Raw genomic sequence first — 49,490 nt, 5'->3', positions numbered from 1 at the left:
GCACGCGCGACACCACGTCGCGCCTGAAGGTGCTGCTGGAGCAGGAGGGCTTCAAAGTGGCGGTGCTGCGCGCGAGCGTGGACGCCAGCCGCCGCGAAGACTGGATCGCCGAGCAACTGGACCGTGGCATCGACGTGCTCATCACTAACCCCGAGCTGGTCAAGACGGGGCTGGACCTGTTGGAGTTCCCGACGATCGTGTTCATGCAGTCGGGCTACAACGTGTACTCGCTCCAGCAGGCGGCACGCCGCTCCTGGCGCATCGGGCAAAAGCAGCCCGTGCGCGTGATCTACCTTGGCTATGCCGGTTCTTCGCAGATGACCTGCCTGGAGCTGATGGCCAAGAAGATCATGGTCTCGCAGTCCACCTCGGGCGACGTGCCTGAATCCGGGCTCGATGTTCTGAACCAGGATGGTGATTCCGTCGAGGTCGCACTGGCCCGGCAATTGGTCGCCGCCTGAACTTCACACAATGCCGACGACCGAGAGGTCGTCGGCTTTTTTTCAGTGCCTTGCATCGTCAAATTGCACCTTGCCGTACACGCTTGGACAGTGATTCAGCGCCCTCTTTGCGCTCGCTGTACCGATCCACCAGATACGGGACCGCGTCGCGCGTGAGCAGCGTGAACTTCATCAGTTCTTCCATCACGTCCACGATGCGGTCGTAATAGGCCGAGGGCTTCATGCGCCCGACCTCGTCGAACTCCTGGTATGCCTTGGCGACCGAGGACTGGTTCGGGATGGTCAGCATCCGCATCCAGCGGCCGAGCACGCGCATCTGGTTGACCGCGTTGAAGGACTGCGAGCCGCCCGACACCTGCATCACCGCCAGCGTCTTGCCCTGGGTCGGGCGCACCGCGCCGACCGACAGCGGAATCCAGTCGATCTGCGTCTTCATCAGGCCGGTCATCGCGCCGTGGCGCTCCGGCGAACTCCACACCATGCCTTCGGCCCATTGCACCAGTTCGTGCAGTTCCTTGACCTTGGGGTGATCAGCGGGTGCATCGTCCACCAGCGGCAGGCCGGACGGATTGAACAATCGGGTTTCACCGCCCAGCGCCCGCAGGATGCGGGCGGCTTCTTCGGCTGCGAGGCGGCTGAACGAGCGTTCGCGCAGCGAGCCGTAGAGCAGCAGGAAGCGCGGCGCGTGGGTGGTCCGTGCCGGCGCGAACAGGTGTTCGGCGTCTGGTTGCTGGAACAGCGCCGCGTCGATGTTTGGCAGGTCGAGGCGGGCTTCAGACACGACGGCCTTTCTCATCAACCAGCGGCTCGCCGTCTTCCTTGTTGAACGCGCCGCGCTGCGGTTGCGGCAGAAGGTCGAGCACGGCTTCCGATGGCCGGCACAGGCGCACACCCAGCGGCGTGACCACGATCGGCCGGTTGATGAGAATGGGATGCTGGAGCATGAAACCGATCAGGTCGTCGTCGCTCCACTTCGGGTTGCCCAGGTCGAGTTCGGCATAGGGCGTACCTTTCTCGCGCAGTATGTCCCGCACCGGCACGCCCATCGCCGCGATCAGCGCCTGGAGCGTGTCGCGGCCGGGCGGCGTCTTCAGGTACTCGATGATGGTCGGTTCCTCGCCGCTGTTGCGGATCAGGCCCAGCACGTTGCGCGATGTGCCGCAGGCTGGGTTGTGGTAGATCGTGATGGTGCTCATGGATGCCTCTTGGAGATTACGAAGTGGTCGCGCGGCGTTCGTACCAGCCGCGTGAGCGGTTGACCACCCGCACCACCAGCAGCATGACCGGCACCTCGATGAGCACGCCGACCACTGTTGCGAGTGCCGCACCGGAATGGAAGCCGAATAGGCTGATGGCGGCGGCCACGGCCAGCTCGAAGAAGTTGCTGGCACCAATCAACGCGGATGGCCCAGCGACGCAGTGCTTTTCGCCCGCCTGGCGGTTGAGCCAGTACGCCAGCCCGGAATTGAAGAACACCTGGATCAGGATCGGCACCGCGAGCATGGCGATCACCAGCGGCTGCCGGATGATGGCCTCGCCTTGGAAGGCGAACAGCAGCACCAGCGTCAGCAACAGCGCGGCGATGGACAACGGGCCGATGCGTTCCAGTGCCCTGTCGAACGCGGCCTGTCCCTTGCGCAGCAGCGCCCGGCGCCAAAGCTGGGCCAGGATGACCGGAATGACGATGTACAAACCCACCGACACCAGCAAGGTGTCCCAAGGCACCGTGATCGAGGACAGGCCCAGCAGCAGGCCGACGATGGGTGCGAAGGCGAGCACCATGATGGTGTCGTTCAAGGCCACTTGCGACAGCGTAAATGCCGGATCGCCGCCAGTCAGTCGGCTCCAAACGAAAACCATTGCGGTGCACGGTGCGGCAGCCAGCAGGATCAGGCCGGCGATGTAGCTGTCGAGTTGGTCGGCGGGCAGCCAATCAGCAAAAGCGTGGCGGATGAAGATCCACGCCAGAAGTGCCATTGAGAACGGCTTGACGGCCCAATTGATGAACAGCGTGATCCCCATGCCTCGCCAATGCTGGCGCACCTGGCCGAGCGCGGCGAAGTCCACCTTCAGCAGCATAGGGATGATCATCACCCAGATCAGCAAGCCCACCGGCAGGTTGACTTGAGCGATCTCCATGCGGCCGATGGCCTGGAATGCGGCGGGCGCGAACTGGCCCAGAGCGATACCCGCGATGATGCACACCGCCACCCATAGCGTCAGGTAACGCTCAAAGCCGCTCATGGCGGAGTTTGCTGGCGCGGGGCCGGCGGTATCGGTTGCGCTCATCGGTTCAGGCCTCACTGGCGGCCGATGTCGCGCAGTTCGCGCTGCAACGACATGGCATCTAGACTCTTGATCGGCAGCGACAGGAACAACTCGATGCGTCGGCGCAGCGTCATGGCGGTATCGAAGAACGCCTTGCTTTGTCGTTCCAAGGAGCCTTCCACGGCAGCCGGGTCAGGCACGCCCCAATGCGCCGACACCGGCTTGCCCGGCCATAGAGGACAAGCCTCGCCGGCTGCGTTGTCGCAGACGGTGAAGATGAAATCGAACACCGGCGCATCGGGCTTCACGAACTCGTCCCAGCTCTTGCTGCGGTAGCCCGTTGTCGGAAGGTGCAGCCGCTCCAGCGTGGCGAGCGCCAGCGGGTGAACTTCGCCTTTCGGATGGCTACCTGCCGACCAGGCGTGAAACCGCCCCTGGCCCATGTCGTTGAGGATGCCTTCGGCGAGGATGGAGCGGGCCGAATTGCCCGTACAGATGAACAAGGCGTTGTAAGTGGTATCGGTCATGGTCAGCAGCAGGTCTTGGATGGAGAAACCTCGCATACGCCACCTTGGCAGCAATGCTCGGTCAGGTAGCCGATGAGGCCGTTCATGTGGCCGTACTCGGCCCGATAGATCAGGTTGCGACCCTGCTGCTCGATGGTGACGAGGCCGGCATGGGCCAGCTCCTTCAAGTGGAAGGACAAGGTGTTGCGGGCCACGTCGAGCTGGTCGGCTAGCGTGCTTGGCGTCAGTCCGCCCGGGCCAGCAACGACCAAGGCGCGGAACACGCGCAGGCGCTGGGTGTGAGCCAGGGCGTTTAAGGCGGAAATGGCTTGATCTTCTTGCATGGTTCGATAATACAACAATTATTGAATCAATGTGCAAACCACAGTTGGGTTTGCGGGTTGCGCTATGTGTTGGACTGCAAAAGCGGGTAGCTCCCAGTTCGCATTCCTGACTGACCGCGCCGCCGCGCGCGGCCAAGGTATCGGCATCGCAACAGAAGAGCCGATGCCATGCCCGCAATCCATGTATCCCGGCACTTGGTCGGCGCCGGCCTCCTGGCCGCAGCCCTGGCCAGTGGCTGCGCGACCACCACGGCGCCGCTCGCACCCGATGCCATCGAGGAAGTCTCGGCCGCGCCCGAACCCGAGGCGCCCGAGTACATCCCGGTCGTGCGCTACGGCCGCTACACGCTGGTCGAGTTGGCACCCACGGCAGCGCAGCGCGACCTGCTGTTGCAGACCATCGACGTGTCCATGCCCGAGGATGCCCGCGCCACGGTCGGCGACGGGATGCGGCATGTGCTCAAGCGCAGCGGCTACGGCCTTTGCGAGACCGCGCATGCCGTGATCGAACTGTACGCGCTGCCGCTGCCGGCGGCACATCTGCATCTCGGCCCCATGACCTTGCGCCATGCGCTGCTCACGCTGGCTGGGCCGTCCTGGGAACTGCACGCGGATGACCGCGCACGGCAAATCTGCTTCGATCGGCCCGGCGACCGTGCAGTCGCCGAGTCCCCATCCGGGCCACTCGCCACCGAGACGGTGCAGACGTTCCCGCTGGCGCCTGCGGTTTCGGGAGGCCAGCCATGAATGCCTCGCATCCCGCCCAACGCTCAACCGCGGCGGTTGTCATACAGAGCCTGTTCTGGCTTTGGCTGATCGGCCTCAGTGTCATCGTGGCGCTGGGCTACCTGGCGATGCGCGATCAAACCGACCAGGATCGGCTGGATTCCCGCCTGCAGCGCCTGGAAGCGCAGGCGACTGGCCTGGCCGAGACCATCGAGGCCATCCAGCAGCGCCCAGCCGTCGCAACGGCCGCTGACCTCAAGGACACCCGCCAAGTCCTGGAAGCACGCGCTGCCCAGGTCGAGAAGTCGCTGAGCGGCTATGCCGCCGCTGATGACCTTCAGGCGCTACGCGCCGAAATCGAGCAGATCAAGACGCGCCAGACCGCCGCGCGTGCCGCAGCCCCCGCCCAGCCGCGCGCATCACGCCCGGCCGCCGCCTCCAAGGCCGAACCGCCGCCGCTGCCGTTCCGCGTCGTCGGCGCCGAACTGCGCGCTGGCCAGCGCAGCGTGTCCGTCGCGCCGAGCACCGGGGACTTCATGCCCGCCCAACTTCAGGTGCTGCTGCCCGGGGATGCGGTCGGCCCGTGGCGCCTGCAGGCGATCGAGGGCAACACCGCAGTGTTCCAGGCCGGCAACCAGACCCGCCGTGTGGCGATTCCCTGACCGGAGCACCCCATGAAGCCGTCGATCCTCCTTTCCGCGCTCGTGTTGGCGTCGGTGCAGTGGCCCATCTGGGCGCAGCAGCCCGCAACGGCCCCGGCGCGCAATGCGCAAAGCCAGGAGCGCCCGCTGGCCGCCCGCGTGCTGGACGATCGGGCGGCCAGTGAATGGGGCCTGCAACCGCAGGAGTGGACTCGCTATCGCGAGCTGATGGACGGGCCGCTGGGCATCTACTCGCCCAACCTGGACCCGCTGTCCGCCCTGGGCATCGAGGCACGCACTGACGAAGAGCGGCGGCGCTACGCAGAGCTGCAGGTGCAGGTCGAAGCGCGCCGCGTCGAGAAGCTGCTCGCCTACCAGCGCGCCTACGACGAAGCCTGGCAGCGCCTGAACCCCGGCATGCAGCGCGTGAACCTGCCCGACGACAAGCCCGGCGCCGGTCCCGTGCGTGGTAGAGGCCGCACCGCGGTGTTCGTCAAGGATGGCTGCGCTGCCTGCGGGCAGCTCGTACAGCGTCTGCAATCCTCAGGCGCCGATTTCGACCTGTACATGGTCGGAAGCCGCCAGGACGACGCGCGCATCCGCGACTGGGCCAAGCGCGCGCAGATCGACCCGGCGCGCGTGCGCGCCGGCAGCATCACGCTCAACCACGATGGCGGCCGCTGGCTGTCGCTGGGCCTGCCCGGTGATTTGCCCGCAGCCGTGCGCGAGGTGAACGGCCAATGGCAGCGCCAGCCGTAGCTGCCCCCGTATCGCAGTTCTTGCGCGCACTGGTGCTCTCTGCAGGCGTGTATGCCAGCACCCCCCATGCCCAGGAGGTCCCGCCACCGGCCTACCAGCTTGCCGCCCAGCGCGCGGGCATCCCTTCGACGGTGCTCTACGCCGTGGCCTTGCAGGAGAGCGGCATCCGGCGCAACGGGCGCATCGTCCCATGGCCGTGGTCCCTCAACGTCGCCGGCCAATCGCGCCGCTTCGCCACGCGCGCCGACGCCTGCGCTGGCCTGCAGCAGGCGATGCGCGCCACGCCGCACACGCGCATCGACGCGGGCCTGGGCCAGATCAACCTTGGCTACCACAAGCACCGCTTCACCGGCGCGTGCGATCTGCTGGACCCGTACCGCAACCTCGCCGTTGCCGCCGAGATCCTGAAGGAGCAGCACGCCCCCGGCGAGGACTGGCTGCTGGCGATCGGCCGCTACCACCGCCCCGCTGGCGGCGAGCCCGCCGTCCGCTATCGGCGCAGCGTGTCCCGCCACCTTGCCCGCGTGCAGGGCACGCGCCCAACCGCCGCGGTCTTCGCCGCGCGCCAGGAGACCTCCCCATGACGAAACCCCATCCGGTCCAACTCGCGCTCACGGGCCTGCTCATGCTGCTGTCAGGCCTGCCGCTGGCCTCGCGTGCTGGCGAGCCGCTGATCGTGGTCGAGGACCGTGGCGGCACGTCGGCATTGCCGTACTACGAAGCCCTGAACCTCCAGCCGCGCGCCAACGCGCCGGCCCGCCCCCCCATCCCGACGCCCCGGGTTCCCGCCACGCCAGCGGACGAAGCCGCGATGCTGCCGGTGCGCAGCAGCAAGCTCACGCCCGGTACCGTCGCGCGGCGCGTGATCGAAGCGCCCGGCCTGCGGCCGTTCGCGGTCATCGGCGACGACGAGGCTTCCCGGGTCTGGTTGCAGCGCCGCGCCGCCGCTTTGCGTGAACGCGGCGCGGTCGGCCTGGTGGTCAACGTCGAGACCGCGCAGAGCCTGGCACGGCTGCGCGCTCTGGTGCCTGGCGTACCGCTCGCGCCCGTGGCCGGCGACGACCTGGCCGATCGCCTGGGCCTGCGGCACTACCCGGCGCTGATCACGGCCACCGGCATCGAGCAATGAAGCCATGTCAGGCAAACAGCCGGTCGAGGTTCTGCTACGCCCAGCGGTGGAGCTATACACCGTCGCGGCGTGTGCAGGCGCCGCGTTTCTGTGCCTGGTGGCCCCATGGTCGCTCGCGCTGAGCCCGGCCATGGGCATCGGCAGCGCCTTGGCGTTCGGCGCCTACGGCGCGATCCGCTACCGCGATGCCCGCATCATCCTGCGCTACCGGCGCAACATCCGCCGTCTGCCGCGTTACGTGATGACCAGCAAGGACGTGCCGGTCAGCCAGCAGCGCCTATTCGTGGGGCGCGGCTTTCTCTGGGAGCAGAAGCACACGCATCGGCTGATGCAGACGTACCGGCCCGAGTTCCGCCGCTACGTCGAGCCGACGCCGGCCTACCGGCTGGCCAGGCGCCTGGAGGAACGGCTGGAGTTCGCGCCATTGCCGCTCTCTCGCCTGCCGAAGCTCACCGGCTGGGACGTGCCTTTCAACCCCGTGCGCCCGTTGCCGCCTGTCGGCGGCCTGCCAAGGCTGCACGGCATCGAGCCCGACGAAGTGGACGTCAGCCTGCCGCTGGGCGAGCGCGTCGGGCACTCGCTGGTGCTGGGCACCACGCGGGTGGGCAAGACGCGCCTGGCCGAATTGTTCGTCACGCAGGACATCCGCCGCAGGAATGCTGCCGGCGAGCATGAGGTCGTCATCGTCATCGACCCCAAGGGGGATGCCGATCTCTTGAAACGGATGTACGTCGAAGCCCAGCGCGCTGGCCGCGAAGGCGAGTTCTACATCTTCCACTTGGGCTGGCCGGAAATCAGCGCCCGCTACAACGCCGTGGGCCGCTTCGGTCGGATCTCGGAAGTGGCGACACGCATCGCGGGGCAGCTCTCCGGCGAAGGCAACAGCGCGGCGTTCCGCGAGTTCGCATGGCGCTTCGTGAACATCATCGCCCGCGCCCTGGTGGAACTGGGGCAGCGCCCGGACTACATGCTGATCCAGCGCCACGTCATCAACATCGACGCGCTGTTCATTGAGTACGCCCAGCACTACTTTGCCAAGACGGAGCCCAAGGCCTGGGAGGTGATCGTCCAGATCGAGGCCAAGCTCAACGAGAAGAACATCCCAAGGAACATGATCGGGCGCGAGAAGCGTGTGGTGGCGCTGGAGCAATACCTCTCCCAGGCGCGCAACTACGACCCTGTGCTCGATGGCCTGCGCTCGGCGGTGCGCTACGACAAGACCTACTTCGACAAGATCGTTGCATCGCTGCTGCCGCTGCTGGAAAAGCTCACGAGCGGCAAGATCGCCCATCTCCTGGCGCCGAACTACTCCGACCTGGCCGACCCGCGCCCGATCTTCGACTGGATGCAGGTCATCCGAAAGCGGGCCATCGTCTATGTGGGTCTGGATGCGTTGTCTGACGCCGAGGTCGCCGCAGCGGTCGGCAATTCGATGTTCTCTGACCTGGTTTCGGTGGCCGGACACATCTACAAGCACGGAATCGACGATGGCCTGCCCGGCGCAGTGGCTGGCGCTCGCGTGCCGATCAACGTTCATGCCGACGAATTCAATGAACTGATGGGCGATGAATTCATCCCGCTCATCAACAAGGGCGGCGGTGCCGGCCTGCAAGTCACGGCGTACACGCAGACGCTCTCGGACATCGAGGCCCGCATCGGAAATCGCGCGAAGGCCGGCCAAGTGATCGGGAATTTCAACAATTTATTCATGTTGCGCGTGCGCGAGACGGCCACCGCGGAACTGCTGACGAGGCAGTTGCCGAAGGTCGAGGTCTATACAACCACCATCGTCTCGGGCGCGACGGACAGCTCAGACATCCGCGGCGCGACGGATTTCACGTCGAACACCCAGGACCGCATCAGCATGGCCAGCGTGCCGATGATCGAGCCGTCACACGTCGTCGGCCTGCCCAAGGGCCAGTGCTTCGCGCTGCTGCAGGGCGGCCAGCTCTGGAAGGTGCGTATGCCGCTGCCGGCGCCGGACCCGGATGAAGTGATGCCGGCGGACCTGCAGCAACTGGCCGGGTACATGCGCCAGAGCTACAGCGAGGCCACGCAGTGGTGGGAGTTCACCAGCTCGTCGGCCTTGCAGGATGCGGCCTTGCCCGACGACCTGCTGGACGATGCCGCTGCGGCCGAGCCCGGCGCGGTGGCCACCGGCGCCGACGATGGCGCGGGCAACGAGGCCGTGCCATGAAGGATGCCGCCTCGACCGCGCAGCGGGAGCAGAACCATCGCCAAGGCTTGATCGTCGGCACCATCACCTTACCGTTCCGGCTGCTCGGGGTGCTCATTGGCTCGCTGCTGTTCTCGATCGTGGTGGAGTGCGTCGGCATGCACCTGTTCTGGAAGGACCAGGGCTGGCGCCACTCCCAGCAGATGCTGCAGTACGAACTCGGGCACCTGTCCAACCACTTCACGCGCAGCGTGGTGGTGCAGGAGCCCGGGCGCACGGCGCACGAGCTGGTGGATACCGGGTACGAGTGGGTGTTCGTGCGCTCGGGGTTGCTGGAGCGCATGAGCCAGACCGCCGAGCGCGTCCGCGCGCCCAGCCACGGGCAGAGCCGCAACTTCCGCTACTACATCAGCCAGGTCTATGTCTGGGCCGAAAGCTACCTGATCGCTGCGGCCTTCACGACGCTCACCTTCCTGGTGCGCCTGCTGGTCCTGGTGCTCACGCTGCCGCTGATCCTCACGGCGGCATTCGTCGGCCTGATTGACGGCCTGGTGCGACGGGATGTGCGCCGGTTCGGCGCGGGCCGCGAATCCGGCTTCATCTACCACCGCGCGAAGGCCAGCCTGATGCCGTTGGCCGTGCTGCCTTGGGTCACCTATCTCGCTCTGCCCATATCGGTGCATCCTCTGGTCATCCTGCTGCCCAGCGCGGCGTTGCTGGGGATGGCAGTCAGCCTGACCGCAGGCAGCTTCAAGAAGTACTTATGAGGTGACACGGGCGGCACTGCTCTGCAAAGCCGTGTGCCGTTCATCGGTTCTGCAGGGTATCAAGAGCAGCATCCAACGCCGTAACCGCCTCGACGACCGTTCTTACCGTCGCCCGATCGAACTCATGATCGCGCTGAGCGTCGTGCACACCGCTATTGAGGTAACCCCATTCAATACTCGTACCGCTGACATTGAGCAGCCTGACCAACGCCCCTACGGCATCCGGCGCACCCGCATGTTGCGCCGCGATACGCTCGACGGCCGACCGCAACTTGGTGCATTTATTGTTCAGCTCCCAAGGCGCGCGGGGCCCGCTCAGCTTGATGTCGATCCGGCCGTCCGCCCGCCGACCCAGCCACGTCCACAGGCGGTCCGTCAGACTCTCCAGCGCCGGCCGGGCCTGGCGCAGTGCCTCGCGTTTCTCGTCAGCCGCCAACGCCTGCTGGGCCAGAAGAACATAGTTCTTCGCTGGCGGGTCGCTGTCGACCCGCAGTTCGTGCTCTCCCTGATGCGGGAGAAACTTGTAGCGCTTGATGGCCGCGGCGCGGCGCACGCCCAACTCCTGCTGGATGCGGTGCAGGAACTCCTCTGCGTGCGAGGTGAGGATAACCTGCTTGCCGTGGAGCAAACCGTCCTCGAAGAAGGTACGCCAGATGCCATCGCGATGGTCGTCGTCTATCGCATTGACGACGTCATCGAAGATGACCACGGGGCAGCCCTGCGCGAGGTTCTTGGCAAGCAGAATCGCCAGACCCAAGCATTTGATGTGCCCTTCGCTGAAGACGATCAACGCGTCGTAGCGCACGCCCGGCTCGCCGGCGAACTCCACCTCGATCTTGCCGTTCTCGGCCACGGGCAACCACAGCGCGTGCAGCAGATCGCCGGGCGGATCGGCCCGGTTGAATGCGTTGTAGAGATGGCGGGCTTGGTCTCCCAGCCCCTGTAGCAGAACCCCCGGCAGAGCGGTCAGGTATGCCTGAATCTCGGGTAGGAAGCCGTCGTAGGCGGCCTTGACCCGCTGATGGTGCACCACCACCGGCATTTCGTCCGTGGCCGCCTGGATCAGGCCGCGGTTCGCGTCGTCGAATTGGGCCACGGTTTGGCGGGCGGCCGCCAGCTCCTGATCCGCAGTCGTGCGCATGGTCCGCAGCCGTTCGATCTCCAGCTGATGCTGTTGCAGGCGGTCGCGCTCCTGGGCCATCGCGCCGCGCTGGGCATGCACGTCGCGCGCCTGCGCGTCGAAGCCTTCGATGATCTGTGCGATCCGTAAGAGGGCTTGCCAGGCGCGCTGGTCCCCATTCACCCAGCCGCCGAGCCAATTGCCCGCCGACGTGGGAGGCAGCAGTGGCAGGCCCGCGGCCTGCGATTCGGCAGGACAAGCGACCCCAGCCGCCGCCACCACGCGGCGCATTTCGTCCCACAGCGCTCGGACCGCCTCGCTCAACTGCGTCCGATGCCCGGCCTCTTGCTGCTGCAGGACGGCCAGTTGCGCGAGCTGCTCCAGGCCCATTCGCGCCCTGGCGAACGGGTCCTGTGCCACAGCGGCCAGTCCGGTTCCACATGCCGGACACGCGGTCGCCCCGTCCGCCAACGCTTGCACGGCCTCGTAGAGCTTCGCGTACGACACCTCGCCCGCGCGGGCCGCGAGTTGCGCGGAAGACGCTTGCCACAGTCCCTGGACGCGGTAGGCCTCTGCCAGCAACGCTTGCAGGCGGGCCTGGGTCACCTCGTGAATGGCAGGCGGGTTGGCGTCCAGCTGAGCCTGGACATACGGTAGCCGTCCTTGCTGCTGCGGCGTACCCAGCAGCCAGTCCACGCAGGCTTGATAGGTCGCGCCAGGTGACATGCGCTGCGCCAAAGCTTGTTCCAGGCCCTCGACCGCTGCGATCTTCTGCGGGTAGGCGGCGATGGTCTGTTCGGAGCTCGCCAACCGCAGGCGACGCTGCGCCAGCTGCGCCGCCTGCACGCCGGCAAGCATCAGGTCCTGATCGAGCGAGGGGTTGAAGCCGCGCACGAACTCGCTGAACTGGTCCACGCCGAACAGGGTGGCGATGAGCTGGCGCTGATCGCTCGGGGTCCGCGCGGCGATTCGGGCGAAATCGTCGAGGCGGTTCTTCTCGATGAAGCAGAAGCGATACTCAGCTTCGTCGGGCTGGACGGCCTGCGCTTCGCCCGCCGCCGTAGACGACAGGACTGGCGCGACGTGGCGGCGCAGGCGAGCGTTGTTGCAGTACGTCCGCTGGTCGACCCGCTTGGCCTGCGCTTCGCTGATCGAACCGAGCATCGCCACTTCCAAGGCTTCGCAGAAGCTGCTCTTGCCGGTGCCGTTGGCACCGTAGACCAAGGTGATGTCATGGCTGAGGTCGAACGTCTCCTGCCGCATGAATCCTCGAAACGGCCCGACTTCGAGCTGGTGCAGTCGCCCGAGCGCCGGCCCGTTTTCGGGGCCGCGCGCGTCCCCGTCGTAGGCGACAGGCATTTGCGCCAGATGCGCGATGGCCAGCGGCGCCAAGCGCGTGGAGCGCCCCCGGCGTGCAGCACCGACCTCGGCCAGTGGCTGCAGGTGATCGAGCACCAGGTGCGCTAGCCGGCGCACGTCGTCGTGCACGTGCCGCTGCGCCAAGTGCGCCAGGAACCGGTGGTACTCCGAACGTATGCTTGCCACAGCGCCCCCTCACTTGGTCAACCACTGACCGTAAGCCTCCACATCGATCATGGGGACCGTTCCACTGAACTGAAGCTGCGCGATCAGCTTGAAAAGAAACGCGGTCGCCGGCTTGTTTTCGTTGGTGTAGCTGTGCGCGCCGCTGGCTTGGTCATAGAAAAAGTGCCCGTGGGCGGCAACGCATCCGATGTCCAGACGCCCCTCGGTGAGGTTTGCGTTCAGCGCCTTGTCCATGGATGGACCCAATGCAGGACTCCATTCGCTCTCGAAGGTGAGCAAGCCACCCAGAATCGGAATCAACGGCTTCGCTGGGTAGGTCCCGCCAGCGTGCGGGATCGGCAGGCTCGTGCGGTGCAGCCTGCGCACACTGGCGACCTTCTCCTGGGCATAGGCCACAAGCCCCGCGTCAGCCGTCTGCTTGGCCTCGAAAACGGCGTACACGCTTTCGGCTGGAATGATCGTCTCGTTCTCGTAGGTGAAGATAAAAGGCGAATATTGCCGATCAAACACCACCACATCGATCTGCTGGCTGAAGTTCCCCAGGCTGTCCACCACATGCGCCTTGGCCGCCTGGTACCGTTTGGGCAGATAGGTATCCAGCATGTCGATCCAGACGTTCTCGCTCGCATCCCCCTTCGTACCCGGGTGACCGAAGGTCTTGCGTACTACGGACAAGCGCTGCTGGATGTCCTCATGCAGGGACGACAGGAGCTGGGAAAGCGACCACTGGGACATGCTGTACCTCGATGGGACGTGTATGGAAGCCGATGGAATCAGGACAGTGGGAACTTGGGGCCAAACAGTGCGCGCCAGGCGCGAAGCGCTTCGATATTGCGACCACGACGCGCGTGGTCGATGGCGATGCTTGCGTCCTGGCTCGCCTGGAACAGCAGCTGCTGCGCGCGCTGCTTGCGCGCGGCATCCATATCGTTGCTGATCGCCGGGCCAAGTCCGGCGGGATCCGGCCACTCGTCATGAACTCGATCGGCAAGCGTGGCAAAGAACGACTGGATCTCGCGATCGAACGATCCTCCCCAGCCGCCGTAAAGACACTCAAGGGCCATTACCTCGATCAGGAACGAGGGCTTCACCGGCTTCAGATCGCCGTGCTTGGGATTGTTGTTCCAGTACTTCACCATGCGCACGAGACCTTTCCACTCATTGGCATAGGCTTGGTGCGCTGCGGTCGCCTTGTCCTTATGGATCTCCGGGTCCGTCTTGATCCACTTTCCGGACGCCGTATCGGGGATCTCATACTGGTCGCCGGTGTCGAATGCGGGCACCGCATCCACGCTGACCACCCGGTAGTCCGTGTTGTCCTCCGCGTCGATGTGAACACCGAAATCCACGTTGATCGAGCGCGCCTGTTTGCGCACGGCCGCCGAACCGTATTTCTCCACCAATGCAGAGTGGAAATCATCCAGCACTACCGATGCGGCCTTGCCGTGGTAATGCTTCTCCGAGTCCTTCAGCACGAAGAAGATGTCGATATCCTTGAGCGGCTTCGTCTTCGTGTATCGAGCATAGGAACCGGTCAGGAAGCTGCGCGCAATGCCGAACTTGGTCTGCAGGTAGTCCCGCACTTCGTTCTGGCGTTGCGAGGCATTCTTCTGTTCGCGTTCGTTGAGTTCCAGACGCGACTTGAACTTGCGAAAAGCTTCATCGATCGACAGCATCAGCGTTGCCTCCAATATCCGGCCTGACCCGCCAGGCCGCTGTGTTCGACAGTCGAGCCTAGGCTCTGCTTGACCATTCCATCCGTCGAGCGATAACTTCCTTTGCTCCATCCCTCCACATCAGGTCGCCCTGGCTTTGTATCGAGCATTAACTTGTACTTGGCCTGCGATGGCAGCAGCCCAGCTTTCTTGATCGCGTACTTCAACTGCTCGGTATCTGTCCAGAAGCTGCCGTCGCCATCGGACCACCCATACACGATGTCGATATCCCATCGGGTCACGAGCTTGTCGGTTGCCGGGTTGTAGATCTCCAGAATCACCTTGCGCAGATCACCGGTCCCGAGCCACGTCTTGATGGCTCGGGTATTGCTCTCCCAGCGATCCGCAAAGTGCTCAGGGTCCAGCCCACTGAGCAGGATGATGTCTTTCAAGCTCTTGAGGATGTTGTCGGTCACATAGGTAACCGAGTGCGTGTACGAGTAGGTGGCGACGGTGCTCATGACTTGAGGAAACCTCCGAGGTCGAGCGACAGCGCTTGCCCAGCATCGGCCTGCGCCTGCGTGGCAATTCCTTGGCTCAAGTCCCGTGCAATGATGCGAGAACTGTGCTTTTTGAGCGCGCTTTGCACCCAGCCGAGCTGCTCCTTCGGACACGGCAGCGAGACTCCCCAGTCTCCCTTCAACGGCTCGAACCCCAAGACTTCTTCGTTGGCATCATCACCATCGATCGCGTCTTCGTCGAAGAGGCAGTAGATCCTGGTCCGTGGTCCATCGCATGTCGCAACGATGGGCGCGCTCTTGGGTGCCTGGTCGGCGATCAAGCTGGCGGCCACGCCCGTCACGGCCCTGAGTTCAGAGCGAGCCGTGCCGTCCTTGCCCTGAGTGAGCAGTTCGACAATGGCATCCCATGTCTGCAACGCATCGCGGTGCGGCGAGCTGCGAAACGTCCGGCTGACAACGGTGGTCATTTTTGCTTCCCTCCTTGAAGGCGCATTTGCTTTGCCTGTCGTATCGCACTGCGCAGGTGCTCTACGGAAAGCTTGTTCGGATCGATAGCCACTTGCGGGTCGGCCGCGAGGGCGTTGGCTACGACCTTGCGAATGGCCCGACCATCCAATCCGACGCACTCGCCAGCGCACACGTCGAACTGGTGAGCCGAGGAAAGCTTGCCAATCCCCGGAAATGTCTTTGCCAGGCCATTCAGGCAGTCCACTAGGATCTGCTTGCAGGCATCCTTGCCGGGCAGTGGCACCTCCATCACCATGTCGCAACGAGATAGGAAGGCACTGTCGACGGCCTGTGGGAAGTTGCTGGTGGCCACGAACAGCAGATGCGGGTTGCGTTCGGCCAACATGTCCAACTGCACCAACACCGCGTCGGTGGCCCGGTGCACATCAACCGGGTTGGCTTCCAGGCTGAGCTTCGCTCGATCAGCCGCAAGCGTTTCGACCTCGTCCAGAAGGACGATCGTCGGGCCCGCCGCTGCGGATTCTGCGATCGATTGCGAGAACAGGTCTGCCACGGCGCGTTGAGTCTTTCCCATTGCAGAGCTCGTCAGCGTGTGAGGCTCCACTTCCAGCAATCGAAACTTCGCAGAAGAAAAAGATTCGGCCACACGATGCGCCAAGCCCCGTGCCAAGGAGGTCTTCCCAGTCCCCGGCGGGCCGACCAACAAGATCACGCCGTGCAGGGGGAGTACCGTGCGCTCCACCTTGGGGCGCACCGTGAAGTTGACGATCGCTTGTGACAGCAACTGTTTTTTGATGGCTTCGTCCATCACGATCGAATCCCACAAGTCACCCAGCGACTTATCCGGCAGCTTCCAGCTTCGATGGATGCCTTTCGGCAAAGTGGCGTCTGATGAAGGATTCTTGGTCATCCGTGGCTCTCGGCGGGTCAGAGAATGGTGCGATAGGTCGCCAGCACCTTGGTCGTTTGCACAAGGCCTTGGCGCAGCAGGATTTCGAGATAGCGGTCCACATCGATCGGCGGATGCTTGAGTTGGGCACGCTGGCGCTGCGCAGCCGACACTACGGCGGCCGCATCCAGATCCAGCAGGTTGTCCACAAACTCATCGGGGTGCTGCGATTCGATGCCGTACGGAGCCAGCAGATCGTTCGGGAAATCACGTTCGTTGAACGTCACAATCACGCTCGCACCGCAGCGAATCGCCGCAGCCAGGACGTGCCGATCATTCGGATCGGGTAATGTCAGGCCTGCCACGAGCGCTTCGTAGCCCTCCACCAAGCCGTCCGGAATGGCCCTGTCCATGAGATCCGACGTCCTGTCGACCTGAACCCGGGTGAGATCGGGGCGGTTGATCAACAGGTTGCGTTTCCACTCCTCATGAATGGCTTGGCTCCACCGCGCCCGGAAGCGGCCAGACAGGCCGAGCCACATCAGGAAATCCCGCAGTGGCGCGGGATATAGAACGCACGCGTCGTAGACGGCGGTGAATGGGGAATGCCTCATTCGTATCCCATTCCCAACTCTTGCGACTGCTGAGCGAGTTCGGCCATCGCCTGCTCACTGGCGCGCTCGCGCGCTTCCTTGTACTGCATCAGATCGGCGAACCTCACCCTGCGGTGCTTGCCGGTGCGATGAAATGCCAACACCCCATCTTCTAGCAGCTTGACGAAATGGGGACGGGACACGTTGAGCAAGTCCGCCGCCTCTTGGGTCGTCAGCTCTGCATGGACGGGCACCACCTTTACTGCATTGCCATCGGCCAACTCGGCCAGGATGTCGACCAGCAGGCGTAAAGCCGAGGTAGGCAGTTCCACCTGATGAGCCTGTTTGTGGTCATCAAAGATCTGGATGTGCTGCGTCTCGAACTGGGTTGCGAGGTAAGCCGCCAAGGCACGTTGACCCTGGACGGCTGCCTTAACCTCTCCCGCGGCGGGAAGGGTCATCTTGGATTGGGCAGTGGCGGTGGTCATGGGTAGCTCCTAAGCGAAAACGGTTGCAGAGCCGATCATATTCGAAACACTCGAAAAACGCAATAATCGAAACTCAACCCGGGCTTTTGTAGGTTCGCTCGCGGTATGCCCAATCCGGTCGTCCGCCAGTTCCTATTGTTTGCGGCCTAAAACAGCCCTGATCTCCACGATCACCCCATTGCTGATCACACAGGAATGGCGCGATGGTGGCTTCGATCTGGCTGCGCGCCGCGCATCGCGGCGTGCCCACTTTTCTCGTGACGGCCCTCCTGCTGGGTCAGTCCCAGATGGCCTTGGCCGAGTCCCCGGCACAGCGCCAGGAGCTGGTCGCCGCACTGCGCCAGCTCGACGCGCTGGAGCGCACCGTCGCGGACAGCGCCGCGCATGCCCCCATCCAGCCGGGCGAGCGCTACCACTTCGACTACCCGCGGCTGCTGGCTGACCTGGCGCGCGTTCGCGCCGGCATCCAGTTTCACCTGACGCCATCGCGCGCTCAGCCGCGCGACCCCTCCGAACTGGCCGGCGACTACCGCACCGAGCGGGCGGCCGAGCCGCTGCCGGCGACGACTGCGGGGGGCAAGCAATGAACGGCGCCCAGGTCTCGGCATTTCAAGCCAACAGCGGTATCGCGCCTTCCGCGATGGCGACCGTCCTGGTCGGCGTCGTGCTCGCGGTCCTGCTCGTGTGGGGCGTCTGGGCCATCCGAACGGCCTACGTGGGGTGGTCCGAGAGCCGCCTCAACCAGCGCCAGTTCCTCGGCGTCTGCATTCGCTTCGTCGCGATGTACCTCGTTCTGAGTTTCTTCCTTCTGTCCTGACCTGAAAGGCCCGACCATGCACAACCGCAACCTCACTTCCCGTTTTGCCCAGCGCGCCGCCGTGGCCCTGGGCGCCGCCGCGCTGCCCGCGCTGTCGTTCGCGCAAGGTCTGCCGCAATTGGAGAACCCCACGCGCGGCACCGGCAACGGCATCATGGAGACCATCCGCAACTACGGCTACGACATCATCATGCTCGTGGCCCTGCTGGTGGTGGCGTCGATGTTCATCGGCGTCTGCTACCACGCCTACGGGACCTACGCGGAGATCCACACCGGCCGCAAGACGTGGGGCCAGTTCGGCCTCACGGTCGCCATCGGCGCCGTGCTGCTCGTGATCGGCATCTGGCTGCTCACCGAAGCCACCGGCATCCTGTAAGCGAGGCCGGTATGTCCGAGCAGCAGCACGTCCGTGCGGACGGAACGGTCACCTTCCTTCCGCACCGGCTCAACCGCCATCCCGTTGTGGTGCGCGGCCTCACCGCTGACGAACTCTGGATTTGCTGCGGCCTGTCCGGCGCCGCCGGCCTGCTGGTCGGCGCGCCGCTGTCCTGGGTGTTCCGCACGATCGCGCTGGCGCCGACGTTCGTCGTCCTGGGCGTGGCGCTCGGCGTCTTCATCGGCGGCGGCATCCTGCGCCGCCTCAAGCGTGGGCGTCCCGACACCTGGCTGTATCGGCAACTGCAATGGCGCATCGCCACGCGCCATCCGCTGATGGCAGGCTGGGTCGGTGGCCATGTGCTGATCTCGCGCTCGGGCTTCTGGTCCACCCGCAGGAGCATGCGATGAGCCGCTTCAAAAACGAGATTACCCATCTGCAGGCGCACATCAAGACCTTGCGCCTGGGCGCGGGCGCGCTGGTCGTCGTCGCCCTGGTCATGGGCGGCGGCTGGTGGAGCGCGCCGCGCGACCTGACCATCCACGTCCCGCCCGACCTGCGCTCCGGCAGTACCCGCAAGTGGTGGGAAGTGCCGCCCGAATCGGTCTATGCGTTCACGTTCTACGTGTTCCAGACCCTCAACCGCTGGCCAACCAATGGCGAAGAAGACTACTCGCGCAACCTCCACACGCTCTCGCCGTACCTCACCCCGTCCTGCCAGGCCTTCCTGCGGGCGGACTATGACTACCGCCGCTCCACGGGCGAGCTGCGTCAGCGCGTGCGCGGCATCTACGAGATTCCCGGCCGCGGCTATGGCGACGACCCCACGGCGCGCGTGCGCACCGTGTCCGATCGCGACTGGGTGGTGACGCTGGACATCACGGCGGACGAGTACTACGGCGCCGAGCAGGTCAAGCGCGCCCTGGTGCGCTATCCGATCAAGGTCACGCGGGTGGACGTCGATCCCGCCCGCAACCCGTTCGGCCTGGCGCTGGACTGCTACGACGGCGCGCCCCAGCGCATCAGTGCACCGGAGCCGACGCGCCCGGCGCCGAGTGGCCTGTCTCCGCAAGCGCCTCAAGGAGGAAACACCCCATGAAGCATCCTGTATTCGCGCTGCTGGGGCTACTGGCCGTGGCCGCGGCACCCATCGCCCATGCAGTGGAGATCCTGCGCTGGGAACGCATGCCACTGGCAGTGCCGCTGAAGGTCGGTCAGGAACGCATCGTGTTCATTGACCGGAACGTGCGCGTGGGCGTGCCCGCGGGCGTGGGCGAACGCCTGCGCGTGCAGAGTGCGGGCGGCGCGGTGTACCTGCGCGCCAGCGAGCCGATCGAGCCCACGCGGTTGCAACTGCAGGACGCCGACACGGGCGCGCTGATCCTGCTGGACATCGCAGCCGAACCACCCAAGGACGGGGAAGCCGAGCTGGAGCCGGTGCGCATCGTCGAGGGTGACAGCGCACCGGGACGCTATGGCGAGCAGGCCGACAGTGCCGAGGCCCCGGCACGCGCCCAGGGCCAGGCAGGTGCGCGGACCGCGCGGCGCGAAACCCCGGTCCCTGTCGTCCTGACGCGCTTCGCCGCGCAGCACCTCTACGCGCCGTTGCGCACCGTGGAGCCGCTGCCGGGCGTCATGCGGGTCAACCTGCCCCGCGACCTCGACCTGGACACACTGATGCCAACGCTGCCCGTGCGCGCGGTCGCGCTCGCGTCGTGGCGGCTGGAGGACCAGTGGGTCACTGCCGTGCGCCTGACCAACGGCAGCGGCGGCTGGATCACGCTCGACCCGCGCGTGCTGCAAGGCGATTTCCTCACCGCCACCTTCCAGCACGAGGCGCTGGGCCCGCGCGGCACGCCCGAGGACACGACCGTCCTGTACCTGGTCACGCGCGGCCGCGGCCTCGCGCAGTCGCTGCTGCCGGCGATTCACCGCTTCGACCCTGCCGTGCATCTGCCGCAGCCGGACGGCGACGAGAACGCCAAGAAGGCCCGCCATGCGCAGTAACGGCCTACTCAAGTGGCTGATGATCCCTGTCGCCATCCTGGTGCTGTTCGTCGGTATCCGGCTGTTCTCGGGTGGAGGCAGCACGGCGCCACCCGCGGCGGACAACGGCGCCCAGCTCACGCCCGATGAAATGAAGGCGCTGGGCATCGAGGGCGATACCCCGCGCGACACCGTGGCAACGCTGGTTGCGCAGGTCAAGCAGTTGCGCACCGAACTTCAGACCGCGCTCTCGGACAACAAGTCGCAGCGTGAAGAGAACCAGCGACTGCGCCAGCGCGAGAACTCCATCGACCAGCGCATCAACTCGGCGCTCGAATCCGAGCGGTCCAACCTGCGCCGCGACCAAGAGCAGGCGGCCAGCGCGCGCCAGCAAACCGAAGGGCTGCTCGCCGACCTGCAGCGGCGTCTGGACAGCATCGGCGGGCGCGGCGGCGGCCATGCGGACCTGCCCGTGGGCCTGGGGCTGCAGGGCGGCGACGAGGCAGGCATGGAGGGCGGCGTGCGGTGGGTCGAGCCGGACGACGCAAAGCCCGCCGAGGGGCGCAACGGGGGGCGTGGCGCGAGCGGCGGCATGAGCTTCCCCACGAGCTTCGGCCCGGCGCAGAGCACGCTCGAAACCACCGCGGAAACCGTGGCCAACGCGGGCGCCCGCGCCGCCGGGGGCAAGAGTGCCAAGCCGGTCTATACCGTGCCGACCAACTCCACGCTCATGGGTTCGGTCGCCATGACCGCGCTGATCGGCCGCGTGCCGATCGACGGCACGGTCAACGATCCCTATCCGTTCAAAGTTCTGGTCGGGCCGGACAACCTGACCGCCAATGGCATCGACATTCCCGACGTGGCCGGCGCCGTGTTCAGCGGCACCGCCTCGGGCGACTGGACGCTCTCGTGCGTGCGCGGTCAGGTGCGCAGCATCACGTTCGTCTTCAACGACGGCACGATTCGCACAATCCCCGAAGACCGCGAGGGCAACCAGCAGAACAACCAACAGCGCGACGGCTTGGGCTGGATCAGCGATCCCCACGGCATTCCTTGCGTCAGCGGCGAGCGGCGCAGCAACGCCCAGCAATACCTCGGCTCGCAGGCCCTGATCACCGCGGCCGGTGCCGGTGTGGCCTCGCTCATCGAGAGTGACAGCGGCCGCATGTCCTATGTCGGCTCGGACGGCTCCATCGGCACCGTGGGCATCACCGGCCAGGAAGCGGTCGGCCAGATTCTCGCGGGCGGTGTCCGGGACATGTCGGCCTGGGTCAACAAGCTCTACGGCCAAGCCTTCGCCGCCGTCTATGTCCAACCCGGCGCCAAGGTTGCCGTCCACCTCGAAAAGCCGCTCGCCATCGACTTCGATCCCGAAGGCCGCAAGGTCGATCACCGCGCAGGAGAAAGCCATGCACTCGAACTTGACTAACCTGGCCCGTGGCCTGGCACTGGCCCTCGCCGTCGCGGTGCTTGGCGGCTGCGCCACCAGCAAGGAAAAGCTGCTGACCCACGGTGACCGCACGATGATGGACATCTGGCAGCAGGAAGCCGGCGACGGCGGTGGCGGTGGCGCAGCCGGGCGGAACGCCGGCCGCCAGCTGCTCGATGCGCGCCAGAGCCTGCGTCGGCCCCTGACCGACGCCGACGTGCAGGCCGCACCTGTTGAGCAGATGCGCTACACGCGCACCGCGCGCAATGAGGTCCACCGCCAGTTCCAGCGTCTGCCCAATCCCGATCTCGTGATGTACGTGTACCCGCACCTGGCCGGCACCGACCCCGTTCCCGTGCCGGGCTACACGACGGTTTTCCCCTTGTACCAGCGCGTGCAGTACGCGATGCCTGGCGAGAGGACGGAGGACTACTGATGCGGTGGAAACTTCCATGGCCGAAGCTGGCTGCCGTCAGCGCCGAAGACACCGCCGCCGACGAGCAGCCGGACGGCTGGCAGCGCCACGTCGAGGCCTTGCAGCAAGCCGGCATCCCCGAACCCGGCGCCGCGGTCCAGGGCCGCAAGCCGGCGACCGTGGCCGACGAGCAGGCGCTGTACGACGTCGCACCGTCCTTCGTGGAACTGCTGCCCTGGGTGGAGTTCTTGCCCGAGTCGAAATCGATGCTCCTGGAGGACGGCCAATCGGTGGCCGCCTTCTACGAGCTGGTGCCGCTGGGCACCGAAGGCCGGGAACCCGGCTGGCTCGCGCATGCCCGCGACGCCCTGGAAAACGCGCTTCAGGACAGCTTCGATGAACTGGACGAGAACCCGTGGGTGCTCCAGCTCTATGCCCAGGACGAACCGAGCTTCGACCAGTACATGCAGACCTTGCGCGATTACGTGCAGCCACGTGCGCGCGGCTCGGCGTTCACCGAGTTCTACCTGCGCTTCTTCGGCCACCACCTGCGCGCTGTGGCCAAGCCCGGCGGCCTGTTCGAGGACACGGTGGTCACGCGGCTGCGCTGGCGCGGCCAGACGCGGCGCGTGCGCATGGTGGTGTACCGCCGCGCGAGCGGACAGGGACAGGCAAACCGCCGCGGCCAGACACCCGAGCAGATGCTGGGCATCGTCTGCGACCGCCTGTGCGGCGGCCTGGCGAACGCCGGCATCCAGGCCCGGCGCATGGTCGCGGCCGACGTCCACGACTGGCTGCTGCGGTGGTTCAACCCGCGCCCCACGCTGCTCGGGCCTGGGGTGGAGGACCGGGAGCGCTTCTACGCGTTGGCGCGCTATCCGGACAGTACCGAGGAAAGCGAGGCCGGCGAGATCGAGCTGGCGAGCGGGCGGGATTTCAGCCAGCGGCTGTTCTTTGGGCAGCCGCGCTCGGACGTGGCGCAAGGGGCCTGGTACTTCGACGGCATGCCGCACCGCGTGCTGATCACCGACCGGCTGCGCATGCCGCCCGGCACCGGGCACCTGACCGGCGAGACCCGCAAGGGGGACGCGATCAACACGCTGTTCGACCAGATGCCCGAGGACACCTTGATGTGTCTCACCATGGTGGCCACGCCGCAGGACGTCCTCGAATCGGACCTCAACCATCTGGCGAAGAAAGCTGTGGGCGAGACGCTGGCGTCGGAGCAGACGCTCAAGGACGTGCATGAAGCCCGCTCCCTGATCGGCAGCGCGCACAAGCTCTACCGGGGCACTCTGGCGTTCTACCTACGCGGGCGCGACGAGGCGGAACTGGATCGGCGCGGCCTGGACCTCGCGAACGTGATGCTCAACGCCGGCCTGCAGCCGGTGCGCGAGGACGACGAGGTGGCGCCGCTCAACAGCTACCTGCGCTGGCTGCCGTGCTGCTACAACCCCGGCAAGGACCGGCGCCGGTGGTACACGCAACTGATGTTCGCCCAGCACGCGGCGAACCTGTCGCCAGTATGGGGCCGCGCCCAGGGCACGGGGCATCCCGGCATCACGATGTTCAATCGCGGCGGCGGCCCGATTACGTTCGACCCCTTGAACAGGTTGGATCGGCAGATGAATGCCCATCTGTTTCTATTTGGCCCCACCGGCTCGGGGAAGTCCGCCACGCTCAACAACCTGCTGAACCAGGTGACGGCCATCTACCGGCCGCGGCTTTTCATCGTGGAAGCCGGCAACAGCTTCGGCCTGTTCAGCGACTTCGCCAGGCGCCTGGGCCTGACCGTGAACCGGGTCAAGCTGGCCCCCGGATCGGGCATCAGCCTGGCGCCGTTCGCCGACGCACGCCGGCTGATCGAAACGCCCAGCGACGTACAGACGCTCGATGCCGACGCGCTGGACGAAGACCTGCCCCCCGATGCCTCGGCCATGGAAGCGGACGAGCAGCGCGACGTGCTGGGCGAACTGGAGATCACAGCGCGGCTGATGATCACGGGCGGCGAAGACAAGGAAGAAGCGCGGATGACGCGGGCCGACCGCTCGCTGATCCGCCAGTGCATCCTCGACGCCGCCGAACATTGCGTGGCCGAAAAGCGCACCGTGCTCACGCGCGACGTGCGCAACGCGCTGCGCGCCCGTGGCCAGGACCCGACGCTGCCCGAGATGCGGCGCGTGCGGCTGCTGGAGATGGCGGACGCGATGGACATGTTCTGCCAAGGCACGGACGGCGAGATGTTCGACCGTGACGGCACGCCGTGGCCCGAGGCCGACATCACGCTGGTCGATCTGGCGACCTATGCCCGCGAGGGCTACAACGCGCAGCTCTCCATCGCCTACATCAGCCTGATCAGCACGGTGAACAACATCGCCGAGCGCGACCAGTACCTGGGCCGGCCGATCGTCAACGTGACCGACGAAGGTCACATCATCACCAAGAACCCGCTGCTCGCGCCCTATGTCGTGAAAATTACAAAAATGTGGCGCAAGTTGGGCGCCTGGTTCTGGCTGGCGACGCAAAACATCGACGATCTGCCGCGCGCCGCAGAGCCCATGCTCAACATGATCGAGTGGTGGGTGTGCCTGTCGATGCCGCCGGACGAAGTGGAGAAGATCGCCAGGTTCCGCGAACTCTCGCCGGCGCAGAAGGCGCTGATGCTCTCCGCACGCAAGGAAGCGGGCAAGTTCACCGAGGGCGTCATCCTCTCCAAGAGCATGGAAGTGCTGTTCCGCGCCGTGCCGCCAAGTCTCTACCTCGCGCTCGCGCAAACCGAGCCCGAGGAGAAGGCAGAACGCTACCAGCTCATGCAGCAGCACGGCGTCAGCGAGCTGGATGCCGCCTTCAAGGTGGCTGAGAAGATCGACCGGGCACGTGGCATCGAGTCGCCGACCCTGGACCTGCCCTGAATCTGCCGTACACCGGAGAACGCCATGGAACAGAAACGCCCATCCATTCCGATGCAGGTACAGGCGTTCCGCCGTCGGCGCTGGAGGCTCAGCTGGCCCTGGGTGTTGGCCGCCGTGCTGGTAGCGCTGCTGCTGATCTGGCTCGTGTCCCGCTATTCTGGCAAGTCCACTCCCCAGACTTCAACGCCGGTCAGCGTGACGCAGGTGGCCGGGCCTCCGTGGCAGATGGGAAATCCGGAAGGGCGTTTCACGCTGACGCTCTACGCGGACCTCGAATGCCCGTTCTGCCGATCCTATTTCCCAGTGCTCAAGCGTTGGGTGGCCGGCAACGCGGACGTGGCCTTGCAATGGCACCACCTCCCGTTGGCCGCGCATGAGCCGGCCGCGTCTGCCGAAGCGAGCCTGGCGGAGTGCGCCGGCGAATCTGGCGGCCATGCCGCCTTCTGGCAGGCTGTCGAGTGGGTCTATGCCCACACGCGCAGCGACGGCCAGGGCTTGCCCGAGGACCTGCGGTACCCCGACCTTACGCCAGCCATCGAGCAGTGTCTGGCGAGCGAACGGCCCGAGGCGCCGATCCGCACCCAGACGGCGGAAGCCACGAGCAGCGGCGTGACCGCCACGCCGTCGCTGCGGCTGCACGATCGCGAAACCGGCAAGGCGATCCTACTGCAGGGTCCGATCGAGGGCGATGCCTTGCTGTCGGCCATGGACATGCTCGCGGCCGGCGATCCCGCCGCCACACCTACTACATCGGAAATGCCTGCCGACGTCGTCGGCGACATGCCCAGGTAGCCCCGGTCTTCAAGGCTACGGCGCAGTCCACTGCGCTGACCGAAACCCGTTCGCCTCGCATCCTGGCCGCGAACGATCACCGCTGCCGCGGTGATGGATGCACCTTGTTCGTTCCCCAGGAGGGCTTGCCCTCCCAGGGCGCGCGCCCTCCGATCTCACCGTCTGGAGGTTCGCCATGTCTTTCGTCGTCAATGACTCCTGCCTGGAGTCGCTTTCCGCCATCGCTGCCCAACACGAGGACTGGATCATCCAGCAAGCCATTGCACTGCTGGAGAAGCGGGTTTTCAAAGCGGGTGCGAAACTCCTCGACCCCACGGCCGTGCGCGACTACCTGCGCGTGAAGCTGGTCGCCGAGCCCAATGAGATATTCGCCGCTGTGTTCCTGGACAGCATGCACCAGGTGCTGGCCTACGAGCCGTTGTTCAGGGGCACGATCAACTCGACTTCGGTCTATCCGCGTGTCGTCGTGCAGCGTGTGCTGGAGTTGAAGGCCGCCGCGGTGGTCTTCGCGCACCAGCACCCCTCGGGCATTTCCGAGCCGTCGAGCGCGGATCGCATGCTGACCCAGCAACTGCAGGCCGCGCTGGCGCTCATCGATGTGCGGGTACTGGACCACATCATCGTCGGCCAGGGTGCCCCGTTCTCCTTTGCGGAGTCCGGCCTGCTGTAAGGGTTGCACTGCTTCGTTGATCAGCGCGGAGGCTTCGGCCTCCGCTTTTTTCTTTGCGGCGACGCAAGCAGGTATGCGGGGTGGCCGCGATGCGCATTGTTTGTTGGGGCCGCCTGGGGTTCGGCGTTTGACTATGGCCCTGATCAACTTCCGGGGCACATGACATGCCAGCAGCTTTTACCCGGTTCGCACCAGGCTGGCGAACCCTTGGCATGGCCGTGGCGCTGCCGACGTCTCTGGCGGTGTTCAGCCCGGCCACCTTCGCCGCCGACGTGGTGGTCGTCACCGACAGCCGCCACCCGGTCAAGACCATGGGCGGCGAGCGACTGATCGAGTTGGGCGAAACGCCCCGGATCGAGGCCGAGCTTTCCGCGAATCTTCCAGCCGACCCTGAGCGGGCAGCAGCCATCGTCCGGCAACGCCTGAAGCAAGGCGGCACCGATCTTCAGCGCCGCATCGGCACCGCCTACCAGGGCGTCACCGACGCATGGAGTTTGGATGTCACGACCATCCCGGCCGTCGTGGTGGATCAACGCTTTGTGGTCTATGGCGAGCCGGACGTGGCCCGGGCCGTCGCGCGCATCGAGCAACACCGGAGGACGCAGCCGTGACCCATCGCCCATTCGACCTGCTGCGCCGCCTGCGCGTCGCCGTGGCCTCGCTGCTGCTGATCAGCGCCACGGGCAGCTACGCCTTGAACACCGCCACCATCGTGTCCTCCGTCATGTCGCCGGACTGCCTGGAGTACCGGGTGGTGGGCATCTGCTACTGGCTCTACTGCACCTGGACGGGCTGCACGGTGCGCACATCCACCAAGGTCCGGCACTACGTGCCCGATGCGGTCGTCTCCAGCTACAGCAACACCGGAGAGAACCCCTGGGTCGAGGTGCAGGCGATGAGCACGCCCAACCCATCCGCACAGGCAGGTGGGGATGGGACCACGAACGAAGACCACGAAAACAACCTCGCCAAATTCAAGAACAGCGATGTCATCGGCCATCCTGGCGGCGAGGTATTCAACCAGTTCGCATCGTCGTCGGGCTATTTCTGCCAAGGCGCGGGCACGGCCTTCATGCCGTATCTACTCAGCACCCTGGACACGCTGGCTTGGCGCTACAACGTGCCTGAAATGACCTACCCGGAGGCGTTGATTCCGGGCATGCGCGAGGTCGGTGCGCGCACCACGATGAACCTCTGGGGCAATGTCTATCCGCGCGGCGGCTTCCTGCATCAGACCGATGACTACAAATCCGGGGCCGTCGTGGCCCAGCGCGCCGGTGATGTCGTCACGCGCCGCGGGCAGATCCACGTGTACCAGCCGCTGCTTGCCAACGCCCGCGACGGCTACTGGCCGGCCGGCGCGCTGATGGAGGGTGATGCCTCTACGGGCAAGTGGCAGGAGCTGACGCCGCGCCTGTCCAACACCTGCGTGGTGTTCCCGCACAGCGGCACGCTGACCCAGGCCCAACAAGGCGACTACGCCTGGGCGCTGTGGCGTCCCTATGCGTGCTGCGAACGCCGCGGGCAGGTGTTCCTGGGCAGCGTCGATTTCCTCTGAGGTGCCACGATGAAGCGTCCTGAATCGATGAACCTTTCCGCCAAGGCGTGCCGCCTGCTGCGCCCGAAGGCGCTGGCCGGCCCGCTCGCTCTGGTCTGCGGCCTGGCGTGGGCGCAGGTCGGATACCAGAACAGCGGCCCCTTCCTCGGCGATGACGTCATGTACTCGATCGGCGGTGGCAGTGCGGTGTCCATGGGCCGCGCGGCCGGCATGCGCTCCATCGGGGTCGGCGTGGGGTGGAACAGCAACCTGATCTGCGGCGACATGAGCATCCAGACCACGCTGCGCAATCAGCTCAACGGCATCACGAACGGCTTTCAGCAGATCATGAGCAACGTGATCCAGAGCGCGACCAGCGCGGTTGCATCGCTGCCGGCGCTGATCATTCAGCGCGCCGATCCGGGCCTGTACAACCTGCTGACCAACGGCGTGCTGCAGGCGCGGCTGGACTTCGACCGCTCCAAGCTGACGTGCCGCGCCATGGCGGAGAAGATGGCCGAGACTGCGGGTGGCCAGCTTGGCTGGAGCCAGATGGCCGAAGGCATGGCCTTGCGTGACGCGGTTGGCAGCAACGATGCCGTGTCGGCCGTCGAGCAGGCCGAGACGCGCCGCGGCAACGACGGCGTTCCCTGGGTGGGCGGCAGCAATGCCGGTGGCGCAGGCCAGTCCGCCATCCGCGTGGTCGGCGACGTCACCCGCGCGGGCTACAACCTGGTCAACGGGCGCGGCGTGACGGACACATCCTCCATCGCGTCCACCAGTTGCGCGAGCCTGTCCTGCCAGACCTGGACGTCGCCGCAGCAGGCGACCGAATGGGCCACCCGGGTCCTCGGGGAACAGGTGCAGCGCACGTGCGATTCCTGCACCAAGACCGAGACGGTGCCCGGCGTCGGGCTGACGCCGCTGATCCAGGAGGAGTACGAAGCCAAGCTGGAAGTCTTGCAGGAACTGGTTTCCGGCGTGCGCAACACCACCTTCGAGAACTTGCGCGAGGCCGGCAGCACGTCGCTGCCGATCACGCGCGGCGTCATCGAGGCGCTGCGCGACGAGCCGGACCAGGACCTGCTGGCGCGGCGCCTCGCGTCCGAGGTGGCGCTTTCGTCGGTGCTGGAGAAGGCACTGCTGCTCCAGCGCACGCTGCTCACCGGCAAGAAAGAGCCCAACGTGGCAGCCAACGAGTTGGCAGTCGAGGCCGTGAACCACGAGAGCGACACGCTCGACCGGGAGATCCGCAACCTCAAGACCGAACTTGAACTGCGGCGCGAGCTGGCGAACAACTCGCCGATGGCCATCATCCAGCGCCATGGCACGCGCGCGGCAGGCTCGCGCGGCATCTATGAGGGCGATCCGGTGCCCGACCGCCTCGACCAGTTGCAGAAGGGCAATCCGGGAGGCCGGCCATGAGCGCGGAGCGCATGGCCTGGCGCCCCTTGCGCTGGCTCATCAGCCGGCGTGCGGCGAAAGCACTGCTGTGGGCGGCCGTGATCGTCGCCGCTGCGGTGGGCGCCAACATCGCCGGCATCTATCTCGTTGGCAGCGTGGCCGGCTGGGAGCGGTGGCTCGCGGCCGCATCGGGCTACTTCTTCGTGTGGCGGTTGTTCCTGTACGGGGCGACGGCCTGCGGCTGGGTCTGGATGCGGCGGCGGCTGCTGGCGCGCGAGGACAGCACGCTGGCCCGACGCCGGCTGATTCGCGCTGAGGTCGCCGGCATTGTTGCCATCGTGGCGCTGGAAGCCAGCCTGTTGATGCAGGCCGCTTGAGGGGATCGAGGCCATGACGCTTTTCACGACCGACTACCTGGAGTACTACCTAACCCTCGTGTCCTGGATCGTCAACAACGGCATCTGGGCGGTCCTCGTATCCAGCGGGGTATTCGCGCTGCCTTTCGTCGCCATCATCGTGCAGGAGTGGTTGAAGGCCCGTGCGGAAGGCGCCGACGAGGGCAACAAAGGCGTGCTGAGCGCCGCCCGCATCGAGAACCGGGTCTTCGTCGCCATCGTGGTGGTGATGTTCGCCGGCATTCCGTTCATCGACGTGGACCTGAACACCATCCAGTACGACAGCTCGCGCTCGGCCCAGTGCCAGGTCAGCGTGGCGCAGCCCGGGGATACCGGCTGGTCGCAGTCCTTCAGCACCATCAACAACCAGTCGGCGAAGGTGCCGGTGTGGTGGGCGTTCATGCACGCGCTCTCGCGCGCCGTCACGGGCGCTTCGGTGGCAGCGATCCCGTGCGGCACGGACCTGCGGCAGATGCGCATGGAGATCGACGCTACGCGCATCGATGACCCGGTGCTGGCTCAGGAAGTAGCGGATTTCTCGCGGGATTGCTATGGGCCTGCACGGGCCAAATTGTTCATGCAGCGCCCTCAGCTCGATGAGCAGCAGATGCACGACGTGACCTGGATCGGATCGCGGTTCTTCACCGACACGAACGGCTACTACGACACATACCGTTCCAGCACCCCACGCGAGGACTGGCCCTATGACAGCACCCGCGACGCAGGGCTTGCGCAGGTGGCCAGCGGTGGCGGCTACCCGACCTGCCGCCAGTGGTGGAGCGATGGAAGTAACGGCCTGCGGGCACGCCTGCTGGGTCAGGTGGACCCGAGCCTGTTGAGTCGCCTGGCGGGCTGGGCCGGGTTCCTGAGCCGGGCCGAGGTGGACGACTCGGTGATCCGAGCCATCGCGTCACCGCGGCAGCAGAAGTTGAACCAGGGCAGCGTCTATACGGACTACGGAGGCCAGATCGACAAGACCTTGCCGAACATCGTGACACGGGCCACGGGAGACGTTGGGATGGCCGTCGGCGCGATTGCCGCGTTTCCCGCCATGGACGTCGTGAGACAGTCTCTACCCATGGTCCTCGCCTTGCTCAAGATGGCGCTGGTCATCTGCATCCCGCTCGTGCTGGTCGTGGGCACCTATGACCTGAAGACGGTCGTCACGGTCAGCGTCGTGCAATTCGCGCTGTTCTTCGTGGATTTCTGGTTCCAGCTCGCTCGCTGGATCGACAGCACTATCCTCGATGCGCTCTATGGCTGGGGCTTTGGCTGGAACCGGCCACACACGAACTTCGACCCGCTGGTGGGGCTGAACAATGCGTTCGGCGACATGCTCTTGATGTTCGTCGCGGGCACGATGTTCCTGGTGCTGCCAGGATTCTGGCTGGCAAGCCTGACCTGGGTTGGAATTCGGGCGGGACATGCCATTCAGGGGTTGTCGGACGGCAGCAAGAGCGCCGGCCAAGCCGGGGGCAAGGGGGCTGGGGCACTCACGGGAGGCAAGCTGAAGTAGCCCGGAGTCCGTCAGTCGTCGGTGTACAACTCGTGCGACGTATCGTTGTACAGATTGGGATCGTAGCCCGGTGTCTTGCGCAGTTCTGTGAGATCGGTGAAAGGCCACTCGTCCTCGTCAGAGGTATTGGCAGCAGCAGCCCACGCCGCCGCCACGACGCCCAACAACACGAGTGCGAACCAAAAAGCAACGTAGAGCAGCAATCCCACCACAGACAGCTTGACCACCCACACGAGCGCGGTGGCAACGGCCGCCGGCACCCCCTTGGACACCAACCAGTTCGACGCCCGACGTTCGCCGCGCGCGTAGGCGCGCCATCCGCGGCCAAAGGTGCGGCCGAGGCGTTCTGCAGTGCTGATGCGGGTCGTGGTGTTCATGGTCGTCTCCTGCTACAGAGGCCTATTCCAGTTTGGTCCATTTCATTCTGTTTGGGGCTTCAATGTGCTCTCTTGCTGCTTCAGGACGCTTCGTCATCCGGTTCCACCGGGCCGGGGTCGGGTTCCACGCCGACGCGATACGTGGCAACGAAGCGCGGCCAGTCCACATGGTCCACCAGGTCGATGTCATCGACAACGCCAACCTTTGCTGCCGCACGCTCGAACAGGGCGATGCTCTTGGCGGGATAGTTGTTGCGCGACGGATAGAGCACCCCGTCGAACAGCGGCTGGCCGTCGTCTCCGAGCATCGCATGCACCTGCGCGGACACCTGCTGCGTGTGCGTGTAGTCGCGGCTGGCCAACTGTTCCAGGTTCAGGCCGAAGTAACCCGCCATGACACCCTCGGCCGTGAGATCGGCCAGCCGCACGTCGTCCAGGACGCCCACGGCGCGCAAGAGCCGGCTCTCGACTTCCTTCAGCGCGATCGAGCGCTTTTCATCCGCCAGCCACTGGTGCTTGTGAAACACCGACTCCATCAGCGCCGTGGGCAGGTCGCGGCCCAGGTAGAGCACGCCGTAGGTCCGCGCCGGGTCGTCGTAGCGATTGGTGCCGCTGCGGCCATAGTACAGCGGGCTGCCCCGATAGACGACGCGGCTCACATGCTGGAGCAGTTCACCCGCATCGATCAGGAACAAAGGCAGTTCGCGGCTCATGGCAGTCTTGCCTCAATGCACCTGGACGCCCAGCACGTTGAACACCGCTTCGGCCACGTCATCGATCGTGCCATGCGTCACCGTATCCACCGGCGAGCGTCCGCCCAAGCCTTCGAGCGGTTCGGACAGCGCGCGGTAGATCGTCCAGTGGTCGATGCCCTCGACCTCCTGAAGCACGGTTTGGGTCAACTGCTGCTTCACCGGGTCGAGCTGCCAGTCGGGCAGCTTCTGGCCGCGCGGCCCCACATTCAGCGCCAGCAGCCGGCGCGCGAGGATGTCCTTGTAGATCTGCTGGCGCGACTTGTCCGCCAGCTTGGCGTACTCGGGGATCGCCAGGTTGTGCGGCTGGTTGAAGGTTTCCAGCAGCGCAGCGCGGCCACGCTGGACGTCGGTTTCACTCGGCGCCCAGCGCGTCTCGGCGCGCAGCGCGCCCGCTTTGCGTGCCAGGGCCTCTTGCACCGTCTCCGCTTCCAGGCTGGCGGGCAGCTTCACCGCCTCCACACGCTCGTGGACGAACGCCTGCAACTCGGCCGCGAAAGCCGTGGCATCCCGGATTTCGACGGTATCCGCGAAGCGGCGCACATCCTCCACCGTGACGCGCGGCAGATGGTCGGCAATGAATTCAATGGCATTGGGCATGGTGATCTCCCAGGCAGGTTTGAGACAGGATTCACTCTAGTCTCCCTTGTCGCGTTTGTCAACTTTGTCGCCTTACGCACCTGCCTGGCGGAAGTGGCGTCCAGGCAGCATAGAGCCGCGACCGGCACCGGCTCGCTGTCCAATCCATTCCAGCGGGTTCCCCATTGACGCTGGAGCCGCACCCCATGCCCCGCTATACCGAAACGGTTAAAGGCCAAAGGGCCGAAACGGCAAGGGAATGGGGTGCAAGGGGAAAGGCCCTACCTCGAAAAGGCGAAAAGGCCTCCCGGCCGGCCCCCCAGAGGACACCCGCATGCTCTCCCTGTTCCAGCGAAAACGGCCCCCGGTCGCTGCCCCGTCGCCAGCGCCCGCCACCGACCTCCCGAAAGGGTTGCTGCGGCCCGAATCGGCCGCATCGCTGCTGGCAACACCGCGCCGGCAGAAGCTGCTGGAACACATCTGGCAGCGCACGTCGCTGTCGCGGCGGCAGTTCGCCACCCTATACCGCACGCCGCTGGAGCACTACGCCGAGTTGGTCCAACAATTCCCCGCATCGGAAAGCCATCACCACGCTTACCCCGGCGGCATGCTGGATCACGGGTTGGAGATCGTCGCCTATGCGCTCAAGCTGCGGCAGTCCCATCTGCTGCCCATTGGCGCCAGTCCCGAAGACCAGGCGGCGCAGTCTGAAGCCTGGACTGCCGCAGTCGCTTATGCCGCGCTGCTGCACGACATCGGCAAGATCGCCGTCGATCTGCACGTCGAACTGGCCGACGGCTCGCTGTGGCACCCCTGGCACGGCCCGCTGCACCAGCCATACCGCTTCCGCTACCGCGACGATCGAGAATATCGGCTCCACAGCGCTGCGACAGGTTTGCTCTACCGCCAACTCCTCGACCGTGATGCCCTGGACTGGCTCAGTGGCTATCCCGACCTGTGGGGACCGCTGCTCTACGTCCTGGCCGGCCAGTACGAGCACGCCGGCGTGCTGGGCGAACTTGTCGTACAGGCCGACCGCGCTTCCGTGGCCCAAGAGTTGGGAGGCGATCCCGCGCGCGCTATGGCCGCCCCCAAGCACGCGCTGCAACGCAAGCTGCTGGACGGGTTGCGCTACCTGCTCAAGGAAGAGTTGAAGCTGAACCAGCCCGAAGCCTCCGATGGCTGGCTCACCGAGGACGCCTTGTGGCTGGTGAGCAAGACGGTTTCGGACAAGCTACGTGCGCACCTGCTGTCAGAGGGCATCGATGGCATCCCTACGAACAACACTGCGGTGTTCAACGTGCTTCAGGACCACGGCATATTGCAGCCGACGTCGGACGGGAAGGCGGTCTGGCGCGCGACCGTGACCAGTGCGACCGGCTGGTCCCACTCATTTACCCTGCTGCGTCTAGCTCCCGCGCTGATCTGGGAAGCTGGCGAACGGCCAGCATCGTTTACCGGCACGGTGGCAATCGACGCTGCGGCAATCGAGAAGGATGCTGGCTCGGAGGCTGCCCCGCCTATGACTGCCGCGAAGCCTGTCTTGGAAGAACAGACGACGCCACCTTGGGAAGGCAGCAGCCCCGCTAACTTGGCTTCACCGCCCGCAGTTCAGCCCCTGCCTGACGTCATGGAAGACATGCTGGCGATGGTGGGCTCCGGACACCTCCTTGCGACGCGACAGGATGCAGAGCCCGTCCCGGCCTTCGCAACGAGTTCGCTGGTACTGCCTGTGCCAGCGTCTAAATCTTCGGCATCGACACAGCAGCCTTCGGGCGAGCACTTCATGGGCTGGCTTAGGCATGGCTTGCAGAGCCGAAAGCTGATTCTCAACGATGCCAAGGCACTGGTGCATACCGTGGACGACACGGTGTTCCTGGTAAGCCCTGGGGTGTTTCAGCGCTATGTCCAGGAGCATCCTCAAGTTCCAGCACTCGCCAAGCAGGATGCCGTTGTCGACTGGCAATGGGTCCAGAAGCGCTTCGAGAAGCTGCAGGTCCATCGCAAGCAGCCCAGCAGCTTAAACATCTGGACCTGCGAGGTCACCGGCCCGCGCAAGTCGCGCAAGCTGCATGGCTACTTACTCGATGACCCTGGCCAACTGTTCGATGAGCGGCCACCGAACAATCCCTACTTGAAACTGGCATAGGTGCTAGATACGGGCCCATAGAGGCACTGGTTGCCTGCCGTGCGCGTAGCATGGATCAACCTCTCTGCTTCATAGAAACGAACGTTGGACACGGTTACGCCGCCGAGGCTGGCGACGTCGCCAACAATTGGCACACGTTCCGTGGCAAAAGGCTTGGCGACCACCGTCGTCGGGGTGGCTGTTCGTACAGATCGTTGTTTCATCATCGTCTCGGCGTGGATCATGTACTGCAGCAAGCACGCCTGCAGCCTCTAGAGTCGAAGAAGTCGACTCGTCTCAAAGGGCCCCTCGTCGTTTCGTGTGGAAACCAACGGCGACAATCGGTGGTGGTCGTAGCGCCGTGTGGGCATGTGGGCAAGTCGCAGAGCGGCTTGTCCACATGCCCATGCGGCCTTGTAGTGCATGAACTGGAGGCTGTCTCGTGAGCGTTGGAGTTGAAACGCTGTTTGCCAGCGCGTTGGGTTTGGTTGCGCCGTGGGAGGTGGCCAAGGTGGATCTGGACACAGCCAAGCGGCGCATAGACTTTGAGGTGCGCTGCAACGCCAAGTTGCTCAGTTGCCCGCACTGCAACACCCCGGCGCAAGGCATCCATGACCGCCTTCGCCGCTCGTGGCGACACCTTGATTTTTTCCAGTTCGAAGCCTGGCTGCACGCCGATGTGCCGCGGGTGGCCTGCACTGGCTGCGGCAAGACCACGCAGGTGGGTGTGCCCTGGGCTCGCGAAGGCTCTGGCTTTACGGCGCTGTTTGAAGCCTTGGCGTTGTCGCTGTGCCGTGAGCTGCCGGTGCGGCAAGCCGCTGCACTGCTGCGTTGTGCCGACAAGCCCCTGTGGCGGCGCATTGAGTACTATGTTCAACAGGCCCGCGCAATCGACGACATGAGCGAGGTACGTACCGTGGGCATCGACGAGACAAGCCTGCGGCGTGGGCAGCACTACATCACTGTCGTGCACGATCTGGCTGCCAAGCGCCTGCTGTTTGCCACCGAAGGGCGCAGCCACCACTCCGTGTTGGACTTTGCCCAAGACCTCAAGGCCCATGGCGGCGATCCGGCTGTCGTGCATCACGTCTGTCAGGACATGAGTACTGCCTACACCAAGGGGGTGGGCTTGGCGCTGCCGGCAGCTGCCATCAGCTACGACCGCTTCCATGTCGTCAAGATGGCCATCGAGGCCATGGACGAAGTGCGACGAACCGAATGGCGCGATCAGCCCCATGCCGTGCACGCGGCCTTGGGCGGCACGGACCGCAAAGTGCTCAAGGGCCTGATGTGGGGCATGCGCAAGAACCCACCTGCCTGGAGCGGCCAACAGATCAGCGCCATGCACTGGCTGCAGCACTCCACGCTGAAATCTGCGCGGGCGTGGCGCCTGAAGATGGCCCTGCGCGAGGTCTATGGCGCAGCGCTCAAGCACAACGACCCCAGGCAGGCTCAGGCAGATCTGAGCGCCTGGTTGAGCTGGGCCACACGCTCGCGGCTGGAGCCCTTCAAGAAACTGGCCAAGACCTTGAAGACCCACTTCGCTGGCGTGATCAGCGGCATGCTGGACAACCGATCCAATGCCTTCGTCGAAGCCATGAACGGCCTGTTGCAGCAGGCCAAACGCGCCGCACGAGGCTTCCGAACGGCAGGCAACTTCATCGCCGTCGCATACCTTCGCATGTCCAAGCTGGCCCATCTGCCTGATCACCCATTCACCCCAGCCTCAGCAAAATGAAGCCGGGCGGTTCCACACAAAACGGCATAGAGCCTCTCAAAGCCGGGGGGTGCTGGTGGACAACAGCAAATCGAGGCGGTGTTCGACCAGCACCGCCTCGATGCTGCGCGGCGGCTGACCGGTCATCTGCTCGATGACACCGTCGGAGAACGGCGCCAGCCCGCGTTTGGACACCTCTTCGATGATCAGCGCCTCTCGCACCGTGGATTTCGGAAAGCCCGAGACCTGCAGATGCAGCGCCAGGGCTTCCTCACTGACGGGCACCAGGTCGATGCTGGCTCCGAAGATGATATTGATGCTGTTCACCAGCGCCTCGGCGGTGAGAGCCTGCGGGCCGGTGATCGCCAGCTCTCCGGGCGGAACAGGGTCCGCCCGCAGTACCGCCGCAGCGGTGCGCGCCACGTCCTCGCCCGCCACGTAAGGCAGTCTGCCTTGCGGCGCTGAGCAAAACCATTTCCCGCACCGAAGCGCCAGGATGATCCGCGGAAACAATCGCTCCATAGGCCAACTCACCCGCAAGACTGACAAGGCTAGGTTGCGAGCCTCGCATGACGGTTGGAGAGGTGTCACAGCGCAGCGGCCTGCCCGTATCCACGATCCACTTCTACGAGTCCAAGGGCCTGATCCAGAGCGAACGCACGTCCGGAAATCAGCGGAGATACTCGCCCGCTATCTTGAGGTATCTGGCCATCGTCAAAGTCGCGCAGCGGGCCGGACTATCGCTGGACGAAGTGCTCGACGCTCTCGGGCAGTATCAGCCGGGCGTTCATCTGACTGCTGCGCATTGGCGCCGTGTGGCGTCTAGGTGGCGTGAAGACCTTGACGACCGCATTACGCAGTTGATGCGGCTGCGGGACGAACTCGGGGGATGTATCGGGTGCGGTTGTCTCTCTCTCAAAGAGTGCCCGTTGCGTAATCCGGGCGACATACTCGCAGGCCAGGGGCCCGGTGCGCGTATCCTTGAGCGAGAATAGGCGGGACTTGTGAGATTGACAGTCGACTGAGTGGATCGCGCCGGCAGGGTCGACGTAGGGCGATGTATCCGCTACGCCGACCGCCGCAGTTCACGTCGTCTAAGTCGGCCGTGAGATTGCTGAAAATTCATTCGGCATTTTTGTGCAGCGAACAGTCCGCACGACCATTACCAACGAAGTGCGACAGGCCTCGTTCGCTTTCCTTGGGTCTCGTCTGTTCCTCACAGCGCGCAATCATTCGGACGTATTCAAAGGCCCCATGAGCGCAGCAATGATAGGGCAAGGAAGCGCCTCTCCCGTGTCTTCGCACCTCTCCAGCATGTCTCTCAGAGCGCCTCGCATGCGCTGAAGGTCGCCAACCTTCTCATCGATCTGGTCAAGGCGCCGCCGTGTCACCGTCTGAATAGCCCGGCGATTCCGCCCATCCTCCAGATCCAAGAGCGACTTCACCTCGTCCAGCGAGAACCCAAGGCTCTGAGCGCGCTTGATGAAGCCGATCCGCTGGATCATCGAAGCGGGGTAGCGCCGGAAGCTGCCGGCGTTCTTCGGGATCGGCAACAGGCCGCGTCCCTGGTAGTAGCGGATTGTCTCCACGCCGACGCCAGCGACCTTCGCCAGCCTGCCAACCGTCATCCAATCACCCAAACCTTCGTTCATCGAGCGATCCACTGTCTATTCACAAGCAACACAGAATAACGCAGTACCGCGTAGTTGACCCTTGCCTCCATTTGATCCAAGTCAATTTCCCGCAGCTCAGTTGGGAATAGGATCACAGGTGTCAATGGGTCAATAGGCCGCACATGCGCACACTTCTCAACCACCGCAGGATTCGCGCCATCGCGTGGATGGTGCTCGGGGTATGGCTGTTTGCGCTCGGGGCCGGGGTGGCCAATGCCTGCCTTCTGGAGTCTCCGCAGCAACATCGGCATGCTGTCGGGTATGAGCATGTCCCATCGTCCGGGCATGGAAATCATGAAGGCCTCCATGGTGAGCACGAAGAAGGTTCCCACGACCCGTCGAAGGCCCCGTGCCTGAAGCTCTGCGGCGACGTCAACCAGTCCGCCATTCAGAAAGCACCAACCTTCGCGTTCGACCTCGTCGGTTTGGCGCCTCCCGCCTATGGAGACCAGCTGCTGGCTCCGACGTTGGCTCTGCGAGCCATCCCATCGAGGGGTCACCAGCGACCACCTCCCAAGCGGCCGTCGTGGCTGCTGTTCGAGCGTCTCGCGCTGTAGCGCCTCCTTTGAGTTGCCGTGTCGGTCACACCCGGCGCACAACTCATAAGCCTTGACTCTGTACCCGACTACGGAGTTTTCATAGGGCTTTGTCCGCTTGCGGCGACATCGGTTTCGCCCCAATGGCAGGCACCCGCGGCTAAAGGAGAGAGAAATGAAATTCACGCATTCGATCGCGGCCATCGTTGGCGCCGCACTGGTCACCTTGTCTGCGTTCGCGCAGGACAACCATCAGGCCCATCACCCCGCAGGTGCGAGTCCGACCGCGGCCGAGACGCCAAGGGCGCCGACCACCGAGGGCATGGATGCGCAACTGAAGTCGATGCAGGCCATGCACGAACGGATGGTGGCTGCGAAGACGCCTGCGCAGCGCAAGGCGCTCATGGCCGAACACATGCAGGCCATGCGGGCTGGCATGGCGATGATGGGCGCAATGAAGGATGGAGCCGAGTCGGCGCCGACAGCTGAGCGGCAGCAAATGCTCGAAATGCGCATGGACATGTGCCAGTCCATGATGCAGATGATGATGGACCGGATGCCTGAGCCGGCGAAGTGAGGAGGACGACCATGACAACTTCTCACCGCACCGGTCCAAGGTTTTCGCGCTCGCGATGGTTCCTGGGCTTTCTGGTCTTCCTGGCCGTGAGCATCTACATGCTGCTGACGGAACACCGCGGGCACTACCTGGCCGCGCTGCCACTGGTCCTCCTGGCGACTTGCGTCATCGCTCATGTGCTGATGCATCGCCATGCCGTACCAGGCGACGGTAGCAAGGCGAATCCATCGTACCCGGGAGAGCGCAAATGAACCACGATGCGCCCGCTTATGGGCTTTGGCTGCTCGTCCTCGTGAACTCGGCGGTCTTCATCATGTTCGCCTTCAGCTTCTTCAAACCGCAGACCTCGCGCGACTGGAGAACCTTCGGGACATTCGCAGCGTTCATTGTTGCCTTGTTCGTCGAGATGTACGGCTTTCCGCTGACGCTGTACGTGCTGTCCGGCTGGCTTCAGACCAAGTATCCCAGTCTGGACTTGCTGTCGCACAACAGCGGCCATCTCTGGTCGACCCTGCTGGGCGAGAGCGGCGACCCTCACTTCAGCCCGCTTCATATCGCGAGCTACATCTTCATCGGGGGCGGCTTCTGGCTTCTGTCGAGCGCCTGGACGGTGCTCTACCACGCGCAACGGCACGCCCAACTTGCCGTGAGCGGCCCATACGCCAGGATTCGGCACCCGCAGTATGTGGCCTTCGTGGCGATCCTTTTCGGCTTTCTGCTGCAGTGGCCGACGCTGTTGACGCTGCTGATGTTCCCCTTCCTCGTCGTGATGTATTCGAGGCTGGCTGTCAACGAGGAGAAGGACATGCGCAAGCAGTTCGGCGCCGAGTTCGACGCCTATGCCGCGCGCACGCCGCGCTTCCTTCCCTCCCTCTCGGACACGCGCCAGCGAGGCTGACATGAAGAAGACCCGCTGGCGTCAGCGCATCAATCGACCGTACCTGGCTGCAGCCTACGGACAAGGCGATGGCTGCGGCTCCCGCTCGGATGCGGACATGAGCGCCGCGCCCCGCCGGGCGTCGACACACGCAATGCTGATCGCCTGCGACCAGACCTAACGGAGAACCCATGGCAAAGAACAAGAAGGGCGCCAAAGGCGCCAAGCACAAGGCCGATGTGGACGGCACCGGCACTGCCCACGGCTCAGCGCGCGACGAGACAGCGACACGCTCGATCGGCCGCGAGGACTACGAAGCACAGTTGCACATGCTGCAGATCGAACTGGTGAAACTGCAGCGGCATTTCATCAAATGCAACGACCGTATCCTGATCCTCTTGGAGGGAAGGGACGGCGCAGGCAAGGACGGCAGCATCAAGCGGCTGGTCGAACACCTGAGTCCTCGGGAAACACGGGTCGTCGCGCTAGGAAAGCCCTCCGACCGGGATCGCACGGGCTGGTACTTCCAGCGCTACGTCCCGCACCTGCCAGTTGGCGAAGAGCTCGTGGTGTTCAACCGCAGTTGGTACAACCGTGCGGGCGTGGAACCGGTGATGGGCTTCTGTACCGCCGAGGAGCACGAGGAATTCATGAACTCAGTGCCCAAGTTCGAGGAGATGCTGGTCAACTCCGGTATCAAGCTGCTGAAGTATTACCTCGACATCGGCAAGAAGGAGCAGAGCCGCCGGCTCGGGGAACGCCGCCGTGATCCCCTCAAACAGTGGAAGTCGAGCCCGGTGGATGCCGTCGCGCTGAAGCACTGGGACGGCTATACACGGGCGCGCGACGAGATGTTCATGCGCACCCATACGGCCGCGGCGCCCTGGTCTGTCGTGCACGCCGACAACAAACGGTTGGCGAGGCTCAACCTGATCAGAGACATCCTCTCCCGGCTGCATTACGCCGGCAAGAAGCACAAGGTCATCGCTCCCGACCGGGAGATCGTCTTCGAGTTCTCGCAGGACTGCCTGGACTCGGGCCGACTCGCTCGTTGAGACCACGAACACAGCGAACAGGAAGAACAGCCATGAAGTCGATCAACGTTGAAGTCGGAGGGCTCGTATCGAGCCTGAGCGCGGAGGGAGTACGCCGCAAGCTGCTGCAGCTTCCCGGCGTCCATCATGCAGATGTCAACTATGTTGCGGGAAGCGCAACGGTCCATCTCGATGAGGGACAACTCAGTGTCGAGGATCTGCGCCAGCGCATCGCCGAATGCGGCTATCACTGCCGTGGCGAGCAGACGCCCAAGCACGTGTGCGCGCCCGCCGCTGGCGTCTCTGCCGACCCCAGCCATGCGGTGCACGGCCATCACGGCGCACCCGCACGTCAGGCGCAAGAGATGGGGCATGAGGGGCACCACGCGCATGCCCCCGCCACGGCCGCACGCGCGAAGGCTGCGGCCACGACGCCCGCCGCCCATGCTGCGCACCAGGCCCACGCAGGCGACCCTGCGATGGACGACATGATGCACGACATGGGCCACGGGTCGGGCTCGATGCAGGACATGGCTCGGGACATGCGCAATCGCTTCTTCGTGGCCCTGGTCTTCGCCATTCCCGTGTTCTTCTATTCCCCGATGGGGAAGATGTTCGGCGACTTCCAGACGCCGTTCGGGCTGGACGACAAGCTCTTTCTTTTCTTCCTCGCAAGTGCCGCGATCATCTATCCAGGTTGGCCTTTCTACGTGGCGGCGTGGCGCGCGCTGCGCAACGGCGTCGCCAACATGGCCACGTTGGTCGTGCTGTCGGTGGGCACCGGCTACCTGTTCAGCATCGGCGCGACCTTCTTCTACGAGGGTGAGGTGTTCTATGAAGCGGCATCGGTGCTGCTGGTCTTCATCCTGCTGGGGCACTGGCTGGAGATGCGCGCCCGCGCGGGCGCATCCGACGCGATTCGCGCGTTGATGGATCTCGCCCCACCCATGGCCACGGTCGTGCGCAACGGGGTGGAGACCAAGGTACCGACCGCCGAGGTTGCAGCCGGGGAACTGGTCGTGATCAAGCCCGGCGACAAGATCCCGGTGGATGGCGAGATCGTCGAGGGCGCGTCGCAAGTGGACGAGTCGATGCTGACGGGCGAGTCCATGCCGGTCAAGAAGGGCGTGGGCAGCACCGTCGTAGGCGCCAGCATCAACAAGAGCGGGAGCTTTCGCTACAAGGCCACGAAGGTCGGCGCGGACACGGCCTTGGCGCAGATTGTCAAGCTGGTCCAGGAGGCCCAGAACTCGAAGGCCCCCGGCCAGCTGCTGGCCGACCACGCATCCCAGTGGCTGGTGCTGGCGGCGATCGTGATTGGCCTGCTGACCTTCAGCGTCTGGTACTGGGTGATGGGACAGACATTACTGTTCGCACTCACCTTGACCATCACCGTGTTCGTGATCGCATGCCCTGATGCGCTGGGGCTGGCCACCCCGATGGCCATCATGGTCGGGACCGGGCTGGGCGCAATGAACGGCATTCTCTTCAAGAATGCGGCCGCATTGGAGAACGCCACCAAGTTGACGGTCGTGGTGTTCGACAAGACCGGCACCTTGACACTGGGGCAGCCCGATGTCGTCGAGATGGTGGCCGCGCCCGGTGTCGAGGAGACGCGGCTTCTGGCGACGGCCGCCGCGGTGGAGAAGTTCTCCGAGCACCCCCTCGCGCTCGCAGTGCTCAAGCGTGCGGGAGACATGCCGACGGAGGTCACCGAGAACTTCACCAACATCGATGGGCAAGGCGCACGGGCCACTATCGGGGGCGAGACGGTGCTCCTGGGCAACCGGCTGCTGATGCAGTCGGAACAGGTGGATCTGGCTCCCCTTGCCAGCGAGGCGGCGCGGCTGCAAGGCGGGGGGCGCACTGTGGTCCACGTCGCGCGCGGTGGCCGGCTGATCGGCCTCATCGCGATCGCCGATGCCGTGCGGCCGACCTCGCGCGAGACGATCGCCAAGCTGCAGGCACGCGGCGTGAAGGTCGCGATGCTGACCGGCGACAACCAGGCGACCGCCGAGCGCATCGGCAAGGAACTGGGCATCGACATCGTGCTTGCGGATGTGTTGCCCGGGCAGAAGGCCTCCAAGATCAAGGAACTGCAGCAGCAGGGTCACAAGGTCGGCATGGTCGGCGACGGCATCAACGACGCTCCGGCGCTGACGCAGGCCGACGTGGGCTTTGCGATTGGCGCGGGGACGGACGTTGCGATGGAAAGCGCCCAGGTGGTGTTGATGAAGAGTGACCCCTACGACGTGGTCGGGGCCATCGAACTGTCCCGGGCGACGCTGCGCAAGATGCACCAGAACCTCTGGTGGGCCGTGGCCTACAACGTGATCGCCTTCCCGCTGGCGGCCGGGGTGCTGTATCCGTTCACCTTGTCGCCCGAGGTCGCTGCATTGTCCATGTCGGGCAGTTCCGCGATCGTCGCGATCAATGCGCTGATGCTCAAGCGCACGCGCCTGCCGGGGATCAAGCGCGTGACGTCGCGTGCCAGTGTCCCAGCGGCCGCGTCAGCCTGAGCGGCGGGCCACCATGGTAGAGAGCCGCGCCATGCGATCACCGCGCGAATCCGGGCCCACCCGCCAGCAAGACCTCGGCGTCGCGCAGCTGGGTTGGCTCGCTGCGGCCGTATTCGTCGTCTCGGCCGGATATGGGGCACTGATGCCCTTGATCCCCGACTGGCTGCGGCCCTTGATGGGCGACGCGGATCCTGCGGCGCTTGCGCGCCATGTCGGCTACCTCAGCGGCATCTACACGGCGGGCATCCTGCTGGGTGCGCCCCTGTGGGGCATGCTGGCGGACAGGCTGGGGCGTGCCCGCGTGTTGCTGGTGGGCCTGATCGGCTACGTGGCCAGCCTGCTCCCGCTGCTGCGCCCCGAGTCCCTGGGCGTGGTCGGCATCTATGCGCTGCGCGGCGCGACGGGCTTTTTTGTGGCCGCGGTCGTGCCGGTGGTGCCGGCGCTCGTCGCGCAGTACACCCCAGAATCGATTCGCGCCAGGCGCTTTGCATGGCTGGGTGCGATGTCGCTGCTCGGGTTCCTGTTCGGCCCCGGCCTGAACGCCGCTGCAGAACGGCTTGTCGGCCTGGGCTTCTTGAGCGTGCTGGTACAGGGCTCATCGACCACGCTCGTGATCGCACTCTCGGCCGCGCTCGGCGCGCTGATGATGCTGGGCCTGGCCGCAACGCTTCCCGCACCTTCCTCCCTTGGAGAGGCGGACGCAGCCGATCACGACGGAGCACCCCGGAGCCGCTCCCTGGCGCTCTGGATTCTCAACGGTGTGATCATGTTCGTGCTTGCCGGCTTTGAACTCGGCATCGTGCTGCAGGGCCAGCGCCACCCCGATCTCTCCTCCCGAGAGGTGTCGTTGATGTTCGCCGAGTGCAGTCTGGTGATGCTGGGCGTCAACGCGGTGCTGTTCTTCACCGGCCTGCTGGAGCGCGCCGACCCACGCCGCGTACTGGCCTGCGGCATGGTCCTGGGCATCGCCGGGCTCCTGATGCTGGCCCGCCATGGCAGCGAGATGTGGCTGTACGTCGGCGTGAGTTTCACGGCTGCGGGCACGGGTCTCGTGCTCCCCACCCTGGCCTACCTCGCTGCCGGCACCTCGGCGCGGCGGCTCGGTATCGCGATGGGAGGGCTCGCCGCGGCAGCCGGCCTCGGACAAACACTGGGATCGGCCGCCACCGGATGGCTATTCGGCGCTGTGATGCAGAGCACCTTTGCGTGGCTGTCGATTCCACTGGCCGCCACCCTCGCGCTGCTGCTCATTCCGCGGCATTGGTGGCCAGCCAACCCCGTCCTGGTGAGCGCTTCACCGTCCCGCACTTTTCTCACTTCCACGGAAACCGAACCATGAGACTGATCCTGATGTCCCTGCTCGCAGCGCTTGCCCTGTCGCTGAGCGGATGCGGCTACAACGACTTCCAGCGGCTGGACGAGCAGACCAAGTCCGCCTGGTCCGAGGTGCTGAACCAGTACCAGCGGCGCGCCGACCTGATCCCCAACATCGTCGCGACCGTCAAGGGCGAGACCAACTTCGAGCAGGAGACGCTGACCCGGGTGGTCGAGGCCCGCGCGAAGGCGACCTCGATCCAGGCCACGCCGGAACTCGTCAACAACCCCGAGGCGTTCCAGAAGTTCCAGGCGGCACAGAGCGAACTGTCCGGCGCGCTGAGCCGGCTGCTGGTGGTGAGCGAGAACTACCCGCAACTCAAGGCGAACCAGGCTTTTCAAGACCTGCGTGCCCAACTTGAGGGCACGGAGAACCGCATCACCGTGGCGCGTGGGCGCTACGTGAAGGCGGTGCAGGATTACAACGTGCTCACGCGCAGCTTCCCGACCAACATCACGGCCAAGCTGTTCAGCTACGTCGTCAAGCCCAATTTCTCGGTCGCCGACGAGAAGGCCATGGCGGCGCCGCCACAGGTCGATTTCGGCGCCTCGGCGCCGGCGGCGCGCCCCTGACATGAGAACGCCCAGAACAGTGGTGCTCTCTCCGGCGGCCCCTCTTCGGCTGGCCCACGCTCTGGCCTGGCTGCTGCTGAGCCTGTTCCTTTCGGTCGCGTCCGCGCAGGAGTTGGTCGCCGTTCCTCCGCTGCAGGCGCGCGTCACCGATCTCACGGGAACGCTCGCCGCCGATCGTGTCGCCGCGCTGGATGCGCAGCTTCGGGCCTTCGAGCAACGCAAGGGCGTGCAGATCGCCGTGCTGATGGTCCGCTCGACGCGGCCCGAACCCGTCGAGCAGTACGCCCTGCGGGTGGTAGAGCAATGGAAGCTCGGCCGTCGCAAGGTGGACGACGGCGCGTTGCTCCTGGTGGCCAAGGACGACCGCACCGTGCGCATCGAAGTCGGATACGGCATCGAGGGTGCGCTGAGCGACGTGGTATCGCGGCGCATCATCGACGAGGTGATCACGCCGCGCCTGCGCCAGGGCGATTTCGACGGCGGCATCGCCGCAGGCGCCGAACAGATCATGCGGGTGATCGATGGCGAGGCCCTGCCTGCGGCGGACCCACGGCGGCAGGGGCAGACCAACGACATCGGGCAGGCCTGGCCCTTCCTGTTCGTCGCGGCCCTGATGCTGGGCGGAGTGCTACGCAACGCCCTCGGCCGCCTTCCAGGCTCCCTGGTCACGGCTGGCGTGCTGGGTGCCGCTGCGTGGCAGTTGGTGGGCACCTTCGCGGTGGCCGCGGTGGCTGGACTGGCGGGATTCCTCGTCACGCTGCTGGGCATCGGCATGGGTGGCCACGGCGGCATGCACGGGCGCCACCGGGGAGGCGGCTGGCCGGGCGGAGGATTGGGCGGTGGTGGCGGTGGATTCCGCGGCGGCGGCGGCGGCTTCGGTGGCGGCGGCGCGTCAGGACGGTGGTGAGATGAACATGCAACGACTTCTTCGCCACCTTGCGACCACGGATCGCGCAGTCCGCCGCGCCTTCCCCCCGTGCGCGCTGGATGCGATCGAGCAGGCCATCCGCACGGGAGAGTTCCAGCATGGGGGCCAGCTGCGCTTCGTGGTCGAGGGTGCGCTGGACGGATCGCCACTGTGGCGCAACCAATCGCCGGGCGAGCGGGCGCTGGACCTGTTCGCACGCCTGGGTGTGTGGGATACGGCGCACAACAGCGGCGTCCTGATCTACGTGCTGCTGGCCGACCGGGCCGTGGAGATCGTGGCCGATCGCGGCATCCATGCCTGTTGCGGTGCCGAAAGGTGGTCGGCTGTGTGCCAGCGCATGGAAGCCCAGTTTGCGCAGGGACGCTTCGAGGCCGGAGCCCTGGAAGGCATCGTGGCCGTCAGCCACCTGCTGGTGCAGCACTTTCCGCGGGGCGCGGACCACGGCAACGAGTTGCCGGATCGGCCGGTCCTTCTTTGAACGACAACATCCTTGGAGACCTACCATGCAACTTCAATTTCTGGGTGCCACCGGCACCGTGACCGGTTCCAAATACCTGCTGCGCCATGGCGACGCGACCATTCTGGTGGACTGCGGCCTGTTCCAGGGATTCAAGCAGCTGCGCCTGCGCAACTGGGAGCCGCTGCCGGTCGCGCCCAAGACCGTCGACGCGGTCGTGCTCACCCACGCCCACATCGACCACAGCGGCTACCTGCCACTGCTGGCGCGACAAGGCTTTCGCGGCCGGGTTTACTGCACGTCCGCGACGCACGAGCTGTGCAAGATCCTGCTCACCGACAGCGGCCATCTGCAGGAGGAAGAGGCGAAGTTCGCCAACCGGCACGGTTTCTCCAAACACCAGCCCGCGCTGCCGCTGTACACCCGTGAGGACGCCGAGCGCTGCCTGAAGCTGTTCGCGCCACGTCCGTTCTCTCAGGACTTCGAGGCGCTGCCCGGACTCACCGCGCGGTTGACGCCTTCCGGGCACATGCTCGGCTCGGCCTTCGTGCACCTCAACGACGGCCGGCGATCCGTGCTCTTCTCCGGCGACATCGGCCGGCCCAACGACCCGGTGCTGCGCCCGCCGGTGCAGGTCCCCGGCGCCGACTACCTGCTGGTGGAATCCACCTACGGCAACCGCAAGCATGAAGCGTCCGACGCACTGGCGCAGCTGGAGACTGTCATCAACAAGACGGCCGCCCGTGGAGGGGTCGTGGTCATCCCAGCGTTCGCTGTCGGCCGAGCGCAGAGCCTGATGTACGGCATCTACCAGCTCAAGAAGCAAGGGCGCATCCACCAGCACCTGCCCGTGTACCTGGACAGCCCGATGGCCATCGATGCCACACGGCTGTACCACGCCCATCGCGACGAGCACCGGCTCTCGCCCGAGGAATGCGAGGGCATGTGCCATGCCGCGAAGATCGTCAACAAGGTCGAGGAGTCCAAGGCGCTCAGCGCCGGTCGTGGACCGATGGTCATCATCTCCGCCAGTGGCATGGCCACGGGAGGACGCGTGGTGCACCACCTCAAGTCATTCGCGCCCGACCATCGCAACACCATCCTGTTCGCCGGCTACCAGGCGGGCGGCACCCGTGGCGCCGCGATCGTGCACGGCGCGTCCACCGTCCGCATCCATGGCCAGGACGTGCCGATCCGCGCCGAGGTGGCCTCGCTCGACAACCTTTCCGCCCACGCCGATGCCGACGAGATCCTCGCGTGGATGCGCGGCTTCACGCAAACACCGCGCCGAACCTTCGTGACCCACGGCGAGCCGGAGGCGGCCGATGCGCTGCGCGCGCGGATCGACCATGAACTGGGCTGGTCGGTTGCCGTGCCCGAGTACCTGCAGACGGTGGATCTGGTATGACGGCGCACCTGCACGAGACCGGCACCGGCACCGGCACCGGAGAGGATGGCGTGAACACGCTGCAGGCGTGGCGCACCGGCATCGACACCCATCAGGAGCCGGTGGTCTACATGCGGCGCGACTGCCCTGTCTGCCAGTCGGAGGGTTTCACGACCCAGGCGCGCGTGCAGCTGACGGCCGGCCGCCGCAGCATCGTGGCGACGCTCAGCGTCGTCGATGGGGATTGGCTGGCCGAGAACGTCGCTGGCCTGTCCGAATCGGCATGGGCGTCGCTGGGGGCGCAGCCGGGCCAGCTGGTCACGGTGACCCATGCACCGCCGCTGGATTCGCTCAGCCATGTCCGAGCCAAGGTCTACGGCAATGCCCTGGGCGATGCCGAGTTCAGCGCCATCATCTCCGACGTCGCGGCGGGCCATTACTCTGACCTGCATCTGGCCACCTTCATCACCGCCTGCGCCGGCGATCGCCTGGACCTCGCGGAGACCGTCTCGCTCACGAAAGCCATGATTGGCGTCGGTGACCGCATCGATTGGGGGCGCCCGCTGGTGGTGGACAAGCATTGCGTCGGCGGCCTGCCCGGCAACCGCACGACCCTGCTCGTGGTGCCCATCGTGGCCGCCTGCGGCCTCACGATGCCCAAGACCTCCTCGCGCGCCATCACCTCGCCGGCCGGGAC

At 65.4% G+C, this 49,490-nt stretch carries 58 protein-coding genes and 1 pseudogene; 40 read left to right on the top strand and 19 right to left on the bottom strand.

What is annotated here, in order from left to right; genetic code table 11:
- On the top strand, positions 1-461 hold a 461-nt coding region (locus ACM14_RS22305), incomplete at its 5' end, for a helicase-related protein (RefSeq protein WP_031801766.1).
- A gap of 58 nt (positions 462-519) precedes the next feature.
- Here ACM14_RS22305 and arsH read toward each other — a convergent pair.
- From arsH to ACM14_RS22280, 5 genes are read right to left on the bottom strand one after another with little or no spacing between them, the layout of a single operon-like run.
- Positions 520-1,242 (bottom strand): arsenical resistance protein ArsH, encoded by a 723-nt coding sequence (gene arsH, locus ACM14_RS22300; protein ID WP_003120015.1) that lies wholly within the window; start codon positions 1,240-1,242, stop codon positions 520-522.
- Positions 1,235-1,657, bottom strand: coding sequence for an arsenate reductase (glutaredoxin) (gene arsC / locus ACM14_RS22295; protein WP_006217715.1), 423 nt, complete (start codon positions 1,655-1,657; stop codon positions 1,235-1,237). Before arsC ends, arsH begins: the two co-directional genes overlap by 8 nt.
- A 16-nt stretch (positions 1,658-1,673) precedes the next feature.
- Entirely contained in the window at positions 1,674-2,750 is a 1,077-nt protein-coding gene (gene arsB / locus ACM14_RS22290; protein ID WP_006226019.1) for an ACR3 family arsenite efflux transporter, read from the bottom strand.
- Between the two features lie 11 nt (positions 2,751-2,761).
- Positions 2,762-3,256, bottom strand: coding sequence for an arsenate reductase ArsC (locus ACM14_RS22285; protein ID WP_006226020.1), 495 nt, complete (start codon positions 3,254-3,256; stop codon positions 2,762-2,764).
- A gap of 2 nt (positions 3,257-3,258) precedes the next feature.
- Entirely contained in the window at positions 3,259-3,597 is a 339-nt protein-coding gene (locus ACM14_RS22280) for a helix-turn-helix transcriptional regulator (RefSeq protein ID WP_071534486.1), read from the bottom strand.
- Between the two features lie 150 nt (positions 3,598-3,747).
- On the opposite strand from ACM14_RS22280, the gene ACM14_RS22275 reads away from it, so the two are divergent.
- The 7 genes from ACM14_RS22275 to ACM14_RS22245 are packed head-to-tail and all read left to right on the top strand — an operon-like array spanning position 3,748 to position 9,777.
- Positions 3,748-4,326 (top strand): PilL N-terminal domain-containing protein, encoded by a 579-nt coding sequence (locus tag ACM14_RS22275; protein ID WP_006217720.1) that lies wholly within the window; start codon positions 3,748-3,750, stop codon positions 4,324-4,326.
- Positions 4,323-4,967 (top strand): hypothetical protein, encoded by a 645-nt coding sequence (locus tag ACM14_RS22270; protein ID WP_003120009.1) that lies wholly within the window; start codon positions 4,323-4,325, stop codon positions 4,965-4,967. The genes ACM14_RS22275 and ACM14_RS22270 overlap by 4 nt, the downstream gene beginning before the upstream one ends.
- A 12-nt stretch (positions 4,968-4,979) precedes the next feature.
- Complete coding sequence (locus tag ACM14_RS22265) at positions 4,980-5,705, top strand: TIGR03759 family integrating conjugative element protein (protein ID WP_003120008.1); 726 nt, start codon at positions 4,980-4,982, stop codon at positions 5,703-5,705.
- Positions 5,687-6,289: a transglycosylase SLT domain-containing protein gene (locus ACM14_RS22260; protein ID WP_010791727.1), complete on the top strand. Its 603-nt coding sequence runs from the start codon at positions 5,687-5,689 to the stop codon at positions 6,287-6,289. The genes ACM14_RS22265 and ACM14_RS22260 overlap by 19 nt, the downstream gene beginning before the upstream one ends.
- On the top strand, positions 6,286-6,834 hold the full coding sequence (locus ACM14_RS22255) for an integrating conjugative element protein (RefSeq protein ID WP_006226022.1): 549 nt from the start codon (positions 6,286-6,288) through the stop codon (positions 6,832-6,834). The genes ACM14_RS22260 and ACM14_RS22255 overlap by 4 nt, the downstream gene beginning before the upstream one ends.
- A gap of 4 nt (positions 6,835-6,838) precedes the next feature.
- A complete protein-coding gene (gene traD / locus ACM14_RS22250) occupies positions 6,839-9,031 on the top strand; it encodes a type IV conjugative transfer system coupling protein TraD (RefSeq protein WP_003124516.1) in 2,193 nt (730 codons plus the stop codon).
- A complete protein-coding gene (locus ACM14_RS22245) occupies positions 9,028-9,777 on the top strand; it encodes a TIGR03747 family integrating conjugative element membrane protein (RefSeq protein ID WP_065347332.1) in 750 nt (249 codons plus the stop codon). Before traD ends, ACM14_RS22245 begins: the two co-directional genes overlap by 4 nt.
- 40 nt (positions 9,778-9,817) lie before the next feature.
- Here the strand turns inward: ACM14_RS22245 and ACM14_RS22240 are convergent, their stop codons facing one another.
- The 8 genes from ACM14_RS22240 to ACM14_RS22205 are packed head-to-tail and all read right to left on the bottom strand — an operon-like array spanning position 9,818 to position 17,056.
- Positions 9,818-12,442 carry an AAA family ATPase gene (locus tag ACM14_RS22240; protein ID WP_006226025.1) on the bottom strand — a complete coding sequence of 875 codons (2,625 nt, stop codon included), beginning with the start codon at positions 12,440-12,442 and terminating at the stop codon, positions 9,818-9,820.
- Positions 12,443-12,451: 9 nt separating this feature from the next.
- Positions 12,452-13,177 carry a CBASS effector endonuclease NucC gene (gene nucC, locus ACM14_RS22235; protein ID WP_043555297.1) on the bottom strand — a complete coding sequence of 242 codons (726 nt, stop codon included), beginning with the start codon at positions 13,175-13,177 and terminating at the stop codon, positions 12,452-12,454.
- A 38-nt stretch (positions 13,178-13,215) separates the two neighbouring features.
- Positions 13,216-14,118, bottom strand: coding sequence for a CBASS oligonucleotide cyclase (locus ACM14_RS22230; protein WP_003090158.1), 903 nt, complete (start codon positions 14,116-14,118; stop codon positions 13,216-13,218).
- Positions 14,118-14,618, bottom strand: a complete 501-nt coding sequence (gene cap7 / locus ACM14_RS22225; protein WP_003090159.1) for a type III CBASS phage resistance system CD-NTase-associated protein Cap7 — start codon at positions 14,616-14,618, stop codon at positions 14,118-14,120. The genes ACM14_RS22230 and cap7 overlap by 1 nt, the downstream gene beginning before the upstream one ends.
- Positions 14,615-15,085 carry a type III CBASS phage resistance system CD-NTase-associated protein Cap8 gene (cap8, locus tag ACM14_RS22220; protein WP_003090160.1) on the bottom strand — a complete coding sequence of 157 codons (471 nt, stop codon included), beginning with the start codon at positions 15,083-15,085 and terminating at the stop codon, positions 14,615-14,617. Before cap8 ends, cap7 begins: the two co-directional genes overlap by 4 nt.
- Entirely contained in the window at positions 15,082-15,996 is a 915-nt protein-coding gene (locus ACM14_RS22215; RefSeq protein WP_016852809.1) for an AAA family ATPase, read from the bottom strand. Before ACM14_RS22215 ends, cap8 begins: the two co-directional genes overlap by 4 nt.
- A gap of 17 nt (positions 15,997-16,013) precedes the next feature.
- Positions 16,014-16,589 carry a PIN domain-containing protein gene (locus ACM14_RS22210; protein ID WP_003153636.1) on the bottom strand — a complete coding sequence of 192 codons (576 nt, stop codon included), beginning with the start codon at positions 16,587-16,589 and terminating at the stop codon, positions 16,014-16,016.
- Positions 16,586-17,056 (bottom strand): helix-turn-helix domain-containing protein, encoded by a 471-nt coding sequence (locus ACM14_RS22205; protein WP_003050245.1) that lies wholly within the window; start codon positions 17,054-17,056, stop codon positions 16,586-16,588. The genes ACM14_RS22210 and ACM14_RS22205 overlap by 4 nt, the downstream gene beginning before the upstream one ends.
- Positions 17,057-17,259: 203 nt before the next feature.
- Here ACM14_RS22205 and ACM14_RS22200 point away from each other — a divergent pair, with 203 nt between their 5' ends.
- The 16 genes from ACM14_RS22200 (at position 17,260) to ACM14_RS22125 (ending at position 31,305) form a co-directional block, all read left to right on the top strand.
- On the top strand, positions 17,260-17,643 hold the full coding sequence (locus ACM14_RS22200; protein WP_003090167.1) for an RAQPRD family integrative conjugative element protein: 384 nt from the start codon (positions 17,260-17,262) through the stop codon (positions 17,641-17,643).
- Positions 17,640-17,873, top strand: a complete 234-nt coding sequence (locus ACM14_RS22195) for a TIGR03758 family integrating conjugative element protein (RefSeq protein WP_003090170.1) — start codon at positions 17,640-17,642, stop codon at positions 17,871-17,873. Before ACM14_RS22200 ends, ACM14_RS22195 begins: the two co-directional genes overlap by 4 nt.
- Positions 17,874-17,889: 16 nt before the next feature.
- Positions 17,890-18,249, top strand: a complete 360-nt coding sequence (locus ACM14_RS22190; protein ID WP_003090173.1) for a TIGR03745 family integrating conjugative element membrane protein — start codon at positions 17,890-17,892, stop codon at positions 18,247-18,249.
- 11 nt (positions 18,250-18,260) lie between these two features.
- On the top strand, positions 18,261-18,659 hold the full coding sequence (locus ACM14_RS22185) for a TIGR03750 family conjugal transfer protein (RefSeq protein ID WP_003050133.1): 399 nt from the start codon (positions 18,261-18,263) through the stop codon (positions 18,657-18,659).
- Positions 18,656-19,348, top strand: a complete 693-nt coding sequence (locus tag ACM14_RS22180) for a PFL_4703 family integrating conjugative element protein (RefSeq protein WP_003090182.1) — start codon at positions 18,656-18,658, stop codon at positions 19,346-19,348. Before ACM14_RS22185 ends, ACM14_RS22180 begins: the two co-directional genes overlap by 4 nt.
- Complete coding sequence (locus ACM14_RS22175; protein WP_006226028.1) at positions 19,345-20,256, top strand: TIGR03749 family integrating conjugative element protein; 912 nt, start codon at positions 19,345-19,347, stop codon at positions 20,254-20,256. Before ACM14_RS22180 ends, ACM14_RS22175 begins: the two co-directional genes overlap by 4 nt.
- Positions 20,246-21,664 carry a TIGR03752 family integrating conjugative element protein gene (locus ACM14_RS22170; RefSeq protein ID WP_006226029.1) on the top strand — a complete coding sequence of 473 codons (1,419 nt, stop codon included), beginning with the start codon at positions 20,246-20,248 and terminating at the stop codon, positions 21,662-21,664. Before ACM14_RS22175 ends, ACM14_RS22170 begins: the two co-directional genes overlap by 11 nt.
- Positions 21,645-22,100, top strand: coding sequence for a TIGR03751 family conjugal transfer lipoprotein (locus tag ACM14_RS22165; protein WP_003090198.1), 456 nt, complete (start codon positions 21,645-21,647; stop codon positions 22,098-22,100). Before ACM14_RS22170 ends, ACM14_RS22165 begins: the two co-directional genes overlap by 20 nt.
- The gene (locus ACM14_RS22160) at positions 22,100-24,991 is read left to right on the top strand and encodes a conjugative transfer ATPase (RefSeq protein ID WP_003105079.1); all 2,892 of its coding nucleotides are present in this window, start codon (positions 22,100-22,102) and stop codon (positions 24,989-24,991) included. The genes ACM14_RS22165 and ACM14_RS22160 overlap by 1 nt, the downstream gene beginning before the upstream one ends.
- 24 nt (positions 24,992-25,015) lie before the next feature.
- Positions 25,016-25,783 (top strand): thioredoxin domain-containing protein, encoded by a 768-nt coding sequence (locus ACM14_RS22155; RefSeq protein WP_003090202.1) that lies wholly within the window; start codon positions 25,016-25,018, stop codon positions 25,781-25,783.
- A gap of 175 nt (positions 25,784-25,958) precedes the next feature.
- The gene (locus ACM14_RS22150; protein ID WP_003090203.1) at positions 25,959-26,453 is read left to right on the top strand and encodes a JAB domain-containing protein; all 495 of its coding nucleotides are present in this window, start codon (positions 25,959-25,961) and stop codon (positions 26,451-26,453) included.
- Positions 26,454-26,617: 164 nt separating this feature from the next.
- Positions 26,618-27,064: a TIGR03757 family integrating conjugative element protein gene (locus tag ACM14_RS22145; RefSeq protein WP_006226031.1), complete on the top strand. Its 447-nt coding sequence runs from the start codon at positions 26,618-26,620 to the stop codon at positions 27,062-27,064.
- Positions 27,061-28,011, top strand: coding sequence for a TIGR03756 family integrating conjugative element protein (locus ACM14_RS22140; RefSeq protein WP_016852807.1), 951 nt, complete (start codon positions 27,061-27,063; stop codon positions 28,009-28,011). The genes ACM14_RS22145 and ACM14_RS22140 overlap by 4 nt, the downstream gene beginning before the upstream one ends.
- A 9-nt stretch (positions 28,012-28,020) precedes the next feature.
- Positions 28,021-29,415, top strand: coding sequence for an integrating conjugative element protein (locus tag ACM14_RS22135; RefSeq protein WP_006226032.1), 1,395 nt, complete (start codon positions 28,021-28,023; stop codon positions 29,413-29,415).
- Positions 29,412-29,771 (top strand): hypothetical protein, encoded by a 360-nt coding sequence (locus tag ACM14_RS22130; protein ID WP_003090212.1) that lies wholly within the window; start codon positions 29,412-29,414, stop codon positions 29,769-29,771. The genes ACM14_RS22135 and ACM14_RS22130 overlap by 4 nt, the downstream gene beginning before the upstream one ends.
- A gap of 13 nt (positions 29,772-29,784) precedes the next feature.
- Positions 29,785-31,305, top strand: coding sequence for a conjugal transfer protein TraG N-terminal domain-containing protein (locus tag ACM14_RS22125; RefSeq protein ID WP_003090214.1), 1,521 nt, complete (start codon positions 29,785-29,787; stop codon positions 31,303-31,305).
- Between the two features lie 11 nt (positions 31,306-31,316).
- Here ACM14_RS22125 and ACM14_RS22120 read toward each other — a convergent pair whose 3' ends face one another.
- The 3 genes from ACM14_RS22120 to ACM14_RS22110 all read right to left on the bottom strand — a co-directional run bounded on the left by ACM14_RS22120 (position 31,317) and on the right by ACM14_RS22110 (position 33,034).
- Complete coding sequence (locus ACM14_RS22120) at positions 31,317-31,682, bottom strand: DUF3742 family protein (protein ID WP_003090216.1); 366 nt, start codon at positions 31,680-31,682, stop codon at positions 31,317-31,319.
- Between the two features lie 80 nt (positions 31,683-31,762).
- A complete protein-coding gene (locus ACM14_RS22115; protein ID WP_003121528.1) occupies positions 31,763-32,395 on the bottom strand; it encodes an RES family NAD+ phosphorylase in 633 nt (210 codons plus the stop codon).
- A 12-nt stretch (positions 32,396-32,407) separates the two neighbouring features.
- Positions 32,408-33,034 carry a hypothetical protein gene (locus ACM14_RS22110; protein WP_003124463.1) on the bottom strand — a complete coding sequence of 209 codons (627 nt, stop codon included), beginning with the start codon at positions 33,032-33,034 and terminating at the stop codon, positions 32,408-32,410.
- 313 nt (positions 33,035-33,347) lie between these two features.
- On the opposite strand from ACM14_RS22110, the gene mobH reads away from it, so the two are divergent.
- Positions 33,348-35,162 (top strand): MobH family relaxase, encoded by a 1,815-nt coding sequence (gene mobH / locus ACM14_RS22105; protein ID WP_010791736.1) that lies wholly within the window; start codon positions 33,348-33,350, stop codon positions 35,160-35,162.
- Here the strand turns inward: mobH and ACM14_RS32510 are convergent.
- Positions 35,144-35,326 carry a MerR family DNA-binding transcriptional regulator gene (locus tag ACM14_RS32510; protein ID WP_255221297.1) on the bottom strand — a complete coding sequence of 61 codons (183 nt, stop codon included), beginning with the start codon at positions 35,324-35,326 and terminating at the stop codon, positions 35,144-35,146. The genes mobH and ACM14_RS32510 overlap by 19 nt on opposite strands.
- Before the next feature lie 257 nt (positions 35,327-35,583).
- Between ACM14_RS32510 and ACM14_RS22100 the strand changes: the two genes are divergently transcribed.
- Positions 35,584-36,879, top strand: a complete 1,296-nt coding sequence (locus tag ACM14_RS22100; protein ID WP_006226034.1) for an ISL3 family transposase — start codon at positions 35,584-35,586, stop codon at positions 36,877-36,879.
- Between the two features lie 36 nt (positions 36,880-36,915).
- On the opposite strand, the gene ACM14_RS22095 is transcribed toward ACM14_RS22100, so the two are convergent.
- Entirely contained in the window at positions 36,916-37,380 is a 465-nt protein-coding gene (locus tag ACM14_RS22095) for a hypothetical protein (protein ID WP_010791737.1), read from the bottom strand.
- Between the two features lie 47 nt (positions 37,381-37,427).
- Here ACM14_RS22095 and soxR point away from each other — a divergent pair, with 47 nt between their 5' ends.
- Positions 37,428-37,853 (top strand): redox-sensitive transcriptional activator SoxR, encoded by a 426-nt coding sequence (gene soxR, locus ACM14_RS22090; RefSeq protein ID WP_006226036.1) that lies wholly within the window; start codon positions 37,428-37,430, stop codon positions 37,851-37,853.
- A 234-nt stretch (positions 37,854-38,087) separates the two neighbouring features.
- Here soxR and ACM14_RS22085 read toward each other — a convergent pair whose 3' ends face one another.
- A complete protein-coding gene (locus ACM14_RS22085; protein ID WP_003090234.1) occupies positions 38,088-38,510 on the bottom strand; it encodes a MerR family DNA-binding protein in 423 nt (140 codons plus the stop codon).
- Between the two features lie 143 nt (positions 38,511-38,653).
- On the opposite strand from ACM14_RS22085, the gene ACM14_RS32135 reads away from it, so the two are divergent.
- The 13 genes and pseudogenes from ACM14_RS32135 to ACM14_RS22025 all read left to right on the top strand — a co-directional run.
- Complete coding sequence (locus ACM14_RS32135; protein ID WP_079279895.1) at positions 38,654-39,088, top strand: hypothetical protein; 435 nt, start codon at positions 38,654-38,656, stop codon at positions 39,086-39,088.
- Between the two features lie 154 nt (positions 39,089-39,242).
- On the top strand, positions 39,243-39,644 hold the full coding sequence (locus ACM14_RS22075; protein WP_003090236.1) for a hypothetical protein: 402 nt from the start codon (positions 39,243-39,245) through the stop codon (positions 39,642-39,644).
- A gap of 11 nt (positions 39,645-39,655) precedes the next feature.
- A complete protein-coding gene (locus tag ACM14_RS22070) occupies positions 39,656-39,895 on the top strand; it encodes a DUF2933 domain-containing protein (RefSeq protein WP_006226037.1) in 240 nt (79 codons plus the stop codon).
- Positions 39,892-40,542 carry an isoprenylcysteine carboxylmethyltransferase family protein gene (locus ACM14_RS22065; RefSeq protein WP_003090238.1) on the top strand — a complete coding sequence of 217 codons (651 nt, stop codon included), beginning with the start codon at positions 39,892-39,894 and terminating at the stop codon, positions 40,540-40,542. Before ACM14_RS22070 ends, ACM14_RS22065 begins: the two co-directional genes overlap by 4 nt.
- 1 nt (position 40,543) lies before the next feature.
- Complete coding sequence (locus ACM14_RS32130) at positions 40,544-40,702, top strand: hypothetical protein (protein WP_010791738.1); 159 nt, start codon at positions 40,544-40,546, stop codon at positions 40,700-40,702.
- Positions 40,703-40,712: 10 nt separating this feature from the next.
- Positions 40,713-41,576 carry a polyphosphate kinase 2 gene (gene ppk2 / locus ACM14_RS22060; RefSeq protein WP_003090242.1) on the top strand — a complete coding sequence of 288 codons (864 nt, stop codon included), beginning with the start codon at positions 40,713-40,715 and terminating at the stop codon, positions 41,574-41,576.
- Positions 41,577-41,608: 32 nt separating this feature from the next.
- Complete coding sequence (locus ACM14_RS22055) at positions 41,609-44,074, top strand: cation-translocating P-type ATPase (RefSeq protein ID WP_006226038.1); 2,466 nt, start codon at positions 41,609-41,611, stop codon at positions 44,072-44,074.
- Between the two features lie 31 nt (positions 44,075-44,105).
- Positions 44,106-45,413, top strand: a complete 1,308-nt coding sequence (locus tag ACM14_RS22050) for an MFS transporter (protein WP_006226039.1) — start codon at positions 44,106-44,108, stop codon at positions 45,411-45,413.
- Positions 45,410-46,021 (top strand): LemA family protein, encoded by a 612-nt coding sequence (locus ACM14_RS22045; protein ID WP_003090252.1) that lies wholly within the window; start codon positions 45,410-45,412, stop codon positions 46,019-46,021. The genes ACM14_RS22050 and ACM14_RS22045 overlap by 4 nt, the downstream gene beginning before the upstream one ends.
- Position 46,022: 1 nt before the next feature.
- Positions 46,023-46,928: a YgcG family protein gene (locus ACM14_RS22040; RefSeq protein WP_023083479.1), complete on the top strand. Its 906-nt coding sequence runs from the start codon at positions 46,023-46,025 to the stop codon at positions 46,926-46,928.
- 1 nt (position 46,929) lies between these two features.
- Positions 46,930-47,427, top strand: coding sequence for a TPM domain-containing protein (locus tag ACM14_RS22035; RefSeq protein ID WP_023083478.1), 498 nt, complete (start codon positions 46,930-46,932; stop codon positions 47,425-47,427).
- A 25-nt stretch (positions 47,428-47,452) separates the two neighbouring features.
- Entirely contained in the window at positions 47,453-48,814 is a 1,362-nt protein-coding gene (locus ACM14_RS22030) for an MBL fold metallo-hydrolase (protein WP_003090261.1), read from the top strand.
- A pseudogene (locus ACM14_RS22025) lies at positions 48,811-49,490 on the top strand (thymidine phosphorylase); the annotation flags it as partial. The gene ACM14_RS22030 and the pseudogene ACM14_RS22025, both read left to right, overlap by 4 nt.

It is taken from the genome of Delftia sp. JD2, from assembly GCF_001682645.1.
Lineage (GTDB): Bacteria > Pseudomonadota > Gammaproteobacteria > Burkholderiales > Burkholderiaceae_C > Comamonas > Comamonas acidovorans.
The sequence above is the reverse complement of the archived record's forward strand: the minus strand, read 5'-3'. Positions and strand labels throughout refer to the sequence as shown.

Excerpts from the sequence above, each read along its gene's own strand:
- arsC (WP_006217715.1), bottom strand. The coding sequence starts at position 1,657 with ATGAGCACCATCACGATCTACCACAACCCAGCCTGCGGCACATCGCGC.
- arsB (WP_006226019.1), bottom strand. The coding sequence starts at position 2,750 with ATGAGCGCAACCGATACCGCCGGCCCCGCGCCAGCAAACTCCGCCATG.
- ACM14_RS22285 (WP_006226020.1), bottom strand. The coding sequence starts at position 3,256 with ATGACCGATACCACTTACAACGCCTTGTTCATCTGTACGGGCAATTCG.
- ACM14_RS22275 (WP_006217720.1), top strand. The coding sequence starts at position 3,748 with ATGCCCGCAATCCATGTATCCCGGCACTTGGTCGGCGCCGGCCTCCTG.
- ACM14_RS22270 (WP_003120009.1), top strand. The coding sequence starts at position 4,323 with ATGAATGCCTCGCATCCCGCCCAACGCTCAACCGCGGCGGTTGTCATA.
- ACM14_RS22265 (WP_003120008.1), top strand. The coding sequence starts at position 4,980 with ATGAAGCCGTCGATCCTCCTTTCCGCGCTCGTGTTGGCGTCGGTGCAG.
- ACM14_RS22260 (WP_010791727.1), top strand. The coding sequence starts at position 5,687 with ATGGCAGCGCCAGCCGTAGCTGCCCCCGTATCGCAGTTCTTGCGCGCA.
- ACM14_RS22255 (WP_006226022.1), top strand. The coding sequence starts at position 6,286 with ATGACGAAACCCCATCCGGTCCAACTCGCGCTCACGGGCCTGCTCATG.
- traD (WP_003124516.1), top strand. The coding sequence starts at position 6,839 with ATGTCAGGCAAACAGCCGGTCGAGGTTCTGCTACGCCCAGCGGTGGAG.
- ACM14_RS22245 (WP_065347332.1), top strand. The coding sequence starts at position 9,028 with ATGAAGGATGCCGCCTCGACCGCGCAGCGGGAGCAGAACCATCGCCAA.
- nucC (WP_043555297.1), bottom strand. The coding sequence starts at position 13,177 with ATGTCCCAGTGGTCGCTTTCCCAGCTCCTGTCGTCCCTGCATGAGGAC.
- ACM14_RS22230 (WP_003090158.1), bottom strand. The coding sequence starts at position 14,118 with ATGCTGTCGATCGATGAAGCTTTTCGCAAGTTCAAGTCGCGTCTGGAA.
- cap7 (WP_003090159.1), bottom strand. The coding sequence starts at position 14,618 with ATGAGCACCGTCGCCACCTACTCGTACACGCACTCGGTTACCTATGTG.
- cap8 (WP_003090160.1), bottom strand. The coding sequence starts at position 15,085 with ATGACCACCGTTGTCAGCCGGACGTTTCGCAGCTCGCCGCACCGCGAT.
- ACM14_RS22215 (WP_016852809.1), bottom strand. The coding sequence starts at position 15,996 with ATGACCAAGAATCCTTCATCAGACGCCACTTTGCCGAAAGGCATCCAT.
- ACM14_RS22210 (WP_003153636.1), bottom strand. The coding sequence starts at position 16,589 with ATGAGGCATTCCCCATTCACCGCCGTCTACGACGCGTGCGTTCTATAT.
- ACM14_RS22205 (WP_003050245.1), bottom strand. The coding sequence starts at position 17,056 with ATGACCACCGCCACTGCCCAATCCAAGATGACCCTTCCCGCCGCGGGA.
- ACM14_RS22200 (WP_003090167.1), top strand. The coding sequence starts at position 17,260 with ATGGTGGCTTCGATCTGGCTGCGCGCCGCGCATCGCGGCGTGCCCACT.
- ACM14_RS22195 (WP_003090170.1), top strand. The coding sequence starts at position 17,640 with ATGAACGGCGCCCAGGTCTCGGCATTTCAAGCCAACAGCGGTATCGCG.
- ACM14_RS22190 (WP_003090173.1), top strand. The coding sequence starts at position 17,890 with ATGCACAACCGCAACCTCACTTCCCGTTTTGCCCAGCGCGCCGCCGTG.
- ACM14_RS22185 (WP_003050133.1), top strand. The coding sequence starts at position 18,261 with ATGTCCGAGCAGCAGCACGTCCGTGCGGACGGAACGGTCACCTTCCTT.
- ACM14_RS22180 (WP_003090182.1), top strand. The coding sequence starts at position 18,656 with ATGAGCCGCTTCAAAAACGAGATTACCCATCTGCAGGCGCACATCAAG.
- ACM14_RS22175 (WP_006226028.1), top strand. The coding sequence starts at position 19,345 with ATGAAGCATCCTGTATTCGCGCTGCTGGGGCTACTGGCCGTGGCCGCG.
- ACM14_RS22170 (WP_006226029.1), top strand. The coding sequence starts at position 20,246 with ATGCGCAGTAACGGCCTACTCAAGTGGCTGATGATCCCTGTCGCCATC.
- ACM14_RS22165 (WP_003090198.1), top strand. The coding sequence starts at position 21,645 with ATGCACTCGAACTTGACTAACCTGGCCCGTGGCCTGGCACTGGCCCTC.
- ACM14_RS22160 (WP_003105079.1), top strand. The coding sequence starts at position 22,100 with ATGCGGTGGAAACTTCCATGGCCGAAGCTGGCTGCCGTCAGCGCCGAA.
- ACM14_RS22155 (WP_003090202.1), top strand. The coding sequence starts at position 25,016 with ATGGAACAGAAACGCCCATCCATTCCGATGCAGGTACAGGCGTTCCGC.
- ACM14_RS22150 (WP_003090203.1), top strand. The coding sequence starts at position 25,959 with ATGTCTTTCGTCGTCAATGACTCCTGCCTGGAGTCGCTTTCCGCCATC.
- ACM14_RS22145 (WP_006226031.1), top strand. The coding sequence starts at position 26,618 with ATGCCAGCAGCTTTTACCCGGTTCGCACCAGGCTGGCGAACCCTTGGC.
- ACM14_RS22135 (WP_006226032.1), top strand. The coding sequence starts at position 28,021 with ATGAAGCGTCCTGAATCGATGAACCTTTCCGCCAAGGCGTGCCGCCTG.
- ACM14_RS22130 (WP_003090212.1), top strand. The coding sequence starts at position 29,412 with ATGAGCGCGGAGCGCATGGCCTGGCGCCCCTTGCGCTGGCTCATCAGC.
- ACM14_RS22125 (WP_003090214.1), top strand. The coding sequence starts at position 29,785 with ATGACGCTTTTCACGACCGACTACCTGGAGTACTACCTAACCCTCGTG.
- ACM14_RS22120 (WP_003090216.1), bottom strand. The coding sequence starts at position 31,682 with ATGAACACCACGACCCGCATCAGCACTGCAGAACGCCTCGGCCGCACC.
- ACM14_RS22115 (WP_003121528.1), bottom strand. The coding sequence starts at position 32,395 with ATGAGCCGCGAACTGCCTTTGTTCCTGATCGATGCGGGTGAACTGCTC.
- ACM14_RS22110 (WP_003124463.1), bottom strand. The coding sequence starts at position 33,034 with ATGCCCAATGCCATTGAATTCATTGCCGACCATCTGCCGCGCGTCACG.
- mobH (WP_010791736.1), top strand. The coding sequence starts at position 33,348 with ATGCTCTCCCTGTTCCAGCGAAAACGGCCCCCGGTCGCTGCCCCGTCG.
- ACM14_RS22095 (WP_010791737.1), bottom strand. The coding sequence starts at position 37,380 with ATGGAGCGATTGTTTCCGCGGATCATCCTGGCGCTTCGGTGCGGGAAA.
- soxR (WP_006226036.1), top strand. The coding sequence starts at position 37,428 with ATGACGGTTGGAGAGGTGTCACAGCGCAGCGGCCTGCCCGTATCCACG.
- ACM14_RS22085 (WP_003090234.1), bottom strand. The coding sequence starts at position 38,510 with ATGAACGAAGGTTTGGGTGATTGGATGACGGTTGGCAGGCTGGCGAAG.
- ACM14_RS32135 (WP_079279895.1), top strand. The coding sequence starts at position 38,654 with ATGCGCACACTTCTCAACCACCGCAGGATTCGCGCCATCGCGTGGATG.
- ACM14_RS22075 (WP_003090236.1), top strand. The coding sequence starts at position 39,243 with ATGAAATTCACGCATTCGATCGCGGCCATCGTTGGCGCCGCACTGGTC.
- ACM14_RS22070 (WP_006226037.1), top strand. The coding sequence starts at position 39,656 with ATGACAACTTCTCACCGCACCGGTCCAAGGTTTTCGCGCTCGCGATGG.
- ACM14_RS22065 (WP_003090238.1), top strand. The coding sequence starts at position 39,892 with ATGAACCACGATGCGCCCGCTTATGGGCTTTGGCTGCTCGTCCTCGTG.
- ACM14_RS32130 (WP_010791738.1), top strand. The coding sequence starts at position 40,544 with ATGAAGAAGACCCGCTGGCGTCAGCGCATCAATCGACCGTACCTGGCT.
- ppk2 (WP_003090242.1), top strand. The coding sequence starts at position 40,713 with ATGGCAAAGAACAAGAAGGGCGCCAAAGGCGCCAAGCACAAGGCCGAT.
- ACM14_RS22055 (WP_006226038.1), top strand. The coding sequence starts at position 41,609 with ATGAAGTCGATCAACGTTGAAGTCGGAGGGCTCGTATCGAGCCTGAGC.
- ACM14_RS22050 (WP_006226039.1), top strand. The coding sequence starts at position 44,106 with ATGCGATCACCGCGCGAATCCGGGCCCACCCGCCAGCAAGACCTCGGC.
- ACM14_RS22045 (WP_003090252.1), top strand. The coding sequence starts at position 45,410 with ATGAGACTGATCCTGATGTCCCTGCTCGCAGCGCTTGCCCTGTCGCTG.
- ACM14_RS22040 (WP_023083479.1), top strand. The coding sequence starts at position 46,023 with ATGAGAACGCCCAGAACAGTGGTGCTCTCTCCGGCGGCCCCTCTTCGG.
- ACM14_RS22035 (WP_023083478.1), top strand. The coding sequence starts at position 46,930 with ATGAACATGCAACGACTTCTTCGCCACCTTGCGACCACGGATCGCGCA.
- ACM14_RS22030 (WP_003090261.1), top strand. The coding sequence starts at position 47,453 with ATGCAACTTCAATTTCTGGGTGCCACCGGCACCGTGACCGGTTCCAAA.